This is a genomic window from Kineococcus aurantiacus (assembly GCF_013409345.1).
Classification (GTDB): domain Bacteria; phylum Actinomycetota; class Actinomycetes; order Actinomycetales; family Kineococcaceae; genus Kineococcus; species Kineococcus aurantiacus.
In genome coordinates this window covers 1,604,856-1,660,534 of record NZ_JACCBB010000001.1, presented here as the reverse complement: position 1 = coordinate 1,660,534, position 55,679 = coordinate 1,604,856, and the positions used below count along the sequence as shown (strand labels likewise).

At 73.4% G+C, this 55,679-nt stretch carries 66 protein-coding genes (2 of these 66 cut by a window edge); 60 read left to right on the top strand and 6 right to left on the bottom strand.

Annotated features, from left to right (window positions below):
* From fusA to BJ968_RS07810, 39 genes are all read left to right on the top strand, one after another.
* Positions 1–2,031: the 3' portion of an elongation factor G gene (gene fusA, locus BJ968_RS08000; RefSeq protein WP_179750744.1), read on the top strand. The gene continues 72 nt to the left of window position 1, outside the view; only the last 2,031 of its 2,103 coding nucleotides appear in the window; its start codon lies beyond the left edge, outside the window; the stop codon is at positions 2,029–2,031.
* A gap of 165 nt (positions 2,032–2,196) precedes the next feature.
* Positions 2,197–3,390, top strand: coding sequence for an elongation factor Tu (gene tuf, locus BJ968_RS07995; RefSeq protein WP_179750742.1), 1,194 nt, complete (start codon positions 2,197–2,199; stop codon positions 3,388–3,390).
* 453 nt (positions 3,391–3,843) lie between these two features.
* On the top strand, positions 3,844–4,152 hold the full coding sequence (gene rpsJ / locus BJ968_RS07990; RefSeq protein WP_012084982.1) for a 30S ribosomal protein S10: 309 nt from the start codon (positions 3,844–3,846) through the stop codon (positions 4,150–4,152).
* Positions 4,153–4,165: 13 nt separating this feature from the next.
* Positions 4,166–4,825 carry a 50S ribosomal protein L3 gene (gene rplC / locus BJ968_RS07985; RefSeq protein WP_179750740.1) on the top strand — a complete coding sequence of 220 codons (660 nt, stop codon included), beginning with the start codon at positions 4,166–4,168 and terminating at the stop codon, positions 4,823–4,825.
* A 5-nt stretch (positions 4,826–4,830) separates the two neighbouring features.
* Positions 4,831–5,532 (top strand): 50S ribosomal protein L4, encoded by a 702-nt coding sequence (gene rplD / locus BJ968_RS07980; protein ID WP_179750738.1) that lies wholly within the window; start codon positions 4,831–4,833, stop codon positions 5,530–5,532.
* Between the two features lie 5 nt (positions 5,533–5,537).
* A complete protein-coding gene (gene rplW / locus BJ968_RS07975; RefSeq protein WP_179756392.1) occupies positions 5,538–5,840 on the top strand; it encodes a 50S ribosomal protein L23 in 303 nt (100 codons plus the stop codon).
* A 58-nt stretch (positions 5,841–5,898) separates the two neighbouring features.
* Entirely contained in the window at positions 5,899–6,735 is an 837-nt protein-coding gene (gene rplB, locus BJ968_RS07970; RefSeq protein ID WP_179750736.1) for a 50S ribosomal protein L2, read from the top strand.
* Positions 6,736–6,750: 15 nt separating this feature from the next.
* Positions 6,751–7,032: a 30S ribosomal protein S19 gene (rpsS, locus tag BJ968_RS07965; RefSeq protein WP_179750734.1), complete on the top strand. Its 282-nt coding sequence runs from the start codon at positions 6,751–6,753 to the stop codon at positions 7,030–7,032.
* Between the two features lie 56 nt (positions 7,033–7,088).
* Positions 7,089–7,469 (top strand): 50S ribosomal protein L22, encoded by a 381-nt coding sequence (rplV, locus tag BJ968_RS07960; protein ID WP_106209621.1) that lies wholly within the window; start codon positions 7,089–7,091, stop codon positions 7,467–7,469.
* Positions 7,469–8,311: a 30S ribosomal protein S3 gene (gene rpsC, locus BJ968_RS07955; protein WP_179750732.1), complete on the top strand. Its 843-nt coding sequence runs from the start codon at positions 7,469–7,471 to the stop codon at positions 8,309–8,311. Before rplV ends, rpsC begins: the two co-directional genes overlap by 1 nt.
* Positions 8,312–8,314: 3 nt before the next feature.
* On the top strand, positions 8,315–8,731 hold the full coding sequence (gene rplP, locus BJ968_RS07950; protein ID WP_179750729.1) for a 50S ribosomal protein L16: 417 nt from the start codon (positions 8,315–8,317) through the stop codon (positions 8,729–8,731).
* Positions 8,731–8,979: a 50S ribosomal protein L29 gene (gene rpmC / locus BJ968_RS07945; RefSeq protein WP_106209615.1), complete on the top strand. Its 249-nt coding sequence runs from the start codon at positions 8,731–8,733 to the stop codon at positions 8,977–8,979. The genes rplP and rpmC overlap by 1 nt, the downstream gene beginning before the upstream one ends.
* Complete coding sequence (rpsQ, locus tag BJ968_RS07940) at positions 8,976–9,257, top strand: 30S ribosomal protein S17 (protein ID WP_179750726.1); 282 nt, start codon at positions 8,976–8,978, stop codon at positions 9,255–9,257. The genes rpmC and rpsQ overlap by 4 nt, the downstream gene beginning before the upstream one ends.
* A 130-nt stretch (positions 9,258–9,387) precedes the next feature.
* A complete protein-coding gene (gene rplN / locus BJ968_RS07935; RefSeq protein WP_166609817.1) occupies positions 9,388–9,756 on the top strand; it encodes a 50S ribosomal protein L14 in 369 nt (122 codons plus the stop codon).
* Positions 9,757–9,758: 2 nt separating this feature from the next.
* Complete coding sequence (rplX, locus tag BJ968_RS07930; RefSeq protein WP_179750724.1) at positions 9,759–10,130, top strand: 50S ribosomal protein L24; 372 nt, start codon at positions 9,759–9,761, stop codon at positions 10,128–10,130.
* Positions 10,130–10,699 (top strand): 50S ribosomal protein L5, encoded by a 570-nt coding sequence (rplE, locus tag BJ968_RS07925; RefSeq protein WP_179750722.1) that lies wholly within the window; start codon positions 10,130–10,132, stop codon positions 10,697–10,699. The genes rplX and rplE overlap by 1 nt, the downstream gene beginning before the upstream one ends.
* A 2-nt stretch (positions 10,700–10,701) precedes the next feature.
* Positions 10,702–10,887: a type Z 30S ribosomal protein S14 gene (locus BJ968_RS07920; RefSeq protein ID WP_179750720.1), complete on the top strand. Its 186-nt coding sequence runs from the start codon at positions 10,702–10,704 to the stop codon at positions 10,885–10,887.
* Between the two features lie 97 nt (positions 10,888–10,984).
* The gene (rpsH, locus tag BJ968_RS07915; RefSeq protein WP_179750718.1) at positions 10,985–11,383 is read left to right on the top strand and encodes a 30S ribosomal protein S8; all 399 of its coding nucleotides are present in this window, start codon (positions 10,985–10,987) and stop codon (positions 11,381–11,383) included.
* 13 nt (positions 11,384–11,396) lie between these two features.
* Complete coding sequence (gene rplF / locus BJ968_RS07910; RefSeq protein WP_179750716.1) at positions 11,397–11,936, top strand: 50S ribosomal protein L6; 540 nt, start codon at positions 11,397–11,399, stop codon at positions 11,934–11,936.
* Positions 11,937–11,938: 2 nt separating this feature from the next.
* Entirely contained in the window at positions 11,939–12,316 is a 378-nt protein-coding gene (gene rplR, locus BJ968_RS07905) for a 50S ribosomal protein L18 (protein WP_106210138.1), read from the top strand.
* A 34-nt stretch (positions 12,317–12,350) separates the two neighbouring features.
* Positions 12,351–13,010 carry a 30S ribosomal protein S5 gene (gene rpsE, locus BJ968_RS07900; protein WP_179750714.1) on the top strand — a complete coding sequence of 220 codons (660 nt, stop codon included), beginning with the start codon at positions 12,351–12,353 and terminating at the stop codon, positions 13,008–13,010.
* Positions 13,010–13,192 carry a 50S ribosomal protein L30 gene (gene rpmD, locus BJ968_RS07895; RefSeq protein WP_106209599.1) on the top strand — a complete coding sequence of 61 codons (183 nt, stop codon included), beginning with the start codon at positions 13,010–13,012 and terminating at the stop codon, positions 13,190–13,192. Before rpsE ends, rpmD begins: the two co-directional genes overlap by 1 nt.
* Positions 13,192–13,650 carry a 50S ribosomal protein L15 gene (rplO, locus tag BJ968_RS07890; RefSeq protein WP_218884933.1) on the top strand — a complete coding sequence of 153 codons (459 nt, stop codon included), beginning with the start codon at positions 13,192–13,194 and terminating at the stop codon, positions 13,648–13,650. Before rpmD ends, rplO begins: the two co-directional genes overlap by 1 nt.
* 197 nt (positions 13,651–13,847) lie before the next feature.
* Complete coding sequence (secY, locus tag BJ968_RS07885) at positions 13,848–15,149, top strand: preprotein translocase subunit SecY (protein WP_179750712.1); 1,302 nt, start codon at positions 13,848–13,850, stop codon at positions 15,147–15,149.
* Positions 15,146–15,721, top strand: coding sequence for an adenylate kinase (locus BJ968_RS07880; RefSeq protein ID WP_179750710.1), 576 nt, complete (start codon positions 15,146–15,148; stop codon positions 15,719–15,721). The genes secY and BJ968_RS07880 overlap by 4 nt, the downstream gene beginning before the upstream one ends.
* A 12-nt stretch (positions 15,722–15,733) precedes the next feature.
* Positions 15,734–16,546, top strand: coding sequence for a type I methionyl aminopeptidase (gene map, locus BJ968_RS07875; protein WP_179750708.1), 813 nt, complete (start codon positions 15,734–15,736; stop codon positions 16,544–16,546).
* Positions 16,547–16,725: 179 nt separating this feature from the next.
* Entirely contained in the window at positions 16,726–16,947 is a 222-nt protein-coding gene (gene infA, locus BJ968_RS07870) for a translation initiation factor IF-1 (protein WP_012084955.1), read from the top strand.
* Positions 16,948–17,008: 61 nt separating this feature from the next.
* Entirely contained in the window at positions 17,009–17,122 is a 114-nt protein-coding gene (gene rpmJ / locus BJ968_RS07865; protein ID WP_106209588.1) for a 50S ribosomal protein L36, read from the top strand.
* 160 nt (positions 17,123–17,282) lie between these two features.
* A complete protein-coding gene (gene rpsM / locus BJ968_RS07860) occupies positions 17,283–17,663 on the top strand; it encodes a 30S ribosomal protein S13 (protein ID WP_179750706.1) in 381 nt (126 codons plus the stop codon).
* Between the two features lie 90 nt (positions 17,664–17,753).
* Complete coding sequence (rpsK, locus tag BJ968_RS07855; protein WP_106209584.1) at positions 17,754–18,161, top strand: 30S ribosomal protein S11; 408 nt, start codon at positions 17,754–17,756, stop codon at positions 18,159–18,161.
* A gap of 143 nt (positions 18,162–18,304) precedes the next feature.
* Positions 18,305–19,318, top strand: a complete 1,014-nt coding sequence (locus tag BJ968_RS07850) for a DNA-directed RNA polymerase subunit alpha (RefSeq protein WP_179750704.1) — start codon at positions 18,305–18,307, stop codon at positions 19,316–19,318.
* 60 nt (positions 19,319–19,378) lie between these two features.
* Entirely contained in the window at positions 19,379–19,966 is a 588-nt protein-coding gene (gene rplQ, locus BJ968_RS26455; RefSeq protein ID WP_179750702.1) for a 50S ribosomal protein L17, read from the top strand.
* Positions 19,963–20,853: a tRNA pseudouridine synthase A gene (locus tag BJ968_RS07840; RefSeq protein WP_179756388.1), complete on the top strand. Its 891-nt coding sequence runs from the start codon at positions 19,963–19,965 to the stop codon at positions 20,851–20,853. The genes rplQ and BJ968_RS07840 overlap by 4 nt, the downstream gene beginning before the upstream one ends.
* A 64-nt stretch (positions 20,854–20,917) precedes the next feature.
* On the top strand, positions 20,918–21,418 hold the full coding sequence (locus tag BJ968_RS07835) for a histidine phosphatase family protein (protein WP_179750700.1): 501 nt from the start codon (positions 20,918–20,920) through the stop codon (positions 21,416–21,418).
* 25 nt (positions 21,419–21,443) lie between these two features.
* Positions 21,444–23,141 carry an ATP-binding cassette domain-containing protein gene (locus BJ968_RS07830; RefSeq protein ID WP_179750698.1) on the top strand — a complete coding sequence of 566 codons (1,698 nt, stop codon included), beginning with the start codon at positions 21,444–21,446 and terminating at the stop codon, positions 23,139–23,141.
* A 176-nt stretch (positions 23,142–23,317) separates the two neighbouring features.
* Positions 23,318–23,761, top strand: a complete 444-nt coding sequence (gene rplM, locus BJ968_RS07825; protein ID WP_179750696.1) for a 50S ribosomal protein L13 — start codon at positions 23,318–23,320, stop codon at positions 23,759–23,761.
* A 38-nt stretch (positions 23,762–23,799) separates the two neighbouring features.
* Positions 23,800–24,300 carry a 30S ribosomal protein S9 gene (rpsI, locus tag BJ968_RS07820; RefSeq protein WP_425491481.1) on the top strand — a complete coding sequence of 167 codons (501 nt, stop codon included), beginning with the start codon at positions 23,800–23,802 and terminating at the stop codon, positions 24,298–24,300.
* Positions 24,301–24,398: 98 nt separating this feature from the next.
* Positions 24,399–25,763: a phosphoglucosamine mutase gene (glmM, locus tag BJ968_RS07815; RefSeq protein WP_179750694.1), complete on the top strand. Its 1,365-nt coding sequence runs from the start codon at positions 24,399–24,401 to the stop codon at positions 25,761–25,763.
* A 25-nt stretch (positions 25,764–25,788) separates the two neighbouring features.
* Positions 25,789–26,874, top strand: coding sequence for a GNAT family N-acetyltransferase (locus BJ968_RS07810; RefSeq protein WP_179750692.1), 1,086 nt, complete (start codon positions 25,789–25,791; stop codon positions 26,872–26,874).
* On the opposite strand, the gene coaA is transcribed toward BJ968_RS07810, so the two are convergent.
* Positions 26,850–27,827 carry a type I pantothenate kinase gene (gene coaA, locus BJ968_RS07805; protein WP_179750690.1) on the bottom strand — a complete coding sequence of 326 codons (978 nt, stop codon included), beginning with the start codon at positions 27,825–27,827 and terminating at the stop codon, positions 26,850–26,852. The genes BJ968_RS07810 and coaA overlap by 25 nt on opposite strands.
* Positions 27,828–27,912: 85 nt before the next feature.
* Here coaA and glmS point away from each other — a divergent pair, with 85 nt between their 5' ends.
* From glmS to rimI, 11 genes are all read left to right on the top strand, one after another.
* Positions 27,913–29,805: a glutamine--fructose-6-phosphate transaminase (isomerizing) gene (gene glmS, locus BJ968_RS07800; RefSeq protein WP_179750688.1), complete on the top strand. Its 1,893-nt coding sequence runs from the start codon at positions 27,913–27,915 to the stop codon at positions 29,803–29,805.
* A 75-nt stretch (positions 29,806–29,880) separates the two neighbouring features.
* Positions 29,881–30,234: a holo-ACP synthase gene (locus BJ968_RS07795; RefSeq protein ID WP_179750687.1), complete on the top strand. Its 354-nt coding sequence runs from the start codon at positions 29,881–29,883 to the stop codon at positions 30,232–30,234.
* Positions 30,231–31,670: an NAD(P)H-hydrate epimerase gene (locus tag BJ968_RS07790; protein WP_179750686.1), complete on the top strand. Its 1,440-nt coding sequence runs from the start codon at positions 30,231–30,233 to the stop codon at positions 31,668–31,670. The genes BJ968_RS07795 and BJ968_RS07790 overlap by 4 nt, the downstream gene beginning before the upstream one ends.
* 24 nt (positions 31,671–31,694) lie before the next feature.
* The gene (gene alr, locus BJ968_RS07785) at positions 31,695–32,864 is read left to right on the top strand and encodes an alanine racemase (RefSeq protein ID WP_179750685.1); all 1,170 of its coding nucleotides are present in this window, start codon (positions 31,695–31,697) and stop codon (positions 32,862–32,864) included.
* Complete coding sequence (locus BJ968_RS07780; protein WP_179750684.1) at positions 32,861–33,880, top strand: alpha/beta fold hydrolase; 1,020 nt, start codon at positions 32,861–32,863, stop codon at positions 33,878–33,880. Before alr ends, BJ968_RS07780 begins: the two co-directional genes overlap by 4 nt.
* Positions 33,877–34,359: a tRNA (adenosine(37)-N6)-threonylcarbamoyltransferase complex ATPase subunit type 1 TsaE gene (gene tsaE, locus BJ968_RS07775; RefSeq protein WP_179750683.1), complete on the top strand. Its 483-nt coding sequence runs from the start codon at positions 33,877–33,879 to the stop codon at positions 34,357–34,359. The genes BJ968_RS07780 and tsaE overlap by 4 nt, the downstream gene beginning before the upstream one ends.
* Positions 34,356–35,129, top strand: a complete 774-nt coding sequence (locus BJ968_RS07770; protein WP_179750682.1) for an alpha/beta fold hydrolase — start codon at positions 34,356–34,358, stop codon at positions 35,127–35,129. The genes tsaE and BJ968_RS07770 overlap by 4 nt, the downstream gene beginning before the upstream one ends.
* Positions 35,130–35,176: 47 nt before the next feature.
* The gene (tsaB, locus tag BJ968_RS07765) at positions 35,177–35,842 is read left to right on the top strand and encodes a tRNA (adenosine(37)-N6)-threonylcarbamoyltransferase complex dimerization subunit type 1 TsaB (protein ID WP_179750681.1); all 666 of its coding nucleotides are present in this window, start codon (positions 35,177–35,179) and stop codon (positions 35,840–35,842) included.
* 91 nt (positions 35,843–35,933) lie between these two features.
* The gene (locus BJ968_RS07760; RefSeq protein ID WP_179756384.1) at positions 35,934–37,238 is read left to right on the top strand and encodes an MFS transporter; all 1,305 of its coding nucleotides are present in this window, start codon (positions 35,934–35,936) and stop codon (positions 37,236–37,238) included.
* A gap of 147 nt (positions 37,239–37,385) precedes the next feature.
* On the top strand, positions 37,386–37,862 hold the full coding sequence (locus BJ968_RS07755) for a GNAT family N-acetyltransferase (RefSeq protein WP_343077888.1): 477 nt from the start codon (positions 37,386–37,388) through the stop codon (positions 37,860–37,862).
* A 5-nt stretch (positions 37,863–37,867) separates the two neighbouring features.
* Complete coding sequence (rimI, locus tag BJ968_RS07750) at positions 37,868–38,308, top strand: ribosomal protein S18-alanine N-acetyltransferase (protein ID WP_218884927.1); 441 nt, start codon at positions 37,868–37,870, stop codon at positions 38,306–38,308.
* Here rimI and BJ968_RS07745 read toward each other — a convergent pair.
* Positions 38,301–39,476 (bottom strand): THUMP-like domain-containing protein, encoded by a 1,176-nt coding sequence (locus tag BJ968_RS07745; RefSeq protein WP_179750679.1) that lies wholly within the window; start codon positions 39,474–39,476, stop codon positions 38,301–38,303. The two genes, rimI and BJ968_RS07745, sit on opposite strands and share 8 nt — an antisense overlap.
* Positions 39,477–39,681: 205 nt before the next feature.
* Between BJ968_RS07745 and groES the strand changes: the two genes are divergently transcribed.
* Complete coding sequence (gene groES / locus BJ968_RS07740) at positions 39,682–39,978, top strand: co-chaperone GroES (protein WP_012084928.1); 297 nt, start codon at positions 39,682–39,684, stop codon at positions 39,976–39,978.
* A gap of 91 nt (positions 39,979–40,069) precedes the next feature.
* Complete coding sequence (groL, locus tag BJ968_RS07735; RefSeq protein WP_179750677.1) at positions 40,070–41,686, top strand: chaperonin GroEL; 1,617 nt, start codon at positions 40,070–40,072, stop codon at positions 41,684–41,686.
* 121 nt (positions 41,687–41,807) lie between these two features.
* Here the strand turns inward: groL and BJ968_RS07730 are convergent, their stop codons facing one another.
* Positions 41,808–42,110 (bottom strand): WhiB family transcriptional regulator, encoded by a 303-nt coding sequence (locus tag BJ968_RS07730; RefSeq protein WP_179750675.1) that lies wholly within the window; start codon positions 42,108–42,110, stop codon positions 41,808–41,810.
* A 295-nt stretch (positions 42,111–42,405) separates the two neighbouring features.
* On the opposite strand from BJ968_RS07730, the gene BJ968_RS25545 reads away from it, so the two are divergent.
* The 7 genes from BJ968_RS25545 (at position 42,406) to BJ968_RS07695 (ending at position 50,484) form a co-directional block, all read left to right on the top strand.
* A complete protein-coding gene (locus BJ968_RS25545; RefSeq protein WP_218884926.1) occupies positions 42,406–43,494 on the top strand; it encodes a MerR family transcriptional regulator in 1,089 nt (362 codons plus the stop codon).
* A gap of 191 nt (positions 43,495–43,685) precedes the next feature.
* Entirely contained in the window at positions 43,686–44,297 is a 612-nt protein-coding gene (locus tag BJ968_RS07720; protein WP_179750673.1) for a response regulator transcription factor, read from the top strand.
* Between the two features lie 4 nt (positions 44,298–44,301).
* The gene (shbA, locus tag BJ968_RS26450) at positions 44,302–45,234 is read left to right on the top strand and encodes an RNA polymerase sigma factor ShbA (protein ID WP_343077887.1); all 933 of its coding nucleotides are present in this window, start codon (positions 44,302–44,304) and stop codon (positions 45,232–45,234) included.
* 116 nt (positions 45,235–45,350) lie between these two features.
* Positions 45,351–46,763, top strand: coding sequence for a hypothetical protein (locus BJ968_RS07710; protein ID WP_179750671.1), 1,413 nt, complete (start codon positions 45,351–45,353; stop codon positions 46,761–46,763).
* 10 nt (positions 46,764–46,773) lie between these two features.
* Positions 46,774–48,297 carry an IMP dehydrogenase gene (guaB, locus tag BJ968_RS07705; protein WP_343077886.1) on the top strand — a complete coding sequence of 508 codons (1,524 nt, stop codon included), beginning with the start codon at positions 46,774–46,776 and terminating at the stop codon, positions 48,295–48,297.
* Positions 48,298–48,365: 68 nt separating this feature from the next.
* Positions 48,366–49,487 carry a GuaB3 family IMP dehydrogenase-related protein gene (locus BJ968_RS07700; protein WP_179750669.1) on the top strand — a complete coding sequence of 374 codons (1,122 nt, stop codon included), beginning with the start codon at positions 48,366–48,368 and terminating at the stop codon, positions 49,485–49,487.
* 37 nt (positions 49,488–49,524) lie between these two features.
* A complete protein-coding gene (locus tag BJ968_RS07695) occupies positions 49,525–50,484 on the top strand; it encodes an oxidoreductase (protein ID WP_343077885.1) in 960 nt (319 codons plus the stop codon).
* A 62-nt stretch (positions 50,485–50,546) separates the two neighbouring features.
* Here BJ968_RS07695 and BJ968_RS26445 read toward each other — a convergent pair whose 3' ends face one another.
* The 3 genes from BJ968_RS26445 to BJ968_RS07680 form a co-directional block, all read right to left on the bottom strand.
* The gene (locus BJ968_RS26445) at positions 50,547–51,764 is read right to left on the bottom strand and encodes an MFS transporter (protein WP_179750667.1); all 1,218 of its coding nucleotides are present in this window, start codon (positions 51,762–51,764) and stop codon (positions 50,547–50,549) included.
* Between the two features lie 131 nt (positions 51,765–51,895).
* The gene (locus BJ968_RS07685) at positions 51,896–53,665 is read right to left on the bottom strand and encodes an ABC transporter transmembrane domain-containing protein (protein ID WP_179750665.1); all 1,770 of its coding nucleotides are present in this window, start codon (positions 53,663–53,665) and stop codon (positions 51,896–51,898) included.
* Entirely contained in the window at positions 53,662–55,365 is a 1,704-nt protein-coding gene (locus tag BJ968_RS07680) for an ABC transporter transmembrane domain-containing protein (RefSeq protein ID WP_343077884.1), read from the bottom strand. Before BJ968_RS07680 ends, BJ968_RS07685 begins: the two co-directional genes overlap by 4 nt.
* 167 nt (positions 55,366–55,532) lie before the next feature.
* On the opposite strand from BJ968_RS07680, the gene guaA reads away from it, so the two are divergent.
* Positions 55,533–55,679: the 5' portion of a glutamine-hydrolyzing GMP synthase gene (gene guaA / locus BJ968_RS07675; RefSeq protein WP_179756370.1), read on the top strand. It continues 1,434 nt past the right edge of the window; only the first 147 of its 1,581 coding nucleotides appear in the window; it begins with the start codon at positions 55,533–55,535; its stop codon lies off the right edge, out of view.

The following is a 55,679-nucleotide window of genomic DNA, read 5'->3' as shown; positions in this document are numbered from 1 at the left end:
AAGACCACGACGACGGAGCGGATCCTCTTCTACACGGGGATCAACTACAAGATCGGCGAGGTCCACGACGGCGCGGCCACGATGGACTGGATGGAGCAGGAGCAGGAGCGGGGCATCACCATCACCTCCGCTGCGACCACCTGTTTCTGGGAGGGATCCCAGATCAACATCATCGACACGCCCGGCCACGTCGACTTCACGGTCGAGGTCGAGCGGTCGCTGCGCGTCCTCGACGGTGCCGTCGCCGTCTTCGACGGCAAGGAGGGTGTCGAGCCCCAGTCCGAGACCGTGTGGCGGCAGGCGGACAAGTACGACGTCCCGCGCATCTGCTTCGTCAACAAGATGGACAAGCTGGGCGCCGACTTCTACTTCACCGTCGGCACGATCATCGACCGCCTCGGTGCGGAGCCGCTGGTCATGCAGCTCCCGATCGGTGCGGAGTCCGACTTCCTCGGCGTCGTCGACCTGGTCTACATGCGCGCCCTCACCTGGCGCGGTGACACGGCCAAGGGCGAGGCGTACGCCAAGGAGGACATCCCGGCCGACCTGGTCGAGAAGGCCGAGGAGTACCGCACCAAGCTCCTCGAGCGCGTCGCCGAGACCGACGAGGCGCTGCTCGAGAAGTACCTCGGCGGGGAGGAGATCACCCCCGAGGAGATCAAGGCTGCGGTCCGCAAGCTGACGATCGCCTCCGAGGTGTACCCGATCTTCTGCGGCTCCGCGTTCAAGAACAAGGGCGTCCAGCCCATGCTCGACGCGGTCCTCGACTACCTGCCCTCGCCGCTCGACGTGAAGCCGATGATCGGCCACAAGGTCGGCGACGAGAGCGTGGAGATCATCCGCAAGCCCGACGCCGCGGAGCCGTTCTCGGCCCTCGCGTTCAAAGTCGCGGCGCACCCGTTCTTCGGCAAGCTCACCTACGTCCGCGTCTACTCGGGCGTCGTGCAGGCCGGCTCGCAGGTCGTGAACTCGACCAAGGGCAAGAAGGAGCGCATCGGGAAGCTCTTCCAGATGCACTCCAACAAGGAGAACCCGGTCGACGAAGCTCGTGCGGGCCACATCTACGCGATGATCGGCCTCAAGGAGACGACGACGGGGGACACCCTGTCCGACCCGGCGCAGCAGGTCGTCCTCGAGTCGATGACCTTCCCCGAGCCCGTCATCTCGGTCGCGATCGAGCCGAAGACGAAGGGCGACCAGGAGAAGCTCGGCACGGCGATCCAGCGTCTCGCGGAAGAGGACCCGACCTTCCAGGTCGAGCTCGACCAGGAGACCGGTCAGACGATCATCAAGGGCATGGGCGAGCTCCACCTCGACATCCTCGTCGACCGCATGCGTCGCGAGTACAAGGTCGAGGCGAACGTCGGCAAGCCGCAGGTCGCCTACCGCGAGACCATCCGTCGCGCAGTCCTCAAGGAGGATTACGTGCACAAGAAGCAGACCGGTGGTTCGGGCCAGTACGCGAAGGTCCAGGTCTCCATCGAGCCCCTGGACACCACGGACGGCACGTTCTACGAGTTCGTGAACGCCGTCACCGGTGGCCGCGTCCCGCGCGAGTACATCCCCTCCGTGGACAACGGCATCCAGGAGGCTATGCAGGAGGGTGTCGTCGCCGGCTACCCGCTCGTCGGCATCAAGGCCTCCTTGATCGACGGTGCGGCGCACGACGTCGACTCCTCCGAGATGGCCTTCAAGATCGCCGGCAAGATGGTCCTGCGCGAGGCCGTCCGCAAGGCGCAGCCCGTGCTCCTCGAGCCGGTCATGGCCGTCGAGGTGCGCACGCCGGCCGACTACATGGGTGAAGTCATCGGCGACCTGAACGCTCGCCGCGGGCAGATCGAGTCCATGGAGGACGTCAGCGGGGCCAAGCTCGTCAAGGCCGCCGTCCCGCTGTCGGAGATGTTCGGGTACGTCGGCGACCTGCGGTCCAAGACCCAGGGCCGCGCGGTCTACTCGATGCAGTTCTCCAACTACGCGGAAGTGCCGCGCAACGTGGCGGACGAGATCGTCAAGAAGGTCCGCGGGGAGTGACCCGCTCCTGAAGACCGTGGGGGAGCGGCCCGCGAGGTGAACGCCTCGGGGGCCGCCCCTCCGCAGCACGACCCCTGGACCACCCCGTGTGGGCCAGTGACCAGCCAGGTCACCCACCCACCCGTCGACCGGGCGGGAAGAAACGACAGTCCGAGGAGGACCCCAGTGGCGAAGGCGAAGTTCGAGCGGACCAAGCCGCACGTCAACATCGGCACGATCGGTCACATCGACCACGGGAAGACGACGCTGACCGCGGCGATCACCCGCGTGCTGCACGACAAGTTCCCCGAGCTGAACAAGGCCTCGGCGTTCGACCAGATCGACAAGGCTCCCGAGGAGCGTCAGCGCGGGATCACGATCTCGATCGCGCACGTCGAGTACCAGACCGAGGCGCGTCACTACGCCCACGTCGACTGCCCCGGTCACGCGGACTACATCAAGAACATGATCACGGGTGCGGCGCAGATGGACGGCGCCATCCTCGTGGTCGCGGCCACCGACGGCCCGATGCCGCAGACCAAGGAGCACGTCATCCTGGCCCGCCAGGTCGGCGTCCCCTACATCGTCGTGGCCCTGAACAAGGCCGACATGGTCGAGGACGAGGAGCTCCTCGAGCTCGTCGAGATGGAGGTGCGTGAGCTCCTCTCGTCGTACGAGTTCCCGGGCGACGACGTCCCGGTCGTGCGCGTCTCCGCGCTGAAGGCCCTCGAGGGCGACAAGGAGTGGGGCGACAAGCTCATGGAGCTCATGGACGCGGTCGACACCGCGATCCCCGAGCCCGAGCGCGCCATCGACCAGCCGTTCCTGATGCCGATCGAGGACGTCTTCACGATCACCGGCCGCGGCACCGTCGTGACCGGCCGCATCGAGCGCGGTGTCCTGAACGTCAACCAGGAGGTCGAGATCGTCGGCATCAAGCCGACCTCCTCGAAGACCACCGTCACCAGCATCGAGATGTTCAACAAGATGCTGGACAGCGGCCAGGCCGGCGACAACGCCGCCCTGCTGCTGCGCGGTCTCAAGCGTGACGACGTCGAGCGCGGTCAGGTCGTCGTGAAGCCCTCCAGCATCACGCCGCACACCGAGTTCGAGGGCCAGGCCTACATCCTGTCCAAGGACGAGGGTGGCCGTCACACGCCCTTCTACAACAACTACCGTCCGCAGTTCTACTTCCGGACGACCGACGTCACGGGCGTCGTCTCGCTGCCCGAGGGCACCGAGATGGTCATGCCCGGTGACAACACCGAGATGAAGGTCGACCTCATCCAGCCCATCGCGATGGAAGAGGGCCTGAAGTTCGCGATCCGTGAGGGTGGCCGCACCGTCGGCGCCGGTCGGGTCACGAAGATCATCAAGTGAGCTGAACCGCTGCGGGAGCCCGGCTCCCGCAGCGGGTCGCTCGCCGTGCGGAGGGGGTGGGTCCACCAGGACCCGCCCCCTTCGTCGTGAGCAAGGCGTTCACCGTCCGTACGCCGCTGCTCGATTCGCCAAGCACCCTGTCCATCTGGCAGACTGTCGGGGTTGCTGCGCCGCTGGCCCGCGCCTGGATCACGATCCCACCCGATCCGGGGACCGGGCTGGACCACCGGAGCTGCGACCGCGAACGTCGAACGTCTCGTACGGGCGGCGGACGGTTCACCTGGACCTCCAGGGCAACCTGATCAGGACGACAGGACCACACCGGGCAACCGGGCGAGGGTGCAGAACGTGCGAGAGCGCGACACGCCCGACCTCGGGGGTCGAGGCTCCAGCCGGAGCCACGCGCCGCGCGCGAGTCAGTAGCGGTACGAAGAGAGAGAGTCAGACGACGCCATGGCGGGACAGAAGATCCGCATCAGGCTCAAGGCCTACGACCACGAGGTCATCGACAGCTCGGCGCGCAAGATCGTCGACACGGTGACCCGTACCGGCGCGTCGGTCGCAGGCCCCGTGCCGCTGCCGACCGAGAAGAACGTCTACTGCGTGATCCGCTCGCCGCACAAGTACAAGGACAGCCGCGAGCACTTCGAGATGCGGACGCACAAGCGTCTCATCGACATCATCGACCCGACCCCGAAGACCGTCGACTCGCTCATGCGTCTCGACCTCCCGGCCGGCGTCGACATCGAGATCAAGCTCTGAGGGACTGCACACGATGAGCGACAGGCAAGTGCGAGGCGTGCTCGGCACGAAGCTCGGCATGACCCAGCTGTGGAACGCGGACAACCGCGTCGTCCCGGTGACCGTGGTCAAGGTCGAGCCGAACGTCGTCACCCAGGTCCGCACCACTACCACCGACGGCTACGAAGCCGTCCAGCTGGCCACCACGGCGATCGCGCAGCGCAAGGCGAACAAGCCCGCCGCCGGTCACTTCGCGAAGGCGAACGTCGCCCCGCGCCGTCACCTGGTGGAGCTGCGCACGACGGACGCCGGCTCCTACGAGCTCGGCCAGGAAGTCACCGCCGAGGTCTTCGAGACCGGCGCGACGGTCGACGTCGTCGGCACCACCAAGGGCAAGGGCTTCGCCGGTGTCATGAAGCGTCACGGCTTCTCCGGTGTCGGCGCCTCCCACGGTGCGCACCGCAACCACCGCAAGCCCGGGTCGATCGGCGGCTGCGCCACCCCGGGTCGCGTGTTCAAGGGCATGCGGATGGCCGGGCGCATGGGTGCCGCCCGCCAGACCACCCAGAACCTGACCGTGCAGGCGATCGACGCGGAGAAGGGGCTGCTGCTCATCACGGGCGCCATCCCCGGTCCCCGCGGCGGCCTCGTGCTCGTCAAGAGCGCGTCCAAGGCGCGCGTGAAGGAGGCCTGAGTCTGATGTCGACCGAAACCCAGACCGAGGCGATCACCGTCCCGCTGCGGACCGCCGACGGCGGCACCAACGGCACCGTCGACCTGCCGGCGAAGGACTTCGCCCGCCAGGCCAACGTCGCGCTGATCCACCAGGTCGTGACCGCGCAGCTCGCCGCGGCCCGCCAGGGCACGCACGCGACCAAGACGCGCGGCGACGTCCGCGGTGGCGGCAAGAAGCCGTACAAGCAGAAGGGCACCGGTCGTGCCCGCCAGGGTTCGCTGCGCGCCCCGCAGTTCACCGGCGGTGGGACCGTGCACGGCCCCCAGCCGCGCGACTACTCCCAGCGCACCCCCAAGAAGATGATCGCCGCCGCCCTGCGCGGTGCCCTCTCCGACCGGGTGCGTCACGACCGTCTGCACGTCGTGGAGGGGCTCGCCGCCGGCGACGTCCCCTCGACCAAGACGGCGCGCACGCTCATCGCGACCCTCTCGGGCCGCAAGAACGTGCTGGTCGTCCTGACCCGCGACGACGAGGTGTCGCAGAAGTCGCTGCGCAACCTCGAGAACGTCCACGTCCTGCCGGCGGACCAGCTGAACACCTACGACGTGCTGAAGAGCGACGACGTCGTCTTCACCCGCGCGGCGCTCGACGCCTTCGTCGCGGGCCCGCCGAAGGGTCGCAGCGCGACCGCGGTGGCGGCCGAGTCCGAAGGGAACACCCTGTGAGCGCCATCGGCGGAACCCAGAAGGACCCGCGCGACATCCTGCTCGCGCCGGTCGTCTCGGAGAAGAGCTACGGGCTCATCGACGAGGGCAAGTACACCTTCCTGGTGGACCCGCGGGCCAACAAGACCGAGATCAAGATCGCGGTCGAGAAGGTCTTCGGCGTCAAGGTCTCCGCGGTGAACACCGCCAACCGTCAGGGCAAGAGCCGGCGCACCAAGTTCGGTACTGGTAAGCGCAAGGACACCAAGCGGGCCATCGTGACGTTGCGCGAGGGCACGATCGACATCTTCGGCGGCTCGGTCGCCTGAGCCCCACCAGGGCTCGCACGACTGCCGTAGACACCTTCGAACCCGAGGAATCGCTGCAATGGGAATCCGCAAGTACAAGCCGACGACGCCGGGCCGCCGTGGCTCGTCCGTCGCCGACTTCGTCGAGATCACGCGGAGCGAGCCGGAGAAGTCGCTCGTCCGCCCGCTGTCCAAGACCGGTGGGCGCAACTCGTCCGGCCGGATCACCACCCGCCACATCGGTGGTGGCCACAAGCGCGCGTACCGCGTGATCGACTTCCGTCGTCACGACAAGGACGGCGTCGCGGCCAAGGTCGCTCACATCGAGTACGACCCCAACCGCACCGCGCGCATCGCGCTGCTGCACTACCTGGACGGCGAGAAGCGCTACATCATCGCCCCCGCGAAGCTGAAGCAGGGTGACCGGATCGAGAACGGCCCCGAGGCCGACATCAAGCCGGGCAACAACCTGCCGCTGCGCAACATCCCCGTGGGTACGGTCATCCACGCCATCGAGATCAAGCCCGGTGGCGGCGCGAAGATCGCCCGCTCCGCGGGTGCGAGCGTCCAGCTCGTCGCCCGTGAGGGTCGTTTCGCCCAGCTGCGCATGCCGTCCGGCGAGATCCGCAACGTCGACGTCCGCTGCCGCGCCACCATCGGCGAGGTCGGCAACGCCGAGCAGTCCAACATCAACTGGGGCAAGGCCGGCCGCATGCGCTGGAAGGGCAAGCGCCCGACCGTCCGCGGTGTCGCCATGAACCCGATCGACCACCCGCACGGTGGTGGTGAGGGCAAGACCTCCGGTGGTCGTCACCCGGTCAGCCCCTGGGGTCAGCCTGAGGGCCGCACGCGGCGTCCGGGCAAGGAGAGCGACAAGCTCATCGTCCGTCGCCGCCGCACCGGCAAGAAGCGCTGATAGGGAGCTAAGGCCATGCCTCGCAGCTTGAAGAAGGGCCCGTTCGTCGACGACCACCTGCAGAAGAAGGTGGACGCCCAGAACGAGGCCGGTACGCACAACGTCATCCGGACCTGGTCCCGCCGTTCGGTCATCACCCCGGACTTCCTGGGTCACACGTTCGCGGTGCACGACGGCCGCAAGCACATCCCCGTCTTCGTCACCGAGGCGATGGTGGGGCACAAGCTCGGCGAGTTCGCTGCGACGCGGACGTTCAAGGGCCACGAGAAGGACGACCGCAAGGGTCGTCGTCGCTGAGCCACCGGCTCACGCGACACGATCTTTCGAGACCGAAACCAGGAAGCAGGACAGGGATGGAAGCCAAGGCGCAGACGCGGCACCTCCGCGTCACGCCCCAGAAGGCGCGCCGAGTCGTCGACCTCGTCCGGGGCAAGCAGGCCACTGAAGCCGTCGCCGTGCTGTCGTTCGCCCCGCAGGCGGCGGCCGAGCCCGTGCGCAAGCTCGTCGAGAGCGCCATCGCGAATGCGAAGTTCCTCGCGGACAAGCACTCCGAGGCGTTCGACCCGAACGACTACGTCGTCAAGGCGATCCACGTCGACGAGGGTCCGACCATGAAGCGCTTCCGTCCGCGGGCCCAGGGCCGCGCCGGACGCATCTTGAAGCGCACCAGCCACATCACCGTGGTCGTGGCTCCCGCCGTCGCCGGCGCCAAGAAGACGAGGAGGACCCGCTGATGGGACAGAAGGTCAACCCGTTCGGGTTCCGTCTGGGCATCACCACCGACCACCGCAGCCGGTGGTTCGCCGACTCCACCAAGACTGGTCAGCGCTACGCCGACTACGTCAAGGAGGACGTCGCGATCCGTCGCCTCATGTCCAAGGGCATGGAGCGCGCGGGCATCTCGAAGGTCGAGATCGAGCGCACCCGCGACCGCGTGCGGGTGGACATCCACACCGCGCGCCCGGGCATCGTCATCGGCCGCCGCGGTGCGGAGGCCGACCGCATCCGCACCGAGCTCGAGAAGCTCACGGGCAAGCAGGTCCAGCTGAACATCCTCGAGGTCAAGAGCCCCGAGACCGACGCGCAGCTGGTCGCCCAGGGCATCGCCGAGCAGCTCGCCAGCCGCGTCTCGTTCCGCCGCGCCATGCGCAAGGGGATGCAGACCACCATGCGCTCGGGGGCCAAGGGCATCCGCGTCGCGTGCGCCGGCCGCCTCGGCGGTGCGGAGATGTCGCGCTCGGAGTTCTACCGCGAGGGTCGCGTTCCGCTGCACACGCTGCGCGCGAACATCGACTACGGCTTCTACGAGGCCCGCACGACCTTCGGCCGCATCGGCGTGAAGGTCTGGATTTACCACGGCGACGTCACCAGCCGTGAGCTCGCCCAGTCGCAGGCCGCCGCTCCGCGCGCCCCGCGTCGTGGTGAGCGTGGCGACCGCGGCGAGAGCCGCGGCCGTCGTCGTCCGACGCAGGAGAGCGCTCCCGTGGCCGAGGCCGCGGCCGCCGGCGCGGCGCCCACGGGCACCGCCGCCGCGCAGCCGGTCACCGGCAAGGGCAGCAACGGAACGGAGGCCTGAGTCGTGCTGATCCCACGGCGAGTCAAGCACCGCAAGCAGCACCACCCCACGCGGCGTGGTGCGGCGTCCGGCGGCACCCGCGTCACCTTCGGTGAGTACGGCATCCAGGCCGTCGAGGGCGGGTACGTCACCAACCGGCAGATCGAGTCCGCTCGTATCGCCATCACGCGTCACATCCGTCGTGGCGGCAAGGTCTGGATCAACATCTACCCGGACCGCCCCCTCACGAAGAAGCCGGCCGAGACCCGCATGGGTTCCGGCAAGGGCTCGCCGGAGTGGTGGATCGCGAACATCAAGCCCGGTCGCGTGATGTTCGAACTGTCGTTCCCGACCGAGAAGGTGGCGCACGAGGCTCTGACCCGTGCGATCCACAAGCTCCCGGTCAAGTGCAAGATCGTGCGTCGCGAGGGTGGTGAATGATGGCGATCGGGACCAAGGGCCTCGGCGCCGACGAGCTCCGCGAGTTCGACGACACGAAGCTCGTCGAGGAGCTGAAGAAGGCGAAGGAAGAGCTGTTCAACCTGCGCTTCCAGTCCGCCACCGGCCAGCTGGAGAACAACTCCCGGCTGAAGGCCGTCAAGCGGGACATCGCCCGCATCTACACGACGATGCGCGAGCGCGAGCTCGGCATCACCGAGGCGCCGATCACGAAGGAGGCTGCGAAGTGAGCGAGCAGGACACCACTGCCACGACCGAGCGCGGCTACCGCAAGACGCGTCGCGGGTACGTCGTCAGCGACAAGATGCAGAAGACCGTCGTCGTCGAGGTCGAGGACCGCGTGAAGCACCCGCTCTACGCCAAGGTCATCCGCCGCACGACCAAGGTCAAGGCGCACGACGAGGTCGAGACGGCCGGTGTGGGCGACCTCGTCCTCATCGCCGAGACCCGGCCGCTGTCCGCGACCAAGCGCTGGCGCGTCGTCGAGGTCCTCGAACGCGCGAAGTGATGCGCGCGCTCTCGGGCGCGTTCGACCGAGGGTGGGCCGCAGGTGCGGCCCACCCCCAGATTCCATGTCCGTTCGGCCAGGCTCGCCCCCTCCTGGGTGGACGAGAACCGGCGCGACGAAGGAGTAGAGAGTGATCCAGCAGGAGTCGCGGCTCAAGGTCGCCGACAACACGGGTGCCAAGGAAATCCTGTGCATCCGCGTTCTCGGTGGCTCCGGCCGCCGCTACGCCGGCATCGGTGACGTGATCGTGGCCACGGTCAAGGACGCCATCCCCGGTGGGAACGTCAAGAAGGGCGACGTGGTCAAGGCCGTCGTCGTCCGCACCAAGAAGGAGCGTCGGCGCGCCGACGGTTCCTACATCCGTTTCGACGAGAACGCCGCGGTGATCCTCCGCGCGGACGGTGACCCCCGCGGTACCCGCATCTTCGGGCCCGTCGGTCGTGAACTGCGCGAGAAGAAGTTCATGCGGATCATCTCGCTGGCTCCGGAGGTGCTCTGACCATGGCGAAGTTGCGCATCAAGAAGGGTGACCTCGTGCAGGTCATCACCCGCGTGCGCGGGCGCAAGAACGAGGACGGCACCAAGACGTCCGACCTCGGCAAGCAGGGCAAGGTGCTCGAGGTCAACGCCGAGACGCAGCGCGTCCTGGTCGAGGGTGTGAACCGCATCAAGCGCCACACCAAGGCCCGTCCGGGTGTGGAGGGCGGCATCGTCGAGCGCGAGGCCCCGATCCACATCAGCAACGTGCAGCTCGTCGACCCGGAGACCAAGAAGCCGACCCGCGTCGGCATCCGCGAGGAGCAGGTCGAGCGCGACGGTCGCACCAAGACCAACCGCATCCGCGTCGCCAAGCGTTCCGGCAAGGACATCTGATGACCACCACCACTGAAGCGCGCGCCCTGCCTCGTCTGAAGCAGCGCTACCGCGAAGAGATCAAGGGTCAGCTGCACACGCAGTTCTCCTACCCGAACGTCATGCAGATCCCCGGCCTGGTCAAGGTCGTGGTGAACATGGGTGTCGGCGAGGCCGCTCGTGACTCCAAGCTGATCGACGGCGCCGTCCGCGACCTCACGGCCATCACCGGCCAGAAGCCGCAGATCACCAAGGCCCGCAAGTCCATCGCCCAGTTCAAGCTGCGTGAGGGCATGCCGATCGGCTGCCACACGACGCTGCGCGGCGACCGGATGTGGGAGTTCCTGGACCGTCTGCTGTCGCTCGCGCTCCCGCGCATCCGCGACTTCCGCGGGCTGTCGGCCAAGCAGTTCGACGGCAACGGCAACTACACCTTCGGTCTCAACGAGCAGTCCATGTTCCACGAGATCGACCAGGACAAGATCGACCGCGTCCGCGGGATGGACATCACGGTCGTGACGACGGCGAAGACCGACGACGAAGGCCGTGCGCTGCTGCGTGCTCTGGGCTTCCCGTTCAAGGAGAACTGACCGTGGCGAAGACCTCCCTGATCCACAAGGCCGCGCGCAAGCCGAAGTTCGCGGTGCGCGCCTACACCCGCTGCCAGCGCTGCGGTCGCCCGCACGCCGTGTACCGCAAGTTCGGCCTGTGCCGCATCTGCGTGCGCGAGATGGCCCACGCCGGCGAGCTGCCCGGCGTGACCAAGAGCAGCTGGTGACCTCCCACTCCTGCACGACCCAGATCACTCAGACGCCGAAGGTCCGCGATGCTGCGCGCATCGCGGAAACCCCGGCGAGGAAGGGCGGACGAGCCCGATGACGATGACCGACCCCATCGCGGACATGCTGACGCGTCTGCGGAACGCCAACTCGGCGTACCACGACACCGTATCCATGCCGTACAGCAAGCTGAAGTCCCACATCGCCGAGATCCTCCAGGAGCAGGGCTACATCGCCTCCTGGACGGTCGAGGACGCCGAGGTGGGCAAGAAGCTGACGCTGAACCTGAAGTTCGGCCCCAACCGCGAGCGTGCGATCGCCGGCCTGCGCCGCGTGAGCAAGCCCGGTCTGCGGGTCTACGCGAAGTCGACGAACCTGCCCCGCGTGCTGGGCGGCCTGGGCGTGGCGATCCTGTCCACCTCCTCGGGTCTCCTGACCGACAAGCAGGCCAACAAGAGAGGCGTGGGTGGGGAAGTCCTCGCCTACGTCTGGTGAGGGAGGAGAACTCATGTCGCGCATCGGTCGACTCCCGATCTCCGTCCCCGCGGGCGTGGACGTGACCATCGACGGCTCCGCCGTCACGGTCAAGGGCCCCAAGGGCGAGCTGAACCACCACATCGCTTCGCCCATCGCGGTGGAGCGCACCGAGGACGGCACCCTCCAGGTGACCCGTCCCGACGACGAGCGCACCTCGCGCTCGCTGCACGGCCTGACCCGCACGCTGATCTCGAACATGGTCGAGGGCGTCACCAAGGGCTACGAGAAGAAGCTCGAGATCGTCGGCACGGGGTACCGCGTCACGGCCAAGGGCTCCGACCTCGAGTTCGCCCTCGGCTTCAGCCACCCGGTCGTCATCAAGGCGCCCGCGGGCATCACGTTCGCGGTGGAGAGCAACACCAAGTTCTCCGTGGCGGGCATCGACAAGCAGCAGGTCGGCGAGGTCGCCGCGAACATCCGCAAGCTCCGCAAGCCCGACCCGTACAAGGGCAAGGGCGTGCGCTACGCCGGCGAGCAGATCCGCCGCAAGGTCGGAAAGGCTGGTAAGTGACGATGGGACTCTCCACCCAGAAGACCCAGAAGGGCACTGCGCCCGCGCGCAAGCGCCGTCACACCCGCGTGCGCAAGAAGGTCGTCGGCACCGCCGTCCGTCCTCGTCTCGTGGTCACGCGGTCCACGCGTCACGTCTTCGTCCAGGTCATCGACGACGCCGCGGGTCACACCCTCGCGTCGGCCTCGACCATGGAAGCTGACCTGCGCGCCAGCAGCGACGACAAGTCGGCCAAGGCGAAGGCGGTCGGCGTCCTCGTCGGCGAGCGCGCCAAGGCGGCCGGCATCGAGGCCGTGGTCTTCGACCGCGGTGGCAACCGGTACGCCGGGCGCGTCGCGGCGATCGCCGACGGCGCCCGTGAGGCGGGCCTGGCCCTGTGATGACCCGTGAAGTCGATGAGATGAGGAACGTCTGATGCCTGGACCCCAGCGCCGAGGCGCCGGTGCGGCCGGCGGCGGCGACAACCGCAACGACAACCGCGGCGACAACCGCGGCGGCGGGCGTGGCGGTCGCGACGGCGGCCGTGACAACCGTGGACGGGGCGACGCGGGCGACCGCGGCAACTTCGTCGAGCGCGTCGTGACCATCAACCGCGTCGCCAAGGTCGTCAAGGGCGGTCGTCGCTTCAGCTTCACGGCCCTCGTGGTCGTGGGCGACGGCGACGGCACCGTCGGTGTCGGCTACGGCAAGGCCAAGGAAGTGCCCGCGGCCATCGCCAAGGGTGTCGAGGAGGCGAAGAAGAACTTCTTCCGCGTCCCGCGCATCCAGGGCACCATCCCGCACCCCATCCAGGGTGAGAAGGCGGCCGGCGTGGTCATGCTGCGCCCGGCCTCCCCGGGTACCGGCGTGATCGCCGGTGGTCCGGTCCGCGCCGTGCTCGAGTGCGCCGGTGTCCACGACGTCCTGTCGAAGTCCCTCGGCAGCGACAACGCGATCAACATCGTGCACGCGACGATCGAGGCCCTGCGCGGCCTCGAGCGTCCCGAGCAGGTGGCGGCGCGCCGTGGCCTGGCCGTCGAGGACGTGGCGCCGGTGGCGCTCCTGCGCGCCCAGGCGGCGGGGGTGGCCTCCTGATGGCTCGCCTCAAGATCACGCAGACCAAGTCCGGCATCGGCGGCAAGCAGAACCAGCGCGACACGCTCCGCAGCCTCGGGCTCCACAAGATCGGGCAGTCGGTCGTCAAGGACGACAAGCCCGAGTTCCGTGGCATGGCCAACACCGTCGCGCACCTCGTGACCGTGGAGGAGGTCGACTGATGCCCAACCAGGGTGAGCACGTCCTGAAGCTGCACCACCTGCGCCCCGCCCCGGGGTCGAACACGGCGAAGACCCGTGTCGGCCGCGGTGAGGGCAGCAAGGGCAAGACGGCCGGTCGCGGCACCAAGGGCTCCAAGGCCCGCTACCAGGTGCCCGAGGCGTTCGAGGGTGGCCAGATGCCCCTCCACATGCGCCTGCCGAAGCTGCGCGGGTTCAAGAACCCGTTCCGCGTCGAGTACCAGGTCGTCAACCTCGACAAGCTCGCGACCCTCTTCCCCGAGGGCGGCACCGTCGGTGTCGACGAGCTCGTCGCCAAGGGCGCGGTCCGCAAGGGCCAGCCCGTCAAGGTGCTGGGCACCGGTGAGGTCACCGTGGCCCTGCAGGTGACGGCCGACAAGTTCTCCACCTCTGCGTCGGAGAAGATCGCGGCTGCCGGCGGGTCGACGACCGTCCGCTGACCAGCGCAACGCATCGCCCACGCGGCGGTAGCGGCGAGTGATCGCCTGCTACCGCCGCGTGTGCGTTTGCGGGGCGGTAGGGTCTACCAGGGCCGTCAACGGCTCAGCTCGTGGTTCCTTCGTTCGGCTCACCCGTCCGACCAGTCAGTGACGAACCCGTCTCCCCCCGACAGGGGAGCGCGGTGCAGGAGGTCGTAGTGCTCACCGCAATCGGTCGCGCCTTCCGGACGCCCGACCTGCGCCGCAAGCTGCTGTTCACCATCGGGATCATCGTCCTGGTGCGGCTCGGCTCCTTCGTGCCGGCGCCGGGCGTGTCCTACTCCGCGGTGCAGCAGTGCATCGACGTGGCCAAGCAGGGCAACGACCTGCTGGGCCTGGCCAACCTCTTCTCCGGGGGCGCGCTGCTCCAGCTGAGCGTCTTCGCGCTCGGGATCATGCCGTACATCACGGCGAGCATCATCATCCAGCTGCTCACCGTCGTGATCCCCCGCTTCGAGGACCTCAAGAAGGAGGGTCAGCAGGGCACCACCAAGCTGACCCAGTACACGCGCTACCTCACGATCGGCCTGGCCGTCCTGCAGTCGACGACCTACGTGACGATCGCCCGCGAGCCCTCGCGCCTGTTCGGCACGTCCTGCACCGCGCAGGTGCTGCCCGACCAGAGCATCGTCACCATCCTGCTGATGGTCCTGACCATGACGGCCGGCACCGGCCTGATCATGTGGCTGGGGGAGCTCGTCACCGAGCGCGGCGTCGGCAACGGCATGTCCCTGCTGATCTTCGCCCAGATCGCCGCGACCTTCCCGACCTCGCTGCTGGCGATCGGCCGTGAGCGCGGCTGGGGGACCTTCGCGGGTGTGATCGCCATCGGCCTCGTGGTCGTCGCGGCCGTCGTCGCGGTCGAGCAGTCCCAGCGGCGGGTGCCGGTGCAGTACGCCAAGCGGATGATCGGCCGCCGCATGTACGGGGGCACCTCCACGTACATCCCGCTCAAGGTCAACATGGCCGGGGTCATCCCGGTGATCTTCGCCTCGTCGCTGCTGTACCTGCCGGCGCTGGTGGCCCAGTTCAACGACTCCAACTCCGGCTGGGTGGCCTGGATCAACGACCACCTCGTCCGCGGCGACCACCCGATCTACATGGCCGCCTACTTCCTGCTCATCCTCTTCTTCGCGTACTTCTACGTCGCGATCACGTTCAACCCGGACGAGGTCGCCGAGAACATGCGCAAGTACGGTGGCTTCATCCCCGGGGTGCGGGCCGGCCGGCCCACCGCGGAGTACCTGGACTACATCCTCACCCGCATCACCCTCCCGGGGGCCCTGTACCTGGGTCTCATCGCGCTGCTGCCGCTCATCGCGTTCGTGCTGTTCAACGCCAACACGAACTTCCCCTTCGGGGGCACGTCGATCCTCATCATCGTCGGTGTCGGGCTCGAGACGGTGAAGCAGATCGAGTCCCAGCTCCAGCAGCGAAACTACGAAGGGTTCTTGCGATGACACGTCTCGTCCTCCTCGGTCCGCCCGGTGCGGGCAAGGGCACCCAGGCCAAGCGCCTGTCGGCCCGCCTCGGGGTCCCCGCCATCTCCACCGGCGACATCTTCCGCGCCAACGTCGCGGAGGAGACCGAACTGGGCAAGACGGTCAAGGAGTACCTCGACGCCGGCAAGTACGTGCCGGACACCGTCACCAACGCCATGGTCCGCGACCGCCTGCAGCAGCCGGACGCCGTCGACGGCTTCATCCTCGACGGCTACCCCCGCACGACCGACCAGGTGCGCGAGCTCGACGAGATGCTCGGCGAGGCCGGGGCCAAGCTCGAGCACGTCCTGGAGATCACCGCCGACACCGACGAGCTGGTGCGCCGGCTGGCCGGGCGCGCGGCCGAGCAGGGCCGCTCCGACGACACCGAGCACGTCATCCGCACCCGCCAGCAGGTCTACGCCGAGCAGACGGCCCCGCTCGTGGAGGTCTACGCCGAGCGCGGCCTGCTGCGCTCGGTCGACGGCCTGGGCGAGGTCGCGGCGGTCACCGACCGCCTGCTCGCCGCGCTCGACCTCCCGCGCGACTGAGGAGCAGCTGACGTGTTCGGACGCGAACGGGTCGAGTACAAGACCCCCGAGCAGGTCCAGGCGATGCGCGCGGCCGGGCTGCTGACGCACGCGGCCCTGCAGAGCGTGCGCGCGGCCCTGCGGCCGGGCACCACCCTGGCCGAGCTCGATGCCGTCGGCGCGGAGGTCATCCGCGCCGGGGGCGGCACCTCCAACTTCCTCGGCTACCACGGCTACCCCAAGACGTTCTGCATCTCCGTCAACGAGGTCGTCGTCCACGGCATCCCGGGCGACCGGGTGCTGGAGGAGGGCGACGTCGTCTCCGTCGACGGCGGCTGCGTCGTGGACGGCTGGCACGGCGACTCGGCGTTCACCGAGATCGTGGGGGAGCCCCGCGACGCCGGGGACGTCGAGCTGGTGGAGATCACCCGCCGGGCGATGTGGGCGGGGATCGCGGCGCTGGACGCCCGCGGCCGCGTCGGCGATGTCGGGGCGGCCGTGGAGGACGCCGTGGACGGCCGGCTCGGCATCGTCGACGGCTACACCGGGCACGGCATCGGCACCGCCATGCACATGGCGCCCGAGGTGCTCAACTACCGCGTCCGCGAGAAGGGCCCGAAGGTCAAGCCGGGGCTCGTGCTGGCCATCGAGCCCATGTGCACCCGCGGGGGCGTCGAGACCGACGTGCTGGCCGACGAGTGGACCGTGGTGACCTCCGACGGCACCCGGGCCGCGCACTGGGAGCACACCGTGGCCGTCCTCGACGAGGGGCTGTGGGTCCTCACGGCCCCCGACGGGGGAGCGGCCGAGCTCGCGGCGTTCGGCGTGAAGGTCCCCGCCGAGTAGTCCCGCCGCGGTGCGAGCGCGTCTTCGCCTGCACCGCAACCCGGTCCACGGGCATGATCACTCGATTTCGCCCTGGGCGCGCCGTCGCGTAAGCTTGACCGTCGGTCCGCCATGCCTGCCGTCGGGACTTCCGGCGGCAGCGGTGGACCTCAACCGACACTTGATGAAAAGCGGAGGACATGCCGAAGAAGGACGGCGTCATCGAGATCGAAGGCACCGTGATCGAAGCCCTGCCCAACGCGATGTTCCGCGTCGAGCTGAGCAACGGCCACAAGGTGCTCGCCCACATCTCCGGGAAGATGCGGCAGCACTACATCCGCATCCTCCCCGAGGACCGGGTCGTGGTCGAACTCAGCCCCTACGACCTGTCCCGCGGGCGCATCGTCTACCGCTACAAGTGACCACCCACTGGCCGCCGGCCCGTCCCGAGCCCGGGGCGGGTACAGCACGACCGGAGACACGATGAAGGTCAAGCCGAGCGTCAAGAAGATCTGCGACAAGTGCAAGGTGATCCGCCGTCACGGGCGCGTCATGATCATCTGCGACAACCTGCGCCACAAGCAGCGCCAGGGCTGACGCAGGGGTCCACCCCGCAGCTCCACCGCACGACGCACCACCCATTCGCAGGACCCGCCAGCGCAGCTGGTGACACCCCCGGTCGGAGGCCGGGGACCCGCTCGAGACGGCGGGGCAGGTCCTGCGGCAGACCTCCGCGACAGAAGAGGGACCACCCCGCATGGCACGTCTCGTCGGCGTCGACCTCCCCCGCGAGAAGCGGCTGGAGATCGCGCTCACGTACATCTACGGCGTCGGTCGCACCCGCGCCCAGGAGACCCTGGCCGCGACGGGCGTGAGCCCGGACCTGCGCGTCCGCGACCTCTCCGAGGACGACCTGGTCGCCCTGCGCGACCACATCGAGGGCAACTACCGCGTCGAGGGCGACCTCCGGCGCGAGGTGGCCGCCGACATCCGCCGCAAGGTCGAGATCGGCACCTACCAGGGTCTGCGGCACCGCCGCGGCCTGCCCGTCCGCGGGCAGCGCACCAAGACCAACGCGCGCACGCGCAAGGGCCCGAAGCGCACCGTGGCCGGCAAGAAGAAGGCCGGTCGCAAGTAAGCAGTGCGCGGTCCGCCTGCGGGCCGCCTCGCGAACCCACCGGTTCGCCCTCGAAGCCACTCGTCGCAGTACACCAGGAGTCCGGAGAGCATGCCTCCCAAGAGCCGTCAGGCCACGGCGACGCGCAAGCCGCGTCGCAAGGAGAAGAAGAACGTCGCGCACGGTCACGCGCACATCAAGTCGACGTTCAACAACACGATCGTCTCGATCACCGACCCGACCGGCGCGGTCATCGCGTGGGCCTCGGCCGGTCAGGTCGGCTTCAAGGGGTCCCGCAAGTCGACCCCGTTCGCCGCGCAGATGGCCGCCGAGGCGGCCGCCCGTCGTGCGCAGGAGCACGGCATGCGCAAGGTCGACGTCTTCGTCAAGGGCCCGGGTTCGGGCCGCGAGACCGCGATCCGCTCGCTGCAGGCCACCGGCCTCGAGGTCGGCGCGATCCAGGACGTCACCCCCAGCCCGCACAACGGCTGCCGGCCGCCCAAGCGCCGGCGCGTCTGACGAAGGTGCCGTCCCGGGGCCCCGCGGCCCCGGGACGCACCTGATCGGACCAGTTCTCTGATCGAGTCAGACCCCGTCGGTGGACCGATGCTGACGGGCGTGCGGGGCGTCATATGGCGGACGCCCGCGGGAAGGAAACCTCCGTGCTGATCGCACAGCGCCCCACCCTCACTGAGGACGTCGTCGACGAGTACCGCTCGCGCTTCGTCATCGAACCCCTCGAGCCCGGCTTCGGGTACACGCTCGGCAACTCGCTGCGCCGGACCCTGCTGTCGTCCATCCCGGGCGCGGCCGTGACCAGCCTGCGGATCGACGGCGTGCTGCACGAGTTCACCTCCGTGCCGGGGGTGAAGGAGGACGTCACCGAGATCGTCCTCAACATCAAGAACCTCGTCGTCTCCTCCGAGCACGACGAGCCCGTCGTGATGTACCTGCGCAAGCAGGGCCCGGGCGCGGTCACCGCGGCCGACATCGCCCCGCCCGCGGGGGTCGAGGTCCACAACCCCGACCTGCACATCGCGACCCTCAACGGCAAGGGCAAGCTCGAACTGGAGCTGACGGTCGAGCGCGGCCGCGGCTACGTCTCGGCGGCCCAGAACAAGTCCGGTGAGCAGGAGATCGGCCGCATCCCGGTCGACTCGATCTACTCCCCGGTCCTGAAGGTGACGTACAAGGTCGAGGCGACCCGCGTCGAGCAGCGGACGGACTTCGACCGCCTCGTCGTGGACGTCGAGACCAAGCACGCCATCACCCCCCGCGACGCCGTCGCCTCCGCCGGCAAGACGCTGGTCGAGCTGTTCGGCCTGGCGCGTGAGCTCAACGTCGAGGCCGAGGGCATCGACATGGGCCCCTCGCCGACCGACGCCGCGCTGGCGGCCGACCTCGCGCTGGAGATCGAGGCGCTGGACCTGACGGTCCGCTCCTACAACTGCCTCAAGCGCGAGGGCATCCACTCCGTCGGCGAACTGGTCTCGCGCAGCGAGGCCGACCTGCTCGACATCCGCAACTTCGGGCAGAAGTCCATCGACGAGGTCAAGGCCAAGCTGGTCGGCATGGGCCTGCACCTCAAGGACTCCCCGCCCGGGTTCGACCCGAGCGCCGTCGTCAACGACTTCGAGGACGACGACCAGTCGTTCGCCGAGGACGAGCAGCTCTGACCACCCGCAGCTCCCGCTCCCGCTGACGCGGGGCAGGGGCACATCCGAGGAGACAACACAATGCCCACCCCCACCAAGGGTCCGCGGCTCGGCGGCGGGCCGGCCCACGAGAAGCTCATCCTCGCCAACCTGGCGACGCAGCTCTTCGAGCACCGCAGCATCACCACGACGGAGGCCAAGGCCAAGCGCCTGCGCCCCCACGCGGAGAAGCTCATCTCCTTCGCCAAGAAGGGTGACCTGGCGTCCCGCCGCCAGGTCATGAAGACCGTGCGCGACAAGTCCGTCGTGCACTTCCTCTTCACCGAGATCGCCCCCGCGATGGCCGAGCGCAACGGTGGCTACACGCGCATCGTGAAGATCGGTCCCCGCAAGGGCGACAACGCCCCCATGGCCGTGATCCAGCTCGTCATGGAGCCGGTCAGCGCCAAGCAGGGCGTCGTCCGCGAGGCCGAGCAGGTCGCCGCCGCGACCGCGCCGGCCGAGGAGACCCCGGCCGCCACCGGCGCCGAGGCGACCGAGGTCGAGCCCGGCACCGTCGCGCAGCCCGACACCCTCCCCGACGCGGACGCCCCGGCGACCGCCGACGAGGGCGTCGAGCTCGACGCCGCCGAGGCCGACCCCTCGGACGAGAAGAAGGACCAGGCCTGAGCGCCTCCCGTCCCGACGACGAGCCCGTCCTCCCCCCCGGGGAGGGCGGGCTCGTCCGCGTCCGCCTCGACCTCGGCTACGACGGCACCGGCTTCGCGGGGTGGGCCGAGCAGCCGGGGCTGCGCACCGTCCAGGGCGAGCTGACCGGCGCCCTTGCGCGCGTCCTGCGCCTGGACCCCGCGCCGCGGCTGACCGTGGCCGGGCGCACCGACGCGGGGGTGCACGCCAGCGGCCAGGTGGCCCACGTGGACGTCCCGCAGGCCGCCTGGGCGCTCGTACCCGGCCGGTCGGGTCGCAGCCCCGCACAGGCCCTCGTGCGGCGCCTGAGGGGCGTCCTGCCGTCCGACGTCCGCGTCCACGCCGCGGCCCCGGCGCCGCCGGGGTTCGACGCGCGGTTCGGCGCCCTGCGCCGCCGCTACGCCTACCGGGTCAGCGACGACCCCGCCGGGGTGCCGCCGCTGCGCCGCTTCGACGTCCTGCACCACCGCCGGCCGCTGGACGCGGCGGCCATGGACCTCGCCGCCCGCAGCCTCGTGGGCCTGCGGGAGTTCGCCGCGTTCTGCAAGCCCCGCGAGGGCGCCACCACCGTGCGGACCCTGCTGGCGTACTCGTGGGCGCGCACCCCCGACGGGCTGCTGGTCGCCGACGTCCAGGCCGACGCCTTCTGCCACTCGATGGTCCGCGCCCTCGTCGGGGCGGTCCTCGCCGTGGGCGACGGCCGCCGCGACGTGGACTGGCCGCGGCTCGTGCAGGACGCGGCCGTGCGCGACCCGGGCGTCGCCGTCGTCGGGCCGCAGGGGCTGACGCTGGAGGAGGTCGTCTACCCCGCCGACGCCGACCTGGCCGCGCGCGCCGCGCAGGCCCGCGCCGTGCGCACCCTGCCCTGACCCCACCCGTGCGGCGCAGGGGCGGTTCGGCGCCCGCGGGGGGCGTGGGGCAGGCTTTCCCACCGTGCCCACGCTCGTCGTCGTCCGTCACGCCAAGGCCGAGTCGCCGGTCGGACTGCAGGACATCGCCCGTCCCCTCGCCGACCGCGGCAAGGCCGACGCCGTCGAGGCCGGCCGCTGGCTGCGCGGCAGCGTCGGCGGCTGCGACCTGCTGCTGACCTCCCCGGCCCGCCGCACCGAGGAGACCACCGCCCGCCTGCTCGACGGCTGGGGCGCGACCCCGGTGGTCGTCGACGAGGAGCGCCTCTACGAGGCCACGCTGGGGGACCTGCTGCGCGTCGTGCGCGGTCTGGACACCGAGCGGGCCGAGGCCACGGTGGCCCTCGTCGCGCACAACCCCGGCGTCAGCGCCCTCGTGGAGTCGCTGACGGGGGAGGTCGTCCAGCTGCGCACCGCGGGGATCGCCGTCCTCGACGTCGAGGGCGGGTGGGCCGACGCGGACTCCACCAGCTGCCGCCTGCGGGTCGTGCACACCGCCCGCGCGGAAACCGGCGGCGAGGACTGACCGGGGCAGGGCAGACTGGCCCCCCGTGGCGGGAACTACGGGTGGGCACGTCGACGTCTCGGGGTTGAGCCACGAGCTCCCCGACGGGCGGCCCCTGCTGGACGACATCGCCTTCCGGGTCGCGGACGGGTCCACCACGGCCCTGGTCGGGCCCAACGGCACGGGCAAGACGACGCTGCTGCGGCTCGTCGCCGGCGACGAGCCGGTCCAGGCGGGCACGATCGCCCGCAGCGGCGGGCTGGGCGTCATGCGCCAGTTCGTCGGGTCGGTGCGCGACGGCACGACCGTGGCGGAGCTGCTGGCCTCGGTCGCCCCCGAGCCGCTGCGCCGGGCCTTCGCGGCCGTGGACGAGGCCGAGGCGGCCATGGTCGAGCAGGACACCGAGCGCAGCCAGCTCCGCTACGCCCAGGCCCTGGCCGACTTCGGCGACGCCGGCGGCTACGAGCAGGAGGTCGTCTGGGACGAGTGCACCCACGCCGCCCTGGGCGTCGCCTTCGACCGGTGCCGCAACCGGCTGGTGCGGACCCTGTCCGGCGGGGAGCAGAAGCGGCTGGTCCTGGAGGCCCTGCTGCGCGGTCCCGAGGGCGTGCTGCTGCTCGACGAGCCCGACAACTACCTCGACGTGCCCGGCAAGCGCTGGCTGGAGGAGCAGCTGCGGGCCACGCCCAAGTCGGTGCTGCTGGTCAGCCACGACCGCGAGCTGCTCGCGGCCGCCGCCGACCGCATCGTGACGCTGGAGCCGGGTGCCCTGGGCGCGGTCTCGTGGACCCACGGCGGGTCGTTCGCCGACTACGGCGCGGCGCGCACGGCCCGCGGGGAGCGGCTGGAGGAGCTGCGCCGCCGCTGGGACGAGGAGCGCGTCAAGCTGCGCACCCTGGTCGTCACCCTGCGGGAGAAGTCGAAGTTCAACGACGGGGTGGCCTCGCGGTACGCGGCCGCCCAGACCCGGCTGGCCCGGTTCGAGGAGGCCGGCCCGCCGCAGGCCCCGCCGGCCGCCCAGGACGTGCGGATGCGGCTGCGCGGGGGCCGCACGGGCAAGCGCGCCGTCGTCGTGGAGGGCCTGGAGCTGACCGGGCTCATGCAGCCGTTCGACGCCGAGCTGTGGCTGGGCGACCGGGTGGCGGTGCTGGGGGCCAACGGGTCCGGCAAGTCGCACTTCCTGCGGCTGCTGGCCGCGGGCGGCACCGACCCCGACCGCGAGCACCTGCCCGTCGACGAGCACGTCCCCGACCCCGTGCCGCACACCGGCTCGGTCCGGCTGGGGGCCCGGGTGCGGCCGGGCTGGTTCGCCCAGACCCACGAGCAGCCGGCCCTGGTGGGCCGCACCCTGCTCGACGTCCTGCACCGCGGCAACTCCCACCGCGACGGCCTGGACCGCGAGGCCGCGGGCCGGGCGCTGGACCGGTACGGCCTGGCCGGGGCGGCCGAGCAGCTGTTCGAGAACCTCTCCGGCGGTCAGCAGGCGCGGCTGCAGATCCTGCTGCTGGAGCTGTCCGGGGCCACGCTGCTGCTGCTGGACGAGCCCACCGACAACCTGGACCTGCACTCGGCCGAGGCGCTGGAGCAGGCCCTGGCGGCCTTCGAGGGGACGGTGGTGGCGGTGACGCACGACCGCTGGTTCGCCCGCGGCTTCGACCGGTTCCTGCTGTTCGGGGAGGACGGCCGCGTCGTGGAGACCCCCGAGCCGGTGTGGGAGGTCCGCCGGGTAGACCGGGTGCGCTGAGGCGCCCGGCCCACCCGGCCGACCTGCCGTTTTGACCCATCCGGCGAACGGCGGGTAACGTCATGGGTCGTTGTGCCCACGCAGTGCCTACCGACAGCGTCCCGGGATCTCCCGGCGCCGGAGGACCCGAGCGCGGGCCCAGTCCGCAATTCGTCTCGAGGAGATGGGCAACCCCCGTGCGCACGTTCACCCCGAAGCCGGGCGACATCGACCGCCGCTGGCTCGTCATCGACGCGGAGGACGTCGTTCTGGGCCGTCTGGCCGTCCAGGCCGCGACCCTCCTGCGAGGCAAGCACAAGGCGACGTTCGCCCCGCACGTCGACGGTGGCGACTACGTCATCATCGTCAACGCCTCCAAGGTGGCCCTGACCGGCTCCAAGCGCGAGCAGAAGGTCGCCTACCGCCACTCGGGCTACCCGGGCGGCCTGAAGGCCACCAGCTACGTCGAGCTGCTCGACAAGAACCCGGAGAAGGCCGTCGAGAAGGCCATCCGCGGCATGATCCCGAAGAACGCGCTCGGCCGTCAGGTCCTGAGCAAGCTCAAGGTCTACGCGGGCCCCGAGCACCCGCACGCGGCGCAGCAGCCCGTGCCCTTCACGATCACCCAGGTCGCGCAGTGAGCCGCGGCACCCACACGGCGAACTGAACGAGGAGCATCGTGAGCGAGTACACGACTGAAGACGTCGTCGAGGACATCACCGAGACCGACGAGTTCGACGGGTCCTACACGTCGGAATCGTCCGCCCCGGCCACCGGCGGCAACAGCATCATCGCCCCCGGCGGGGCCACCGGCCGCCGCAAGGAGGCCGTCGCCCGCGTCCGCATCGTCCCCGGCACCGGCCAGTGGAAGATCAACGGCCGCGACCTGGACGACTACTTCCCGAACAAGGTGCACCAGCAGCTCGTCAACGAGCCGTTCCGCGTCACCGCGCTCGAGGGGTCGTTCGACGTCATCGCCCGCATCCACGGTGGTGGCTCCTCCGGCCAGGCCGGTGCGCTGCGCCTGGGCGTGGCCCGCGCGCTCAACGCCGTGGACCTCGAGGCCAACCGCCCGGCCCTGAAGAAGGCCGGCTTCCTGACCCGCGACGCGCGCGTCATCGAGCGCAAGAAGGCCGGTCTGAAGAAGGCCCGCAAGGCGCCGCAGTTCAGCAAGCGCTGATCCAGCGCACGCGAGTACCGTCACGACGGCCCCGGGAGTCTCCCGGGGCCGTCGTGCCGTCTGGGGCCGGGTTCGGCCGAGTGGGGGAGGAACGCAGGGTGGGGCGGCTGTTCGGGACCGACGGGGTGCGGGGGCTGGCGAACGTCGACCTGACCGCCGGGATGGCGTTGGGGTTGGCCGCCGCGGCAGCCACCGTCCTCGTGGACGAGGGGGGCCCGGCGCACCCGCGGGCCCTGGTGGCGCGCGACCCGCGCGCCTCGGGCGAGTTCCTCTCCGCGGCCGTCGTCGCCGGCCTGGCCGGGTCCGGGGTCGACGTCCTCGACGTCGGGGTCGTGCCCACCCCGGCGCTGGCGCACCTGGTGCAGACCTCCGGCGCCGACTTCGGCGTCGTGCTGTCCGCCTCGCACAACGCCATGCCCGACAACGGGCTGAAGATCTTCGCCCGCGGCGGCACGAAGCTGCCCGACGAGGTCGAGGACCGCATCGAGGCCGCCTTCCGCTCCGACGACGCCCGCCGCCCCACGGGCTCCGGCGTCGGCCGCGTGCACGCCGGTCCCGACGTGGAGCAGGACGCCCAGGACACCTACGTCGACCACCTGCTGTCGACGCTGCCGGGCGGGCCGGGGTCCCTGGCCGGGCTGCACGTCGTCGTCGACTGCGCCAACGGCGCCGCCAGCGCCGTGTCCCCGCGCGTCCTGCGCGAGGCCGGGGCGCGCGTGACCGCCCTGCACGCCGCCCCCGACGGGCTGAACATCAACGACGGGTGCGGGTCCACCCACCTCGGGCCGGTCAGCGCGGCCGTCCTCGCGCACGGCGCGGACCTCGGGCTCGCCCACGACGGCGACGCCGACCGGTGCCTGGCGGTGGACGCCGCCGGGAACACCGTCGACGGCGACCAGATCATGGCCGTCCTCGCCCTGGCGCTGCGCGACCGGGGCCAGCTCGTCGAGGACACCCTCGTGGCGACCGTCATGAGCAACCTCGGGCTCAAGCTCGCCATGCAGCGCGAGGGGGTGACGGTCGTCGAGACGGGCGTGGGCGACCGGTACGTCCTGGAGGCCCTCAACGCCGGCGGGTGGAGCCTGGGCGGTGAGCAGAGCGGCCACGTCGTCCTGCCGGCGCACGCCACCACCGGTGACGGCGTCCTGACCGGGCTGCAGCTGCTGGCGCGGATGGCCGAGACCGGCCGCAGCCTGGCCGACCTGGCCGGCGTCGTCGACCGGCTCCCGCAGGTCCTCGTCAACGTCCGCGGCGTCGACAAGTCCCGCGCCGGCCACGACGAGGACCTCCTGGAGGCCGTCGCCGACGCCGAGCGGGAGCTGGGCTCGACGGGCCGGGTCCTGCTGCGGCCCAGCGGCACCGAACCGCTCGTGCGGGTCATGGTCGAGGCCGCGCGCACCGAGCACGCCCAGGACGTGGCCGACCGGCTGGCCGAGGTCGTCCGCAAACGACTGGCGCTGTGACGGGCGGTTCTGCCTGACTGGTCCGGTGGAGTTCACCGGCACCACCAACGCCGCACCCGACCGCGCCGACTGGGCGCGGCGGTGGTTCGACACCTGGTACGACGTCCTGGCCGACGCCGAGGCCGTCGGCCGCGCCGACCCGGCCTCCTGGGGCCGGGGCGAGCTGCGCGCCGGGCTGGAGCGGGGCAGCACCACCGAACGGGTCCACCTCGTCCTGGCCCTCGACGGCGGCACGCCCGCGGGGGTCGCCGACGTCCGGTTCTGGCTGCAGGACAACGCGCACGTGGCCGAGGCGGTCCTCGCCGTCGGCGCGCGGCACCGGCGCCGGGGCGTCGGCGCGGCCCTGCTCGCCCACGTCCTCGACCTCGCCGAGGCCGGTGGCCGCACGGCGGTGCGGGTCGGCGTGGACCGGCCCGTCGGGGCCGACGCGGCGACCTGGCCCGGCTCGGTCGCCGCGCGCCGCTGGGGCTTCACCCGCGGGCAGCTCGCCGCGCGCCGTCAGCTGCCGCTGCCCGTGCCCGCGCAGCGGCTGGCCGCGCTGGAGGCCGCGGCCCGGCCGCACGCGGCCGGGTACCGGGTCCGGGCCTTCGCCGGCCCCGTCCCCGAGGCCGACCTGGAGGCCGTGGCCGGGCTGACGGCCCGCATGAGCACCGACGCCCCGGCGGGTGACCTCGTCGTCGAACCGGAGGTGTGGGACGGGGCCCGCCTGCGCGAGGTCGAGGCCGAGCGCGCCGCCCAGGGCCGGCGCCAGTGGGTCGCCGTCGCGCAGGCGCCGACCGGGGAGCTCGTCGGGTTCACGGTGCTCGTGCGGGCCGACCACGAGCCCGAACGGCTCGTCCAGCTGGACACCCTGGTGCTGCGCGAGCACCGCGGGCACCGGCTGGGGATGCTCCTGAAGCTGGCGTGCCTGCGCCGGGCCGTCGCGGACTGCCCGGGCGCGCAACGGGTCTCGACGTGGAACGCCGTGTCGAACACCCCGATGGTCGCGGTCAACGAGGCGCTCGGTTTCGTGCTGGACGAACTCGTCGAGGAGTTCGAGGCCCCCGTGGCCGACGTCCGGCGGGCCCTGGCGGGCCGCGGGTCCGGTCAGACCTTGCGCAGCCTCACCTGACGCACCGAGTGGTCGGCGCCCTTCTGCAGGACGCACGTCGCCCGGCCCCGCGTCGGCAGCACGTTCTCCGCCAGGTTCGGGCCGTTGATCTCGTCCCAGATGCGCCGGGCCCGGGCCACGGCCTCGTCGTCGGTGAGGGCGGCGTAGCGGTGGAAGTAGGACTGGGGTTTGGAGAACGCGGTGCGGCGCAGCTCCAGGAACCGGTCGACGTACCAGTTCTGCACGTCCTCGCTGCGGGCGTCGACGTACAGGGAGAAGTCGAAGTAGTCGCTGACCGCGACGCCCTGGGTGCCGTCGGCGCGCACGCGGGCCGGTTGCAGGACGTTCAGGCCCTCCACGATGAGCACGTCGGGCCGGTTCACGACGATCTCCTCGTCCGGCACGATGTCGTACACCAGGTGCGAGTACACCGGTGCGCGGACCTCGGGGGCCCCCGACTTCACGGCGGCGACGAACCGCAGCAGCGCGCGGCGGTCGTAGCTCTCGGGGAAGCCCTTGCGGTGCATGATGCCGCGCCGTTCCAGCTCGGCGTTCGGCAGCAGGAACCCGTCGGTCGTCACCAGCTCGACGCGGGGGGTCTCGGGCCAGTGCGAGAGCAGCTCGCGCAGCACGCGGGCCGTCGTGGACTTGCCGACGGCCACCGACCCGGCGACGCCGATGACGAACGGCGTGCGCTCGGTCGGCTCCCCGAGGAACGTCGAGGTCGCCGCGTGCAGCGAACCGGCCGAGCGGTCGTACAGCGTCAGCAGCCGGGACAGCGGCAGGTAGACCTCCTCCACCTCCCGCAGGTCCACCCGGTCGCCCAGACCGCGCAGCCGGGCCACGTCCTCGGCCGTCAGCGTCATGGGGGTGCTGGCGCGCAGCGCGCTCCAGTGGGACCGGTCGAGCACCACGTAGGGGGAGGGGGAGCTCGCCGGCGCGGTCGGGGAGGTGGTCGTCGCGCCCGTGCTCACCGGCCAGAGGCTACCGGGTGCCCAGCGGGTGGCCCCGGCGCGCAGGTGACGGGGAGCGGCCCCGGCGGACCGTACGCTCGACCCCATGTGCGGAATCGTCGGGTACGCGGGGGCCGCCCCGCAGGGCGCTGACCAGGCCGGGGGCCGGGCCGTCGAAGTGGTCCTGGAGGGCCTGCGGCGGCTGGAGTACCGGGGGTACGACTCGGCGGGCATCGCCGTGGTCACCGGCCGCGACGGCGCCGGCGGGGTCGAGACCCGCAAGAAGGCCGGCAAGCTCGCCAACCTCGTCGAGGTCCTGGGCACCGACCCGCTGCCGCAGTCGGGCACGGCCATCGGGCACACCCGCTGGGCCACCCACGGCGGCCCCACCGACGCCAACGCGCACCCGCACGTGGGGGTCGGCGGCAAGCTCGCCGTCATCCACAACGGCATCGTCGAGAACTTCGCGACCCTGCGCGCCGAGCTGACCGCGGCCGGGGTGGAGTTCACCAGCGAGACCGACACCGAGGTCGTCGCCCACCTGCTGGCCCGCGCCTACGACGGCGAGCAGGGCGGGGACCTCACCGAGGCCATGCGCGCCGTCTGCCTGCGCCTGGAGGGCGCGTTCACGCTGCTGGCCGTGCACGCCGACGTCCCGGACACCATCGTCGGCGCGCGCCGCAACTCCCCGCTGGTCGTCGGCCTGGGCGAGGGCGCCAACTACCTCGGCTCGGACGTGGCGGCCTTCATCGCCTCCACCCGCGAGGCCCTGGAGCTGGGCCAGGACCAGGTCGTGACCATCACCCCCACCTCGGTGGTGGTCACCGGTTTCGACGGCACCCCCGCCCAGGGCCGCCGGTTCCACGTGGACTGGGACGCCGCGGCCGCCGAGAAGGGCGGGTACCCGTCGTTCATGGCCAAGGAGATCCACGACCAGCCGCAGGCCATCGCCGACACCCTGCTGGGGCGCGTCGACGCGACCGGCCGGCTGCAGCTGGACGAGCTGAAGATCCCCGAGGCCGAGCTGCGCAGCGTCGACAAGATCGTCGTGGTGGCCTGCGGCACCGCGGCGTACGCGGGCCAGGTCGCCAAGTACGCCATCGAGCACTGGTGCCGGGTCCCCGTCGAGGTCGAGCTGGCCCACGAGTTCCGCTACCGCGACCCCGTCGTCTCCGACCGCACGCTCGTCGTGGCGATCTCCCAGTCGGGGGAGACGATGGACACGATCATGGCCGTGCGGCACGCCCGCGAGCAGGGCGCGAAGGTCCTGGCGATCTGCAACACCAACGGCTCGACGATCCCGCGCGAGTCCGACGCCGTGCTGTACACCCACGCCGGCCCGGAGATCGCGGTGGCCTCCACCAAGGCCTTCCTCGCCCAGATCACCGCCTGCTACCTGCTCGGGCTGTTCCTGGCCCAGCTGCGCGGCAACAAGTTCTCCGACGAGGTGGCCGACGTCCTCGCGCAGCTGCACGAGGTCCCCGGCCAGGTCCGGCAGGTCCTCGACGGCCTGGAGCAGGTCCGCGAGATCGCCCGCTACATGGCCGACACCCGCTCGGTGCTGTTCCTGGGCCGCCACGTCGGGTACCCCGTCGCCATGGAGGGGGCCCTGAAGCTCAAGGAGCTGGCGTACATCCACGCGGAGGGCTTCGCCGCCGGGGAGCTCAAGCACGGCCCGATCGCCCTCGTCGAGCCCGGCCAGCCCGTGTTCGTCGTCGTCCCCAGCCCCCGCGGGCGGGACTCGCTGCACTCCAAGGTCGTCTCCAACATCCAGGAGGTGCGCGCCCGCGGGGCCCGCACCCTCGTCATCGCCGAGCAGGGCGACACCGCGGTCGAGCCCTACGCCGACGTGGTCATCCACATCCCGCGGACCTCCACGCTGCTGTCGCCGCTGCTGGCCGTCGTGCCCCTGCAGGTCTTCGCCTGCGAACTGGCCACGGCCAAGGGCCTGGACGTCGACCAGCCCCGCAACCTGGCCAAGTCCGTCACCGTGGAGTGACCCCCCGCCGTCGGGCGCCGCGGACCCTCGTGGCACCGTGACGCTCGACGGCGGGGGCCTGCGGAGGGTGCACGGATGATCATCGGGATCGGGATCGACGTCGTCGACGTCGCCCGCTTCAAGCGTCAGGTCGAGCGCACGCCGCTGCTGCTCGAGAGGCTCTTCGGCGACGGCGAGCGCGGTCTGCCACCGGAGTCGCTGGCCGCGCGGTTCGCGGCCAAGGAGGCCGTCGCGAAGTCGCTGGGCGCGCCCGTCGGGCTCGTCTGGCGCGACGTCGTCGTCGAGCGCGAGGACGGGCACCGCCCGGAGATCGCCGTGCGCGGCAGCGCGAAGGAGATCGCCGAGGGGATGGGCGTGGCGACGTTCCACCTGTCGCTGTCGCACGACGCCGGCATCGCCACCGCCATGGTGGTCGCGGAGTCGAAGTGATCGTCGCGCACCGGGTCGAGGACGTCCGCGCCGCCGAGCGGGCCGCGCTGGCAGCGCTGCCGGCGGGCACGCTCATGGACCGCGCCGCCGCCGCCCTCGACGTCGTGTGCGCCGACGTCCTGCGCGAGAGCACCGGGGCCGTCGCGGGCCGCCGCGCCGTCGTGCTCGCCGGGGCCGGCGACAACGGCGGCGACGCCCTGCTCACCGCCGCGCGCCTGGCCCGCCGGGGCGTCGCCGTCACCGCGCTGCTGACCGCCGACCGCGCCCACGCCCCGGCCCTGGCGACGGCCCGCCGCGCCGGGGTCCGGGCCCGCGCCTGGCGCGCGGGCGACGAGAGCACCTGCGCCGCGGCCGACCTGCTCCTCGACGGCATCGTCGGCATCGGCGGGGGCGGCGGCCTGCGCCCGGCGCACGAGGGCCTCAGCGCCCTCGACGGGCCCGTCGTCGTGGCCGTCGACGTCCCCTCCGGCCTGGACGCCGACACCGGCGCCGTGACGGGGGAGGTCCTGGCCGCCGACCTCACCGTGACGTTCGGCACGGCCCGGCCCGCGCACCTCCTCGCGCCCGCGGCCGGGTTCTGCGGCCGGCTGCTCGTGGCCGACATCGGCCTGGCGGACCTGCCCGCGCCGGCCGTCGAGCGCGTCGAGCCGCGCGACGTCGCCGGCCGCTGGCGCCGCCCCGGCCCGGCCGACGACAAGTACTCCCGCGGGGTCGTGGGCGTCGTCGCCGGCGGTCCCGACTACACCGGCGCGGCCGTCCTGGCCGTCGAGGCCGCCGTCCGCGCCGGGGCCGGGATGGTCCGCTACCTCGGTCCCGGGCACCCCACCGAACTGGTCCGGCACCGCCGCCCCGAGGTCGTCGCCGGGCCCGGCCGCGTCCAGGCGTGGGTCCTGGGCCCGGGCGTCTCGCCCGAGGACCCCGAGCAGCAGGAGCGCGTCCGCGCGGCCCTGGCCTCCGGCGAACCCGCCGTCGTCGACGCCGGCGCCCTGGCCGCCCTGCCCGGCACCCTCGGCCCGCAGCACGTCCTGACCCCGCACGCCGGGGAGCTGGCCCGGCTGCTCGGCGTGGAGCGCGCCGCCGTCGAGGCCGACCCGCTGGCCGCCGCCCGCCGCGCCCACGAGCGCACCGGGGCCACCGTCCTGCTCAAGGGGTCGGTCACCACCGTCGTGGGGGGAGGGGGACGGGTGCTGACGGCCGCCTCGGCCCCCGACTGGCTCGCCACCGCGGGGGCCGGCGACGTCCTCGCCGGCGTCCTCGGCGCGGCCCTGGCCGCCCGCCCGGACGAGGACCCGGCCGTCGTGGCCGCCGACGCCGCCGTCCTGCACGGCTGGGCCGCGACCCTGGCCAGCGCCGGCGGCCCGATCGCCGCGCTCGACGTCGCCGAGGCCGTCCCCGCCGCGCTCACCTCCCTGCCCGGGTGGGACGGCCGCCCCTGACGGCCGGGCGAGTACCGTCGAGACGTGCCCCCACGTCCTGACGTGCCCGCCGACGTCCCCGCCGTGGCCCTCGTCGACCTCGACGCGATCGCGCACAACGTGCGGGTCGTGCGCCGGGCCGTGGGGCCCGCGCAGGTGATGGCCGTCGTCAAGGCCGACGCCTACGGGCACGGCCTGGTCCCGGCGGCCCGCGCGGCGCTGGCCGGCGGGGCGACGTGGCTGGGCGTCGCGCACGTGCACGAGGCGCTGGCGCTGCGCGCGGCGGGCGTGGAGGCCGACGTGCTGGCCTGGATCCTCACCCCCGGCACCGACCTGCTGCCCGCCGTGCGGGCCGGCGTCGACGTCTCGGTGTCCGCGGTGTGGGCCCTGGAGCAGCTCGCCGGGGCCGCCCGGGCCGCGGGGCGGCGCGCCGGGGTCCACCTGGAGGTCGACACCGGCATGTCCCGCGGCGGCGCCTCGCCCGCGGAGTGGCCCGCCCTGCTGGACGCCGTCGCCAAGCACGTCGAGGCTGGTGACGTGCAGGTGCGCGGCACGTGGGCGCACTTCGCCAGCGCCGACGTCCCCGGGGACCCCTCCGTGCCCAGCCAGCTGGACGCCTTCGAGGCCGCCCTGCGGGCCGCCCGCGACCACGGCGTCGACCCCGGCCTGCGCCACCACGCCAACTCCGCGGCCGCCTTCTTCGTCCCCCAGGCGCGCTACGACCTCGTCCGGGCCGGCCTGGCGGTCTACGGCCTCAGCCCGGCCCCCGAGCGCGCCACGGGCGCCGAGCTGGGCCTGCGCCCGGCGATGACGCTGGCCGCGCGCCTGGCGCACGTCCGCCGCGTCCCCGCCGGTGCGGGCGTGTCCTACGGGCTGACCTACACCGTCGAGCACGACACGACGCTGGGGCTGGTGCCCGTGGGCTACGGCGACGGGGTGCCCCGGCACGCCTCCTGGGACGGCCACCGGTCCGGGGAGGTGCTCGTCGGCGGTGCCCGCCGCCGCATCGCCGGCCGCGTCTGCATGGACCAGGTCGTCGTCGACCTCGGCGACGACGCCGCCGCCCCCGGGGACCTCGCCCTCGTCCTGGGCCCCGGCGACGACGGCGAGGCCACCGCCGACGACTGGGCCGCGGCCGCCGGGACGATCTCCTGGGAGGTCGTCACCCGCATCGGGGCCCGGGTGCCCCGCCGCTACGCGGGGGCCCTGGCGTGAGGCCGGCCCTGCGGGACCCGCGGCACGCGCGCGCCGCCGACCCCCGCGAGGAGCTGCACCCGCTGTCCGGCGAACCCGTCGAGGTCGTCACCGACGACGGCACGCGGCTGCACGTCGACGTCGACCCCGCCGACCGCCCCGGGGCCCTCACCGTCGTGCTGTGCCACGGGTACGCCCTGTCCGGCGACTGCTGGCACTTCCAGCGGCTCGCGCTGCGCGGGCGCCACCGGCTCGTCCTGCCCGACCTGCGCGGGCACGGCCGCTCCGCCCGCGGGCCCGCCGGCCCCGTCACCGTGGCCCGGCTCGCCGACGACCTCGGCCAGGTCCTCGACGCCGTCGTCCCCGAGGGCCCCTTCGTCCTGGTGGGGCACTCCCTGGGCGGCATGACCGTCATGGAGCTCGCGGCCCGCCGCCCCGACCTGCTCCCGCGGCTGCGGGCCGCGGCCCTCATCGCCACCAGCGCCGGGGGGCTGGCCGCCGTCGACCACGGCCTGCCGCTGCTGGGCCACCACCTCGTGCACTGGGCCGAGCTCGCCCTGGAGCGCGCCGGCGGCCGCTACGACGTCCTGGAGCGCTCGCGCCGGGTGGGCGCCGACCTGGAGCAGCGGCTCGTGCGGCACTGGAACTTCGCCGGGCCCGTCGCCCCCGAGCTGGTGCGGCTCACGGGCCGGATGCTGGCCGCGACCCCCGTCGACGTCATCGCCGACCTGCTGCCCGCCTTCGGGACCCTCGACGAGCGCGAGGCGCTCGCGGGCCTGGCGGGCCGGCCGGTGCTGGTGCTGACCGCCGAGCGCGACCTCATGACCCCCGCCGCCCACGGCCGGGAGATCGCCGACGCCCTCCCGGGCGCCGAGCACGTCCTGGTCCGCGGGGCGGGGCACCTGCTGATGCTGGAGCACCCCTCGGTCGTGACCGCGCGGCTGGAGCGGCTGCTGGCCCGCTCGGGCGGTGCGGCGCCGGTGCCCCACGAGGTCGTCGTCCCCCTGCAGACCCGGACGCGACGGAGGACCCGGTGACCGAGCTGGAGCTGCGCACCCCCGAGGAGACCTCCGCGTTCGGCGGGCGGGTCGGGCGGCTGCTGCGCGCCGGTGACCTCGTCGTGCTCTCGGGGGACCTGGGCGCGGGGAAGACGACGTTCACCCGGGGCCTGGCGGAGGGCCTGGGCGTGCGCGGGCCGGTGACGTCGCCGACGTTCGTCATCGCCCGCGAGCACCCCTCCCTCGTCGGCGGGCCCCCGCTCGTGCACGTCGACGCCTACCGGCTGGCCTCGCTCGCCGAGGTCGACGACCTCGACCTCGACACCGCCGCGCAGGAGGCGGTGACGGTCGTGGAGTGGGGTCGCGGGCTCGTGGAGGACCTCACGGGGGACCGGCTGGAGATCGAGCTGCTGCGGCCCCACGGGGAGGTCGCCGTCGAGGGGGAGGCCCCCGTGGAGCCGCGGCGCGTGCGCGTGCGCGGCACCGGCGCGCGCTGGGAGGGCGTGGAGCTCGCGTGAACCTCGCCGAGCGGACCGCGGACGGGCGGGTCCGGGGCTTCTCCCGCCGGCACGCCGACCGCCCCCGCGCCGGGGTGCTCGTCCTGCACGGTTTCACCGCCACGCCGCTGTCGGTGGCGGGCTGGGCCGAGGAGTTCCACGCCGCGGGGTTCGACGTCGAGGTGCCGCTGCTGCCCGGGCACGGCACGACGGTCGCCGACTGCGACCGCAGCACGTGGGCGGACTGGGTCGCCGCGGCGTCGGCGGCGCTGTCGCGGCTGCGCAACGACGTCGTGCTGGTCGCCGGGATCTCGATGGGCGGCGCGCTGGCGCTGCGGCTGGCCGAGCTGCGCCCCGACCGCGTGCACGGCCTGGTCCTGGCGAACCCGGCGGTCGCGCTGGAGCCGTGGAAGGAGCTGGCGGTCGCCACCCTGGGCCGGGTCCTGCCCCGCTGGTCCGCCGTCGCGGGCGACCTGCAGGACCCCGCCGCGCAGGTCCTGGCCTACGACCGGACGCCGCTGCGGGCCCTGGTCTCCCAGGTCGGCGGCTGGCGGCGCACCCGCGACGACCTCGCCCGCGTGCACCAGCCCGTCCTGCTGCTGCGCTCGCGCGTCGACCACGTCGTGCCGGCGGCCTCGGCCCACCGGGTGCTGGCCGGGATCTCCTCCGAGGAGGTGACGGAGGTGGTGTACGCCAACAGCTTCCACGAGCTGACCTCGGACCGCGACGCCCCTGCCGTCTTCGCCGCCTCGGTCCGCTTCGCCCGCCGCCTGGCCCACCCGCGCCCCTGACCCCGGCGCGGCCGGTCGGCGGGGGAGGGGGCGCCTAGACTCCCGGGGTGCTGCTGCTCGCCCTCGACACCGCGACCGACGGCGTGGCCGTCGCCGTCCACGACGGCGAGCGGGTCCTCGCCGCCACCCGCGCCGGGACCGCCCGGAGCCACAACGAGGTCCTCGTCCCCACGGTCGCGGCCGTCCTGGCCGACGCCGGCCGCGACCGCACCGAGGTCACCGACGTGGCCGTCGGCGTCGGGCCCGGGCCCTTCACCGGGTTGCGCGTCGGCGTCGTCACCGCGCGCACGCTCGCGCTGGCGTGGGGAGCGCGGGTGCACGGCGTCTGCTCCCTGGACGCCCTCGCCGCGCAGGCCGCCGCGGACGGGCTGGCCGGGGAGTTCCTCGTCGCCACCGACGCGCGCCGGCGCGAGGTCCACACCGCCCGGTACGTCGCCTCGGGGGAGGGGGTCCGGCGCACGGCCGGTCCCGACGTCCTGGCCCCCGCCGACGTCCGCCCCGACGTCCCCGTCGTGGGGTCGGGGACCCGGCTGTACCCCGACGCCCTCGGCGGCGCCCGCGCGCCCTTCGAGGTGGACGGGGCGGCCCTGGCGCAGCTCGTGGCCGACGCCCTCGCCGGCCGCGGGACGTGGGGACTGCTGCCGCCGGAGCCGCTGTACCTGCGGCGGCCCGACGCGACCGAGCCGGGGGCGCGCAAACGCGTCACGGCGTAGCGTGGGCGGGTCCGGGAATCTCACCGAGGAGGCCCAGCCCGTGACCGACACCGTCCTGCACCAGGCCATCGGTCGCGCCTCGCGCCGGTTGATGCCCATGATCGTCGCCCTGTACGTCGTGTCCTTCCTCGACCGGACGAACGTCAGCTTCGCCGAGGACGCCCTCGAGCTGGACCGCGGCATCTCGGACGCGGCGTACGCCTTCGGCGCGGGCGTCTTCTTCATCGGCTACGCGATCTTCGAGATCCCCAGCAACCTCGCGCTGCGCCGGTTCGGGGCCAAGGCGTGGCTGGCGCGCATCGCGATCACCTGGGGGATCGTCTCGGCGTGCTTCGCCTTCGTGCAGGGCGAGACGTCGTTCATCGTGCTGCGCTTCCTGCTCGGGGTCACCGAGGCCGGGTTGTTCCCCGGCATCATCATGTACCTGGCCGAGTGGTTCCCCAACGCCCACCGCACCCGCATGTTCGCGGTGTTCTACCTGGCGCAGCCGTTCTCGCAGATGGTCGGTTCCCCGCTGTCGGGGGCGCTGCTGGAGCTCGGCGGCTCGATCGACGGGGTGACCGGCTGGCAGGCCATGTTCGCCGTGGAGGGCCTGCTCGCGGTGGTCGCCGGGGTGGTGGCGATCTTCGCCCTCGTGAACTCCCCGGAGGACGCGAAGTTCCTGTCCCCGCAGGAGAAGGCGGCGCTGCGGGAGGCCATGGCCTCCGAGGACGAGCTGCGCTCGGCCGACGGCCCCAGCGGGGTGTGGGCGGCCATGCGCAACGGCCGCGTCTGGTACTTCACCGTCATCTACTTCTGCCTCCAGGTGGCGGTCTACGGCGTGACGTTCAACCTGCCCACCCAGGTCGCGGGCCTGACCGGGCGGGAGGTCGGCTGGCAGGTCGGGCTCATCACGGCCGTGCCCTGGTTCGTGGGGATGTTCGCCTGCTACTCCGTCGGCCGGCACGCGGTGACGGTGAGGCGGCGCCGCGCGTGGGGGACGTGGTTGTTCGTCAGCACCGGCGCGTTCGTGCTGGGGTCGGCGTGGGCGGGCGCCAACGGGTACGCCCTCGTCGGCATCGTGTGCATCACGGTCGCCGTGTCGTCGTTCCTGTCGATCGGCCCCATCACGTGGTCCTACCCGACGGCGTTCCTCACCGGCGCCGCCGCGGCGGCCGGCATCGGGCTCATCAACTCCCTGGGGAACCTCGGGGGTTTCGTCGCCCCGATCCTGCGGTCGTGGGTGGCCACGGGCACCGGGTCGGACGCGCTGGGGGTCGCGGCGCTCGGCGTCCTGCCCTTCCTGGCGGCGGTGATGATGTGGGGCACCAGGCGGTTCCGGATCCGCGCCGACCGGCTGCTCGTCGACGTGCGCGGGGAGCGGGCCGCGGTGGACGGCGGCGCGGACCGCCGCTGAGGCGCGCGAACCCCTGACCGGCCCCCTCACCGGCCCCGCGACGGGGCCGGCGGCGGACCGCGGCTGCCCGGCAGCCGGGAGCGCCGCACGACGACCGTGCCCCGGCCCGGACTGCGCGGGCCAGGGGCGCCTGGCAGGATCGGCCCCGTGATCCGCCCGGCCCGCCCCGAGGACCTGCCCCGGCTGCAGGAGGTCGAACGCGCTGCGGGAGAGGCTTTCCGGTCGCTGGGCATGGACGCCGTCGCCGACGACGAACCGCCCGCGCTCGAAACCCTCGCGGGCTACCTGGGCCGGTCGTGGGTCGCCGTCGAGGGCGGCCGCGTCGCGGGGTACCTGCTGCTCGACGTCGTCGACGGCCACGGCCACGTGGAGCAGGTCTCGGTCGACCCGGCGCACGCCCGCCGCGGCATCGGCCGCGCCCTGCTCGACGTCGCCGGTGCGCAGCACCGGACCCTCACCCTCACGACCTTCGCCGACGTCCCCTGGAACGCGCCGTACTACCGCCGCCTGGGTTTCCGCGACCTGCCCGACCCGGGCCCGGGACTGCGGGAGCTGCGCCGCCGCGAGGCGGAGCACGGGCTCGACGCCTGGCCCCGCGTCTGCCTCGTGCGGCACCTACCCTGATCCCCGTGGAACTGCGGGAGATGCGCTGGTGGCACGTCGCCGACGTGCACGCCCTCGAACTGGACCTCTTCGGCGCCACGGCGTGGTCCGTCGAGTCGTTCTGGGGGGAACTGGCCCAGCCCAACCGCAGCTTCCTCGTCGCGGTCGAGGGGGACCGCGTCGTCGGGTACGGCGGGGTGATGGTCAACGGCGCCGACGCCGACGTCCAGACCATCGGCGTCGCGCGCGACCAGCAGGGCCGGGGGACGGGCCGCGAACTCCTGCGGGCCCTGCGCGCCGCGGCCGTCGAGGCGGGGGCCACGCACCTGCTGCTGGAGGTCCGCGCCGACAACGAGCCCGCGCAGAACCTCTACCGCAGCGAGGGGTTCGAGCAGATCGCCCGCCGGGCCCGGTACTACCAGCCCGACGACGTCGACGCGCTCGTCCTCCGGGCGCGCATCAGCTGACGGGTTCGACGACCAGGACGCTCTGCCGGCCCCGCAGCCGCGTCAGCACGATCGTCGCCGCGCGGGACCCCTTGAGGGCCAGCTGCCGGCGCAGCTGGTCGGGGTCGACGGCCGTCCCGCGCTTCTTCACCGTCAGCGCCCCGACGTCGAGGGCGCGCAACCGCGCGCGCAGGGGTTTCAACCCGAACGGCAGGACCTCCAGCACCCGGAACGACCGCGCGAACGGCGAGGTGGCCGCGTCGTCGGTCGTGACGTAGGCGATGGTCTCGTCGACGAGCCGGCCGCCGAGGTCGGCGGCGACGCGCCCGACGAGCCCGGCCCGGATGACGGCGCCGTCGGGTTCGTGCAGGAAACCCCCCACGTCCCCCACGTCCGCCGCGGGCAGGTCGCGGTCGTCCAGCTCCAGGGCGGTGGCACCGCGCACGACCCGGGCGCTGCGGGCCACCCCCGGCCGGGCGAGCGGGCCGCACCACAGCGCGCACTCGACGACCTCGCCGTCCACCGACGTCCACTGCGCCTCCGCGCCGGCGGGCACGAGGTCGTGGGGCAGGCCCGGTGCGAGCTTGGCGCCGGTGGCGGGGACCCGGGCGGCCGTGGCGAGCACGAAGGACAGGGGAGGGGACGTGGCCTCGGGGTCGAAGACCCGCCGCCCGCCCGAGGTCCGGCGGGCGGGGTCGAACCAGGCGCCGTCGGTGGGGGACAGCTCCCCGACGACGCCCGCCGTGACGTCCTCGCAGCGCACCCGGACCCCGAGGTTGTGGGTGGCGACGGCGGCCGTGACGGGGTCGGCGTCGACGGGCAGCACCGCCAGCCCCGCGTCGAGGAAGGCGAGGGAGTCCGCGCCCACCCCGCAGCCGAGGTCGGCGACCCGGGCGACCCCCGCGGCGGCGAAGCGGCGGGCGTGCTCGGCCGCCACGACCGCGCGGGTCGCCTGCTCGGCGCCGGCGGGGGTGAGCAGCAGTCCGGCGGCCCGCGGTCCGAACTTGCCCTCCGCCCGGGCCCGCAGCCGCGACTGGGTCGTCGCCAGCGCCGCGAGCGCCGGGTCGTGGCCCTCGCGCCGCAGCCGGCCGGCCAGTGCGACGGGGTCCTCGGCGACCGTCCCGGCCAGCTGCGCGAGCAGCGCGCGCCCCTCGGGGGACTGCAGCGCTTCGACATCGGCGGTGTTCACCCGCCCGATGCTGCCAGGACGCCCCCGTGCCTGGCACTCGCCTGGCCTGAGTGCTAACGTCTCGCCCAGCGTCGGTGGCACTCCCCACGGGGGAGTGCCAACGGGGCAGCGGCCGCCCGGCACCCGCGACGACGGTCGTCCGCTCCCCACCGCACCGACCGTCCCGTACGCCAGTTCGCTGAAGCAGAAGGGGAGGGCCGCACCAGTGTCGGTCTCCATCACTCCGCTCGAGGACCGCATCGTCGTCAAGCCGCTCGACGCGGAGCAGACGACCGCTTCCGGTCTCGTCATCCCGGACACCGCCAAGGAGAAGCCCCAGGAGGGCGAGGTCCTGGCCGTCGGCCCGGGCCGCGTGGACGACAACGGCAACCGCGTGCCGGTCGACGTCGCCGTGGGCGACAAGGTCATCTACTCCAAGTACGGCGGCACCGAGGTGAAGTACGGCGGCGACGAGCTGCTGATCCTCTCGGCGCGCGACGTGCTCGCCAAGGTCGCCAAGTAAGCGGCAGAGGTTCACCGCGCCCCGGGCGCCCGGTCCCCCGGGAGCCCGGGGCGTTCCTCGTCCCGCTGCACACACGGAAGGAAGAAGGCACATGGCCAAGCAGCTCTCGTTCGACGACACCGCCCGCAAGTCCCTGGAGCGCGGCGTCGACGCCCTCGCCAACGCCGTCAAGGTGACCCTGGGCCCCAAGGGCCGCAACGTCGTCATCGACAAGAAGTGGGGTGCGCCGACGATCACGAACGACGGCGTCACCATCGCCCGCGAGGTCGAGCTCGAGGACCCGTACGAGAACCTCGGCGCCCAGCTCGCCAAGGAGGTCGCCACCAAGACGAACGACGTCGCCGGTGACGGCACCACCACCGCGACCGTCCTGGCCCAGGCCCTGGTCAAGGAGGGCCTGCGCAACGTCGCGGCCGGCGCCGCCCCCTCGGGCCTCAAGCGCGGCATCGACGCGGCCGTCGAGGCCGTCAACGACCAGCTGCTGAAGCTGGCCCGCGACGTCGACGGCAAGGGCGACATCGCCCACGTCGCGACGATCTCCGCCCAGGACCCGACCGTCGGCGACCTGCTCGCCGACGCGTTCGACAAGGTCGGCAAGGACGGCGTCATCACGGTCGAGGAGTCCTCCACGACCGCGCTGGAGCTGGACTTCACCGAGGGCATGCAGTTCGACAAGGGCTACATCTCGCCCTACTTCGTCACCGACGCCGAGCGCCAGGAGGCCGTCCTGGAGGACGCCTACGTGCTCGTGCACCAGGGCAAGATCTCCACGGTCCAGGACCTGCTGCCGCTGCTGGAGAAGGTCCTCAAGACCTCCAAGCCGCTGCTGATCATCGCCGAGGACGTCGACGGCGAGGCGCTGTCGACCCTGGTCGTCAACAAGATCCGCGGCACCTTCAACGCCGTCGCGGTGAAGGCCCCCGGCTTCGGCGACCGCCGCAAGGCGATCCTGCAGGACATCGCGACCCTCACCGGCGCGCAGGTCGTGGCCGAGGAGGTCGGCCTCAAGCTCGACCAGATCGACCTCGACGCCCTGGGCACCGCCCGCCGCATCACGGTCACCAAGGACGACACCACGATCGTCGACGGCGCCGGCTCGGCCGACGACATCGCCGGCCGCGTCGCCCAGATCAAGGCCGAGGTCGAGCGCACCGACTCCGACTGGGACCGCGAGAAGCTGCAGGAGCGCCTCGCGAAGCTGTCCGGCGGTGTCGTCGTCATCAAGGTCGGCGCGCACACCGAGGTCGAGCTCAAGGAGAAGAAGCACCGCATCGAGGACGCCGTCTCCGCGACGCGCGCCGCGATCGAGGAGGGCATCGTCGCCGGCGGCGGCTCGGCCCTGGTGCACGCCGTCTCCGTGCTCGAGGGCGACCTCGGCAAGTCCGGCGACGAGGCGACCGGTGTCGCGCTGGTCCGCAAGGCGGCCTCCGAGCCGCTGCGCTGGATCGCCGAGAACGCCGGCCTCGAGGGCTACGTCGTGGTGGAGAAGGTCCGCTCTCTGGAGCCGGGCAACGGCCTGAACGCCGCGACCGGCGAGTACGTCGACCTGCTGGCCGGCGGGGTCCTGGACCCGGTCAAGGTGACGCGCTCGGCGCTGCGCAACGCCGCCTCCATCGCCTCGATGGTCCTGACCACCGACACCCTCGTGGTGGACAAGAAGGAGGAGGAGCCCGCCGCCGCGGGTCACGGTCACGGCCACGGCCACTGACCTCCCCCTCAGCACCACCGCACGGCAGCACCACCGCACGACGAAGGGCCCGGTCCCCCTGGGGGGCCGGGCCCTTCCGCGTCCGCGCGCCGCACCACCGCGCGCGGGGTGGTGCCGGGTGTCAGCTGGCGACGCGCAGCCCGCGGCGGCGCTCGCTCGTGTAGATGGCCTCGCGGTCGTCCTCGGTGAGCCCACCCCAGACGCCGTAGGGCTCGCGCACCTTCAGGGCGTGCTTGCGGCACTGCTCCAGGACGGGGCAGCCGCCGCAGATGGCCTGCGCGGCGGCGTCGCGGTTGCGGCGGGCGGGGCCGCGCTCACCCTCGGGGTGGAAGAAGAGGTTGGGGTCGGCCTCGCGGCACGAGCCGTCGAGCTGCCACTCCCAGATGTCGGCGACGGGTCCGGGGAGACGGGAGATCTCGGCCATGGTGCGCTCCTCGAGGGAAGGGATCTTGCTGACTGCCCCCGAACGTACAACCGCGTCAGAAGTTGTTCAAGCCCCTGGGACGAACTTGTTCACGATCTCCCGCCGCGCGCCCGCCCTCTACGGGGCCCGGAGCTGAACAACCTGTTGAACCAGGTGTGAACAACGTGCAGAACATCCGTGCCCCCGCAACCCGATCGCGCGGACCCGCGGGCCGCCCCCACGGGTGCACAACCCTGAACAACTCCGGCGCGGTGGCGACTGGCGCGTGCGCCGCCCGCCCGACACACTCGGTGCCATGTCCACCGCCGTCGACCCGGCCGACGGCCAGCAGCCCCTCGCGCCGCAGGCCCCGCGCATGACCCTCACCGTGGCCGCCGTCGCGCGCCGCCTGGGGGTCGCGCCGGCCACCCTGCGCACCTGGGACCGCCGCTACGGGCTCGGCCCCTCCGAGCACACCGCCGGGGCCCACCGCCGCTACTCCTCCTCCGACCTGGCCCGGCTCGTGGTCATGCGCCGCCTCACCCTGGAGGGCGTCGCCCCCGCCGAGGCCGCCCAGCTGGCCGCCACCACCGCCGTCGCCGACGGCGGGTTCGCCCTCGCCAGCGTCTCGACCATCCCCGCCGCCGTCATCGAGGCCGCCGTCACCGACGCCGCCCAGATCGCCGGCCCCACCTCCGGCCTGGCCCCGGCGCGCACCGCCGAGGCCCGCCCCGAGGAGCCCCGCCCCGACGAGTCGGAGGACCTCGAGTCCCGCCCCGCCGCCCACCGGCGCACCCCCCACGGCGAGGGGCCCGGCGAGGACCACCGCGACCGGCGCGACGACCTGCGCGGGGAGACCGTCGACTGGGCCGTGGCGAGCCTGGCCGACCGCTTCACCGACGAGATCCGCACCCGCGGCGTCGCCCGCGCCTGGGACGCGGTGCTCGGGCCGGCCTCGGCCACCCGCGATGCCGCCATGCACGCCGCCGTCGCCCGGGCGCTGTCCGCCCTGCCCACCGCCGACGGGGAGCGCTCGGTCCTGCTCGCCGGCGCCGGCACCGCCGACGACCGCGACCGGACCCCCGTCCTGCTGGCCGCCGCCGCCGCCCTGGCCGAGTCCGGCACCGGCGCGCGCAGCGTCGGCGACGGCGTCCCGGTCCGGATGCTGGCCGCGGCCGTGCGCCGCGTGCGCCCGCCCGCGCTGCTCCTGCACGCCGAGGGGACCGGCGAGGGGGCCGGCGCCGCCCGGGTCGGTGACGACCTCGAGGCCCTCCTGCGGGTGCGCCCGGCCCCGCTGGTCGTGCTGGTGGGGGACGGCTGGCCCGCCGGCGAGCGGCCCGGGGTCGTGCGCGCGGCCAGCCTGGAGGAGGCCGTCGGCGCGTGCGCGGCGGCCGTCTCGGCCTGAACCGCCGGCGACCGCACGCGAACCTCTAGAGGTCCATTAGCACGCTGACCGCCCTCCGCGCCAGCGAGTGGACGATCTGCCCTCAGGTGGACGCCCCGGCGTGCCGACAACCCTCTTCGTGGCGCACCCGACGTGCGACTCAGCGAGGCCACGGACGGCCCCGCTCCACCCACACAGGGAAGAGGTTTGTGGTGGCAACGGTACTGGTCTGCGATGACCTTCCGCTGGCCCGCGAGGCCATGCGACGCATGGTGGCCGCCGTCCCCGGCGTCACCCGTGTCGTGGGTGCGAGCTCGGGCGAAGAGGCTCTCCAGAGGTGGCCCGTCGAACGGCCCTCGCTGGTGATCATGGATGTCCGGATGCCGGGCATCGGTGGCGTGGAGGCGGCCCGACGGCTGCTCGCCCGCCACCCGGAGGCGAACGTCCTCATGGCCACCATGGCCGAGGACGGCGACGGTGTGGCCCGCGCGGTCGCGGCCGGCGCTCGCGGTTACCTCGTCAAGGACGTCTCGCGCGAGGAGCTCGCCACGGCGGTGCTCCAGGCGCTCCAGGACGTCAGCCGTCGTCGTGGCGGCAACCGCACGCGTGCGGTGCTCACGGGCCGGGCGCCCGTGCTCACCGAGCGCGAGCAGCAGGTGCTCGTCGGCATGAGCCGCGGGCGCAGCAACGCGGAGATCGGCCGGGAGCTGTTCCTGTCCGAGGACACGGTCAAGACGCACGCGCGTCGGCTGTTCCGCAAGCTGGAGGCCGCCGACCGCGCTCAGGCGGTGGCTGTGGGATTCCGCTGGGGTCTCGTACGGTAGGTGGGTGAGCCCCGGGGGCGACGAACCGGTCGACAGCGCCGGGCGGCCCGACGCAGACAGCGGACGCGACGCCGGCCGTGACGTCGGGTCCGCCGTCGTGTCCGACGTCGCCCCCGACCTGCCCAGGGTGCAGTTCCCGGACGGGTCGGCCGGGGTGGGGGTCGGTGACCTCGGCCTCACGGTCGGCCCGTCCGTCGTCCCCGGCGAGGACGACTCCCTGGACGACCCCCTCGACGACTCCCTGGAAGACCCTCTCGACGACCCCCTGGAAGACCCCCTCGACGGTGCCCGGGGCGCGGACCCCGTGGTGCCCCGTCCGGGACGGGGTGTAACGCCGGGCCGGTCGGCGGCGATGGACACGACGGATGCCGGGGGGCTCCAGGAACTGGCGGCACGTGCCCTGTCGGGGGAGCAGGGCGCCGTCGCCGACCTCCTGGCAGCGGTGCGCCGCCTCGTCCACCGCTACTGCCGAGCCAAGCTCGGGCGACTGCCCGGAGCTGACCACGCCGCCGAGGACGCGGCACAGGAGGTCTGCATCGCCGTGTTGACGGCTCTGCCCCGCTACAAGGACACCGGGCGCCCCTTCGAGGCGTTCGTGTACCGCATCGCGGCCAACAAGGTCGCCGATGCCCAGCGGGCCTCCTACCGCGCGCCCGTCCCCACCGACGACGTCCCCGACGCCGCCACCGCCGAGCCGGGCCCCGAGCAGCTCGCGCTCGACGCCTTCGACGCCGAGACGGTCGGGCGGCTGCTGGACACCCTGCCGCCGAAGCTGCGCGAGATCATCACGCTGCGCGTGGGGGCGGGGATGTCGGCCGAGGAGACGGGCCGCGCGCTGGACATGACGGCCGGGGCCGTCCGGGTCGCCCAGCACCGGGCCATGCAGAAGCTCCGCAAGACCGCGCTCGAGGACACCACCCTGCGGGTGGCGCCGTGAGCGGGGACGACACCACCCGGGGCGGCCGCCGACGCGGTCACCTGCGGGGGGTCAAGGGCGGCGCCGCGGGCGCCGAGGGAACGACGGGGACGATCCGGCAGCAGCGAGGAGGGGACGTGGACGACGATTCGTTCTCCGTGCCCGACCTGCTGGCCACGGACGCCCTCCTGGACCGGCTCGGCCGCCACGAGACCACCGAGAGCGACCTGCGCGACGCCGTCGCGCGGTTGCTGGACTCCTACGCCCTGCACGCCGACCCCGAGACCGCCGGCGTGCGGCCCGTCGAGCTGCCCGACGTCGAGCCCTTCACCGTCGCCGACGCCCCGCCCGCCGACGTCCCCGCCCCGCGCGTCCTGCTGGCCCGGCGCCGCACCCTGCAGCGCCTGGGCCGGGGGACCGCCGCGGCCGCCGCCGTGCTGGCCCTGCTCGGCGGGACCGCCGCCGCCGCCGCCACCGGCGCCGGGCCCCTGGGGGACCGCTCCGCCGGGACCGCGACGTCCTTCGCGGCGCAGCTGCCCGGGTGGTTCCCCGACACCGTCCTGGACGCCTTCGGGGGCACCCCCACCGAGCGCGTGCAGCGGGAGCTGAAGCAGGCCCGCAAGGAGGCCCTCGCCGGCGACCCCGACGCGGCGACCGCCCGCCTGGAGAACCTGCGCCGGCAGATCGGTGACGCCGCCGTGGTGGCCTCCGTCGACCCCGAGGTCGTCCAGGAGGTCGACCAGACCCTGGCCACGCTCCAGGAGGGCCCCGCGGCCCTGGCCGGGTCCCCGGCCACCCCGACCCCGACCGCGACCGGCACGACGCTGCCGACGGGGACGGGGACGAGCCTGGCCGACGTGGCCACGACCGGCCCGTCCGCCTCGTCCTCGCCGACCTGGTCGCCCCCGCTGAAGCCGGGGCGCACGACGGGCACCCCGACCGCGACCGCCACCCCGTCCTCCCCGGCCACCTCGACCGGGAGTCCGTCGGGTTCCTCGGGCCCGGGCCGGAACCCCTCCGTCCCCGTCGTTCCGCCCGTGACGCTGCCCGGCGGGTCGTCGGGCCCGTCGACCGGGCAGCCGGTGACGCCGGCCCCGGGCACCGGCGGGTCGACGTCCACGGACGGCCCCGGCGGGACCCCGACCGGCGGGGGCACGGACACCCCGGCGGGCACGCCCACCGGCAGCGACCCCGGCACCCCGTCCGACACCCCCACCGGCACCCCGGGCGGCACCGCCACCGACAGCCCGACCGGCACCCCGAGCGGGACCGCGACGGGTGAGCCGGAGGACACCGCCACGTCCACGCCGAGCACGCCGCCGGGGGAGGTCCTCGTGCCGGTGCCCACCGCCGGCGAGGTCCCCGCCACCACCGACCCGGTCGTCGTGAACCCGACGCTGCCCGTCGTCGTGGAGCCCTCGCCCAGCACGGGGGCCGTCCCGGTCCCCGGCGTCCAGGGCGACGGCTCGGACGGCGGCTCGGACGGCGCGGCGGGCGGCGGGACGGGCGGGGACGCGCAGGCGTCCCCGACCACGACGACCGGCTCGTAGAATCGTGGGGGTGAGCGCGCAGATCCCCGACGGACAAGCGTCCGAGAACGACCCCTTCGGCTTCGTGGGCCTGACCTACGACGACGTCCTGCTGCTGCCCGGTGAGTCCGACGTCATCCCCTCCGAGGTCGACACGTCGACCCGCGTGTCCAAGCGCGTCAGCCTGCGGATCCCGCTGCTGAGCTCGGCGATGGACACCGTCACCGAGTCCCGCATGGCCATCGCGATGGCCCGCCAGGGCGGTCTCGGTGTGCTGCACCGCAACCTGTCCGCCGAGGAGCAGGCCGTCCAGGTCGACCTCGTGAAGCGCTCGGAGTCGGGCATGGTCACCCAGCCGGTGACCACGACCCCGGACGCGACCCTCGCCGAGGTGGACGCGCTGTGCGCGCGCTACCGCATCTCCGGCGCGCCCGTGGTCGACCCCGACGGCACCCTCGTCGGCATCGTCACCAACCGCGACCTGCGCTTCGAGTCCGACTTCTCCCGCCCCGTGCGCGAGGTCATGACGAAGGCCCCCCTGGTCACGGCCCCCGTCGGCATCTCCGCCGACGACGCGGTGCAGCTGCTGCGCAAGCACAAGATCGAGAAGCTGCCCATCGTCGACGACCGCAACCGGCTCACGGGCCTGATCACCGTCAAGGACTACGAGAAGTCCGAGAAGTACCCGCTGGCCACCAAGGACGCCGACGGCCGGCTGCGCGTGGCCGCCGCCATCGGCATCTTCGAGGACGCGTGGAAGCGCGCCATGGGCCTGGTCGACGCGGGTGTGGACGTCCTGGTCGTCGACATGGCCCACGGGCACTCCCGGGCCGTGCTGGAGATGATCTCCCGCCTCAAGGGCGACAGCGCGGCCGCGCACGTGGACGTCGTCGGCGGCAACGTCGCGACCCGCGCCGCGGCGCAGGCGCTCGTCGACGCCGGCGTGGACGGCATCAAGGTCGGCGTGGGGCCGGGCTCGATCTGCACCACGCGCGTCGTCGCGGGCGTCGGGGTCCCGCAGGTCACCGCCATCCACGAGGCCTCCCGCGCGGCCAAGCCCGCGGGTGTCCCGGTCATCGGCGACGGCGGGCTGCAGTACTCCGGCGACATCGCCAAGGCCCTGGTCGCCGGCGCCGACACCGTCATGCTGGGGTCGCTGCTGGCCGGCTGCGACGAGAGCCCGGGCGAGCTGGTGTTCATCAACGGCAAGCAGTTCAAGAGCTACCGCGGCATGGGGTCCCTGGGCGCCCAGCAGACCCGCCAGGGCGGCCGCTCGTTCTCCAAGGACCGCTACTTCCAGAACGACGTCGCCTCCGACGACCGCTTCGTGCCCGAGGGCGTCGAGGGCCAGGTGCCCTACCGGGGGCCGCTGGGGGCCGTCGCCCACCAGCTCGTCGGCGGGCTGCGGCAGTCGATGTTCTACTCCGGCGCCCGCACCGTCCCCGAGCTGCAGGCCGGCGGGAAGTTCGTCCGGATCACCGCGGCGGGGCTGAAGGAGTCGCACCCGCACGACATCCAGATGACCGTCGAGGCACCGAACTACAGCGGCCGCTGACGGGGCGCCGACCGGCTGGGGGCCCGCGCGTGACCGGGGCGCGGGCCCGCAGCAGGTAGCCTGAGGCCGTGTCTGAGATCGAGATCGGCCGCGGCAAGCGGGGGCGACGCGCCTACAGCTTCGACGACATCGCCGTCGTCCCCAGCCGCCGCACGCGTGACCCCGAGGACGTCTCGACGGCGTGGCAGATCGACGCCTACCACTTCGAGATCCCCGTGATGAGCGCGCCGATGGACTCGGTGGCCTCACCCGCCACCGCCGTCGCCCTCGGCCGGCTGGGGGGCCTGGGCGTCCTGGACCTGGAGGGTCTGTGGACGCGCTACGAGGACCCCGAGCCGCTGCTGGCCGAGATCGCCGCCCTCGACCCGGCCGTCGTCATCCCGCGCATGCAGGCCATGTACGCCGAGCCGGTCAAGCCCGAGCTGATCACCCGCCGCCTCGCCGAGGTCCGCGCCGCCGGGGTCACCGTCGCCGGCTCCCTGTCGCCGCAGCGCACCCAGGAGTTCTGGAAGGTCGTCGTCGACGCCGGGGTCGACCTGTTCGTCATCCGCGGCACCACGGTCTCGGCCGAGCACGTCTCGGGCCGCAGCGAGCCCCTGAACCTCAAGCGCTTCATCTACGAGCTCGACGTCCCCGTCGTGGTCGGCGGTGCGGCGACGTACACCGCGGCGCTGCACCTCATGCGCACCGGCGCGGCCGGGGTCCTCGTCGGCTTCGGCGGGGGAGCGGCCACCACGACCCGCACCGCGCTCGGCATCCACGCGCCCATGGCCTCGGCCGTCGCCGACGTCGCCGCCGCCCGGCGCGACTACATGGACGAGTCCGGCGGCCGCTACGTCCACGTCATCGCCGACGGCGGGGTCGGCACCTCCGGCGACATCGTCAAGGCCGTCGCGTGCGGCGCCGACGCCGTCATGCTCGGCGCGGCCCTGGCCCGCGCCACCGAGGCCCCCGGCCGCGGCTGGCACTGGGGCCCGGAGGCCCACCACGCGGTGCTGCCCCGCGGCGAGCGCGTCCGCGTCGGCACCGTGGCGCCGCTGGCCGAGATCCTCAACGGGCCCGGCCGCGCCGCGGACGGCACGACGAACCTGGTCGGCGCGCTGCGCCGCTCGATGGCCACGACGGGGTACTCCGACCTGAAGGAGTTCCAGCGCATCGAGGTCGTCGTCTCGCCCTACCAGCCCGCCTGATCCCCGCCTGATCCCCGCCCGGACCCGAAGGACCCCTGTGCCGCAGCAGAACGCCACGCCCTGGACGCCCGACGCGATGGGCAGCCAGGTGGGCCGGACCGTCCTGGTGACGGGCGCGAACTCCGGCCTGGGGTTCCACGTCGCCACGGAGTTCGCCCGGCGCGGGGCCGACGTCCTGCTCGCCTGCCGCAACTCCGAGCGCGGCCGGGCGGCCGTGGCGCAGCTGACCGCGGAGGTCCGCGACTCCGGTGTCGAGCCGAGCGTGGAGCTGGTCGCCCTCGACGTCGCCGACCTCGCCAGCGTCCGGCGCGCGGCCGCCGACGTGGTGCACCGCCGCTCCAGCATCGACGTGCTGGTGAACAACGCCGGCGTCATGGTGCCGCCGTTCGGGCGCACGGTCGACGGCTTCGAGACGCAGGTCGGCACGAACCACCTGGGGCACTTCGCGTTCACGGGGCTGCTGCTGCCGGCGCTGCTGTCCGGCGGGGGCGCGCGCGTCGTCAGCGTGGCCAGCGTGGCGCACCGGTTCGGCAGGCTGGACCGCACCAACTACCAGTCCGAGCGCAGCTACCAGAAGTGGCTGGCGTACGGGCAGTCGAAGCTGTCGAACCTGCTGTTCGCCTTCGAGCTGCAGCGCCGCGCCGACGCCGTCGGCGCCCGGATCGTCTCCACGGCCGCGCACCCGGGGCTGTCGGACACGAACCTGTGGAAGATGACGCCGTTGGGCGGCAACCGGTTCGGTGAAGCGCTGGCGCAGGTCCTGGGCCGCGCCGTCGGGCAGCCCGCCGCCCAGGGGGCCTGGCCGCTGCTGCGCGCCGCGACCGACCCCGGCGCCACGGGCGGGGAGTACTTCGGCCCCGGCGGCCGGCAGGAGTGGCGCGGTTTCCCCGTCGCCGTCCCCGCCAGCCCCTCCGCCTACGACACCGCCGACGCCGCCTGGTTGTGGGCGCGCTCGGTGGAGTGGACCGGCGTCGACTACGCCGAGCTCACCGCCTGACCCGCTCCCCGCCGTCCCGGTGACCGGGCACCCGCGCGCCGGGGTGCCCGGTCACCGGCGGTTCAGGCGCCGGCGGCGGGGCCACCGGTGCGCGGGACGGCCAGGGCCGTCGCCGCCAGCAGCGCGCCGGCCGCCCCGACGACGGCGAAACCCCACGCCGGGCCCGCCTGCTCGGCCAGCGCCCCGCCGAGCGAGGCGCCCGTCGCGACCCCCAGCACGACGCCGGAGTTCAGCAGCGCCATGACGAACGCGCCGCGCCCGGGCGGGGCCAGCCGCGCCGCGAGGGTGTTCACGGTCACCAGCGCCGGCCCGACGAACAGACCCAGCAGCAGGACCGCCACGGTCAGCGGCCCCAGGCGCGGCGCGGTGGCCGCCATGAGCCCGGCGCCCAGCACCAGACCGGCCCCGCACACCGCCCACCGCGCCCGCAGCGTGAACCGCGCGGGCAGCAGCACCAGGCACAGCGTCGTCACGGTCGACCCGATCGCCGAGACCGCGTAGACCAGCGAACCCAGCGACGCCGACCCGACGGTCTCGGCGGCCGCCGTGACCCCCGTCTGGGTCGCCCCGAACACCGTCCCCATGCACAGCATCGCCACCACCGGGACCACGACCACCCACGGCACCCGGCCCGCGGCGCGGGAGGCGGTGCGCGGCAGCGGGGCCGTGCGCCGGTGGGTGGGGTGGCACGCGAACACCGTCACGAACACCGTCGTCAGGCCCGCCGCCGTCAGCAGCGCCGCCGCCGGGTCACCCAGCACCCCGACCAGCCCGACCAGCGCGGGACCCAGGATGAACGTGGCCTCGTCGATCGTGCCCTCGGCGGCGAAGGCCGTCGCCACGTCCTGCGGGTCCCCCGCCATGCGCAGCCACCGGGCCCGGGAGAACCCCCCGACCGAGGGCAGGGTGAATCCGACCCCGGCCGCCGCGGCCAGCACCAGCGGGGTCCGGTCCGTGTCCAGCGCGGCGAACAGCCCGGTCAGGGCCAGCAGGTGCGCGGCGACGACCACCAGGAGCACCGCCCGCTGCCCGCGGCGGTCGGCGGACCAGCCGACGACGGGCACCCCCACGGCCTCGCCGACGGCCGCGGCGGCGCTGGCGAGCCCGCCCACGGCGACCGAACCGCTCGCGGAGGTCACCAGGGCCAGGACGGCCAGCGGGACCATGGTGATGGGCAGCCGCGCCAGGGTGGTCGCCGGCAGGTAGGCGCGGCCGGCGATCCGCGGCAGCCGCGCGTAGCGCGACAGCAGGCCGGTGGGGGCGGGGGTGGTGGTGCTCACGGGTAGGCTCCAGCGTCGTGGGTGCGCCTCCCCGCCACTGACGCCCCGGGACCCTGGGTGTGAACCCCTCCACGGTAAGCGACGCCCGGGGGAGTTTCCACGCGGCGGGAGGCGCGGCGGGAGGTCGGGGGTCAGGCCTCCCCGTGCCAGCTGCGCCACAACCCGGCGTACGAGCCGCCGGCGTCGACGAGCTCGTGGTGCGTGCCGAGCTCGGTGATCCGCCCGCCCTCGACGACGGCGATCCGGTCGGCGTCGTGGGCGGTGTGCAGCCGGTGCGCGATCGCCACCGTCGTGCGCCCCTCCAGCACCGCGGCCAGCGACCGTTCCAGGTGCCGGGCCGCGTTCGGGTCCAGCAGCGACGTCGCCTCGTCCAGGACGAGGGTGTGCGGGTCGGCCAGCACCAGCCGGGCCAGCGCCACCTGCTGGGCCTGCGCCGCCGACAGCGCCAGCCCGTTCTCGCCCACCGGCGTGTCCAGGCCCTGCGGCAGCGCCTGCACCCAGCCGCGGGCGTCGACGGCGCCCAGGGCGTCGAGGACCTGCTCGTCGCTCGACCCCGGTGCCGCGAGCGCCACGTTGTCGCGCAGCGGGGCCGCGAACACGTGCCGCTCCTGGGTGACCAGGGCGATGCGCGAGCGCAGCTCGTCCAGCGGCAACCCGGTGACCTCGGCGCCGCCGACCCGCACCGACCCGTCCGAGGGCGGGTTGATGCCGGCCAGCAACCGGCCCAGCGTGGACTTCCCCGCGCCGGTCGGGCCGACGATCGCCAGCCGCTCACCGGGTTCGAGCTCCAGGCTGACCCCGTGCAGCACGGGGCGTCCGGGGGTGTAGGAGAACCCCACCCGGTCGGCGTGGACGTCGTCGGAGACGGGCCGGTCGTCGCGGGTGACGCGGTCGGGTTCCACGCTCGACAGCCCCACGACCCGGGCGAAGGAGGCCTGCCCGACCTGCAGCTCGTCCCACCAGGCGAGCAGCTCGTTGACCGGGCCGACGAGCTGGCGCAGGTAGAGCACGACGGTCGTGACCTGGCCGACGGTCTGCAGGTCGTGCCGGACGAGGAAACCGCCCCACAGCAGCGCCACGACGACGGGCAGCAGGTACGACATCTCGATGCTGGGGAACCACACGGTGCGCAGCGACAGCGTGTACCGCTCCCGGCGCACCGTCGCCCCGATGACCTCGTCGACGAGGGCGACCCGGTGCTCGGCCAGGCCCAGGGCCTCGACCGTGCGGACGTTCTCGACGTTCTCGCCCAGCGTCGTGGAGATCCGGCCCCACTCGGCGCGCTCGGCCGCGTACCCCTGCGGGGCGCGGCGCAGGTACCAGCGGGTCGCGAGGAACAGCCCGGGCACCCCGGCCAGGATCGACAGCGCCACCAGCGGGCCGGAGAACACCGCCGCGACGACCGTCAGGACCGACGTCACGGACGCGACGAGGATGGCGGGCGCGCCGTAGCGGACGGTGTAGCTGAGGGCGTCGACGTCGTTCGTCGTGCGCGAGACGAGGTCACCGGTCCCGGCCTGCTCCACGACCGACAGCGGCAGCGCCGTGGCGCGCGCGAGGAACTCCTCACGCAGCTGCGCGAAGACGCCCTCGGCCAGGGTCAGCGAGCGCCGCCGGGCCGCCTGCGCGAGCACCGCCTGCACGACGACCGCGCCGACGAGCACCGCGACGAGCACGTCGATGCGGTGGGCCGTCTGCGCGTAGGTGCTGCCGCCGCGGACGGTGCGGACGACGTCGTCGACGAGCCGGCCGAGCAGGTAGGGCCCGGTCAGCCCGGCCAGCGCCGCGAGGGCGTGCAGGCCCAGCATCCGCAGGCCCGGGCCGCGGTGCTGGGCCAGCAGCCGCCGGACGTCGGCGAGCACCTGGGCCCGGTCGGCGACCGGGAGGGTCTTGGGGCTCACGCCTGGCCTCCTGCGGACGGTGCGGTGCGGGGGGTGGGCAGGTCGGCGGTGTCGCGGGTCACGAACCGCCGGTACCCGGGGTCCCGGGCGAGCAGGTCGGCGTGCCGGCCGCGGGCCACGACGTGCCCGTCGCGGACCCAGCAGACCCGGTCGACCTGCGGCAGCACGAGCGGGCTGGCGGTGGCGACGACCGTCGTCCGGCCCGCCCGGGCCGTGCGCAGCCGCCCCGCGATGCGGGCCTCGGTGTGGGCGTCGACGGCGCTGGTGGGCTCGACCAGGACCAGCGCCTCCGGTTCGCGGGCGAGCACGCGCGCCAGCGCCAGCCGCTGCCGCTGGCCGCCGGACAGGGACCGGCCTCGTTCGGTCACGGTGCCGGCCAGGCCCCCGTCGACGAGGTCGAGGACGTCGCGGGCGTCGGCGACCTCCAGGGCCGCCATGACCTGCGCGTCGGTGTGCCGCCCCTCGGGGTCGACCTGCTCGCGGACGGTGCCGCTGAACAGCTGCGCGTCGTCCTCGGCCAGCAGCACGCGGGCGCGGACCTCGTGGACCGGCAGCCGCCGCAGCGCGACCCCGCCGAAGGTGGCGCGGGTGTCGTCGTCGAACCGGGTGAGGCGGCGGGCCAGGACGGCCGCGTCCTCGGGCGGGTCGCAGACGACCGCGGTGAGCTCACCGGCTTCGGCGACCACCCCGGAGTCGGGGTCGGCCAGCGCCCCGCCGGGGGTGCCGGCCGTCCCGTCGTCGGTCACGGCGGGCGGCACCTCCAGCAGCGTGGTGAGCCGGCGGGCCGCGACGAGGGCGCGCACGTACTTGTCGGCGGCCTCCACGAGCATCCGCAGCGGGGAGGTGAGGAAAGCCGCGTACCCGTAGAGGGCGACGAGGTCGCCGGGGCTGGTCTCGCCGCGGGCGGTGGACCGGGCCCCGGCCCAGACGAGGGCCGCGACGAGGAGCCCGGGGACGAGGACCTGCAGCGCCTCCAGCCCCGACTCCCACGCCGCGACGCGCACCCCGGCGGCCCGCACCTGCTGGCTCTTGGCCCGGTAGCGGTCCAGGAACACCTCCTCGCCGCCGATGCCGCGCAGGATCCGCAGGCCCCGCACGGTGTCGGTGCCCAGGGAGGTCAGCTCCCCGGACAGCTTGCGGTGCAAGCGCTGGCGTTCCTGCAGGGGGCGCAGCACGAGCAGCAGCAGCGCCGTGACGACGGGCACGCCGACGAGGATGACCAGGCCGATGGGCACGCTGGTGCGCAGCACGAGGACGGCGACGACGGTGACGGCGGCGACGGAGGCGACGGCGCGCTGGGTCACGTCGAAGGCGTCGGCCAGCCGGGGGCCGTCGGAGGCGATGGAGGCCAGCACCTCGCCCTGCGGCAGCCGTGTGGTCAGCGCAGTGCCGGCGCGCGCGGTGTGCCGGCCGACCTGCTGCAGCGTGCGGAAGCACGCGGTGAGCCAGTTGGTCACGCCGTAGCGGTGGCGCACGATCGCGGCCCACGCGGTGACGACGGCGAGGGCGAGCACGAGCAGGGACCAGCGGGTGAGGGCGCGGCTGTCCCCCTCCACGACGCCGGCGTCGACGGCCCGGCCGATGGCGGCGGGCAGGACGGCCTGCGACAGCAACCACGCGGTGCCCACGAGCGAGCCGACCACCATGGGCCGCCACTGCTGCGCAGCCGTGCGCAGCAGGAAGCGGGTGGGGGAGGTCACGTCGGGGGTACCGGGATCGCTCAACGGGAGAGAGCGCACACCTACGGACGGTAATCGCCTTCCCGGGGTGGTCGCACGCGGTTTACCGGCCGGTCCCGCCCGGCGGCTACCCTTGGGTCGTGACGCCGGACGTGCCCGAGAGCCAGACCGCAGCACGAGAACCCGAGGTGGCGGCCGAACGCACCCACCGGCCGGTGCTCGTCGTCGACTACGGGGCCCAGTACGCGCAGCTCATCGCGCGCCGGGTCCGCGAGGCCGACACCTTCTCCGAGATCGTGCCCAGCACGATGCCGGTGGCCGAGATGCTGGCCAAG

What these genes read in the sequence shown, in the direction of transcription:
- rpsJ (WP_012084982.1), top strand. Translation starts at nt 3,844, where the DNA reads ATGGCGGGACAGAAGATCCGCATCAGGCTCAAGGCCTACGACCACGAG.
- rplC (WP_179750740.1), top strand. Translation starts at nt 4,166, where the DNA reads ATGAGCGACAGGCAAGTGCGAGGCGTGCTCGGCACGAAGCTCGGCATG.
- rplD (WP_179750738.1), top strand. Translation starts at nt 4,831, where the DNA reads ATGTCGACCGAAACCCAGACCGAGGCGATCACCGTCCCGCTGCGGACC.
- rplB (WP_179750736.1), top strand. Translation starts at nt 5,899, where the DNA reads ATGGGAATCCGCAAGTACAAGCCGACGACGCCGGGCCGCCGTGGCTCG.
- rpsS (WP_179750734.1), top strand. Translation starts at nt 6,751, where the DNA reads ATGCCTCGCAGCTTGAAGAAGGGCCCGTTCGTCGACGACCACCTGCAG.
- rplV (WP_106209621.1), top strand. Translation starts at nt 7,089, where the DNA reads ATGGAAGCCAAGGCGCAGACGCGGCACCTCCGCGTCACGCCCCAGAAG.
- rpsC (WP_179750732.1), top strand. Translation starts at nt 7,469, where the DNA reads ATGGGACAGAAGGTCAACCCGTTCGGGTTCCGTCTGGGCATCACCACC.
- rpmC (WP_106209615.1), top strand. Translation starts at nt 8,731, where the DNA reads ATGGCGATCGGGACCAAGGGCCTCGGCGCCGACGAGCTCCGCGAGTTC.
- rplX (WP_179750724.1), top strand. Translation starts at nt 9,759, where the DNA reads ATGGCGAAGTTGCGCATCAAGAAGGGTGACCTCGTGCAGGTCATCACC.
- rplE (WP_179750722.1), top strand. Translation starts at nt 10,130, where the DNA reads ATGACCACCACCACTGAAGCGCGCGCCCTGCCTCGTCTGAAGCAGCGC.
- rpsH (WP_179750718.1), top strand. Translation starts at nt 10,985, where the DNA reads ATGACGATGACCGACCCCATCGCGGACATGCTGACGCGTCTGCGGAAC.
- rplF (WP_179750716.1), top strand. Translation starts at nt 11,397, where the DNA reads ATGTCGCGCATCGGTCGACTCCCGATCTCCGTCCCCGCGGGCGTGGAC.
- rplR (WP_106210138.1), top strand. Translation starts at nt 11,939, where the DNA reads ATGGGACTCTCCACCCAGAAGACCCAGAAGGGCACTGCGCCCGCGCGC.
- rpsE (WP_179750714.1), top strand. Translation starts at nt 12,351, where the DNA reads ATGCCTGGACCCCAGCGCCGAGGCGCCGGTGCGGCCGGCGGCGGCGAC.
- rpmD (WP_106209599.1), top strand. Translation starts at nt 13,010, where the DNA reads ATGGCTCGCCTCAAGATCACGCAGACCAAGTCCGGCATCGGCGGCAAG.
- rplO (WP_218884933.1), top strand. Translation starts at nt 13,192, where the DNA reads ATGCCCAACCAGGGTGAGCACGTCCTGAAGCTGCACCACCTGCGCCCC.
- BJ968_RS07880 (WP_179750710.1), top strand. Translation starts at nt 15,146, where the DNA reads ATGACACGTCTCGTCCTCCTCGGTCCGCCCGGTGCGGGCAAGGGCACC.
- infA (WP_012084955.1), top strand. Translation starts at nt 16,726, where the DNA reads ATGCCGAAGAAGGACGGCGTCATCGAGATCGAAGGCACCGTGATCGAA.
- rpmJ (WP_106209588.1), top strand. Translation starts at nt 17,009, where the DNA reads ATGAAGGTCAAGCCGAGCGTCAAGAAGATCTGCGACAAGTGCAAGGTG.
- rpsM (WP_179750706.1), top strand. Translation starts at nt 17,283, where the DNA reads ATGGCACGTCTCGTCGGCGTCGACCTCCCCCGCGAGAAGCGGCTGGAG.
- rpsK (WP_106209584.1), top strand. Translation starts at nt 17,754, where the DNA reads ATGCCTCCCAAGAGCCGTCAGGCCACGGCGACGCGCAAGCCGCGTCGC.
- rplQ (WP_179750702.1), top strand. Translation starts at nt 19,379, where the DNA reads ATGCCCACCCCCACCAAGGGTCCGCGGCTCGGCGGCGGGCCGGCCCAC.
- glmS (WP_179750688.1), top strand. Translation starts at nt 27,913, where the DNA reads ATGTGCGGAATCGTCGGGTACGCGGGGGCCGCCCCGCAGGGCGCTGAC.
- BJ968_RS07795 (WP_179750687.1), top strand. Translation starts at nt 29,881, where the DNA reads ATGATCATCGGGATCGGGATCGACGTCGTCGACGTCGCCCGCTTCAAG.
- BJ968_RS07760 (WP_179756384.1), top strand. Translation starts at nt 35,934, where the DNA reads ATGCCCATGATCGTCGCCCTGTACGTCGTGTCCTTCCTCGACCGGACG.
- groL (WP_179750677.1), top strand. Translation starts at nt 40,070, where the DNA reads ATGGCCAAGCAGCTCTCGTTCGACGACACCGCCCGCAAGTCCCTGGAG.
- BJ968_RS07730 (WP_179750675.1), bottom strand. Translation starts at nt 42,110, where the DNA reads ATGGCCGAGATCTCCCGTCTCCCCGGACCCGTCGCCGACATCTGGGAG.
- BJ968_RS25545 (WP_218884926.1), top strand. Translation starts at nt 42,406, where the DNA reads ATGTCCACCGCCGTCGACCCGGCCGACGGCCAGCAGCCCCTCGCGCCG.